Genomic DNA, 57,671 nt, shown 5'->3' with positions numbered 1-57,671 from the left:
ACTGGTTGCCAATCGCGGCAAGCTCAAAGTCTATACCGTAGGTGAAACGTAGCTCATGGCTAGGAAAGGCAGCAACCCAAGCATCTTCCGATTGAACAAAGATAGGTTGGCTAAGCGGCGATCGCACCTGTCGCTGAGCAGATTGAGCTTGGATAGGGATAGCGGCGATCGCCTCAACCCAGTTCTTGGCAGAGCCGTCTAGCAAGGGCAGCTCCGGTCCATCTATCTCTATGCGAACGTTGTCAATATCTAGTGCAGCTAACGTCGACAGCAAATGTTCAACTGTCCGTACGGTGCTGCTATTGACCCCTAGCTCTGTAGAAAGTTGGGTCTGTATCACGTTACCAACCGTGGCAGCAACCGGAAGATCCTCTGCGATATCAGTCCTGACAAAATATCGGCCAGCGTTCGGCTCTGCTGGTGATAGCTTGACTGTGGTTTGTTGACCTAGATGCAAGCCTACCCCTTCGATAGAAACAGACGAACTCAATGTTTGCTGCTTTGAGTCTTGGTCTGCTTCTATGCGAGCTGCTAGACTTTGCGCCACTAAGTTCTGGGAGATCACTTTGTTCTGAGAGATTACTTTGTCCTGAGATACTTTCTGAGCGTTTGTATTAGGCATGGGCACGGGGGTACGAGACGCTAAGACCTGATCATCTACATAGCTCAATATTAAAAGCGTTCTCCAAAACCGAAGTGAAAGCGACTATCACCCTCACTGCCTATCCCATAATCCAACCGTAAAGCCCCTAAAGGCGTTTGCACTCGAACCCCCGCGCCATATCCAAAGCCGCTTCCAGGCTTTCCTCTGACAGCAGCCGGATCGTTTGCACCTCTTCCTGACCCTAAATCTGTTCCATAGTCTGCAAACAATGCACCATTCAAAAATTGAGTAAATAGTGGAAAACGGTATTCTACTGTTCCTAATAGGAATGCTTCTCCAGAGCCAACACCGCCTTCTTCAAATCCCCGAACCGAGTTGCCGCCACCAAGTGGAAACTCTTCATATGGCGGCAAGTCTCCTACGGCTAAGCCACCTTGAACATTGAAAGCTATGGTTTCACGGCCACTATCACCACCTAGCAGTCTGAGCGGAACGTACTGACTGTAGCTGCCCCTAATTTTATTAAAGAAGACGTTACCGCTGCCAATAGGTATGGATTGTTCAGTTCCGACTCTGAAAAGATTGCCGCTAGTAGGCAAACCAGGATCGTTACGACGATCTAAAACAGCTCCAAACTGCAGCGTAAATAGGTCATCCCTACCAGTTCCGCTCTCAGTAAGTTCGTTTCCTAGTTCGTCCTGATCAAAAACATCACCGTCGCTATCTAGTATCGCCACCCGCTCATACTGTCCTCCTAAAGACAGCGATAGTCCGTTGTCCAAAGGGCGACTAAAGCTAATCCCTGTACCCAGTCGGTTGAGTCGGGGCGTGTCTCCATTAGGCAGATCAACATCGATTGGGCCGTTATCAAAAATTAGTGAAGTGGCGCGGCGGTTGAATAGACTGACTGTGTAGGAGGTTCTAAAAGGATCGCCCGCAATCCAAGGATCGGTAAAGCTCACATCGAAGAGAAAGTCGCCGCGAGTGGTTAATCGGCCTTCGGTCCGCAGCTTTTGGTTATTACCGCCGAGGTTATCTTCGTTGTAGCTAAGCTGACCGAACAGATCGCCACGCAAATTGAAGCCTAATGAAGCACCAATTGAGCCGGTATCCCGCTCAGCGACGTTGACGACAACTTTGACTTTTCGAGGATCTTCGTCGCCTGGATCTAGAGATAGACGAATATCTTCGAAAATGCCCAGCCCAAACACCTGCGCAATATCCTGCTGAATAGCATCCTCTTGAAAAACATCGCCAGGCTCTGATTCAAATTCACGGGTGATAATAAAAGCTCTGGTCTTACCATCGACAGGGTTACCTTCTTCGTCTGTAGTCTCACCATCGGAAGTGAGATAGCGAACGGCAATCTCTTCGATTTCGCCCTCGGCGACGATCAAGGTAACCACGCCCTGGTCAGAAATCTGAGGTGAGGCAGTCACTTGAGCGAGAACATAACCATTGTCTTGATACCAATCATTCAGATCAAGAATACTATTCTGCAAATCCCTGAGGTTCAATATTTGACCATACTGGTCACTAAAAATGTCATCGATCGTCTCATCTGGTAGCACGATACGATTGCGTACATTAACCTGACTTAAGACGGGGTTTGGTTCTACGGCAAACGTAACCCTTACACCTAGAGGCGTATCCTCTGGCTCAGCTTGCACATTTGAAAAGAAGCCTGTAGAGAAGACGCTATTGATATCTTCTTGAAGCTGGCTGCGAGTGGTTGTCCGACCAGGCACCGTTTCAACCGCACTGTATACTGCGTCAATTAACTCGGCGTTTAGGGGGCGCTGTGGATTGGAAGAAACGACATCTACTTCGGCGACGAGAACACGCGTTTCCTCCTGAACAGTTTCTTCTGGTTCTGCTGCTGGCGTTTCTTCCGGTTCTTCTGCTGGCGTTTCTTCCGGTATTTCTTCTGAAACAGGTTCTTCTGATTCTTCTGGTTCTGCTGCTGGCGCTTCTTCCGAAACGCCTTGTAGTAGATCTTCTAATGAGGGGGGTGACGGTTCGTCTGGCTCAGGATCTGACTCTATCGATGGGTCCTCGGTAGCCTCTTCAATTGCCTCGTCAACGGTTTCTTCGATAGGTTCTTCATCAGCGTTGTCTATATCAATATCTTCTATCTCGGCGCCATCTTCATCAAAGATGATTATAGGCTCAGCTGGCGTAGGCTCATCTGCATCTGGTAGAGCATCATTAATAGGATCTGGCGATTCAAGTTGCTTGAGAGCCGGCTGGGGGTCTGCCGTTGTAGAAGCGCTAGATATAGCAGCAGGTGTAATCGCTAAAAGCTTAGAGTCCGAGGGCTGAAGAACACCATCTAGTAGATGAGCATGTAAGGTCTTCGCAGGCGTGGTTGAGGTTTCTGACAAGGGGGGTTGAGCGATCTCGTTTTCAATACCCTGGGTAGAAGCCTCGGCACGACCTGGAAGGCCCAAAATCGCTACCAGGCTAAAACAGGCCAAAAGAGTTGGGGAGACGCGCATAACCAGTGAATTCCAATGTAGATGTTCATTCCTCACACCCTGGCGACAAACAATGTATCGACAGGCTCAGGGTTGTTTTTCCCTGATTAATCAATGTCCGACGATATTACACTGCCGTCAAGTATAGGAATTTATTCCGCTGTGACAGAAGTGGAGGTGGAAAGAAGAAAGTAACAAACTAGAAGCAGTTGACGATGCCTATAGCTCCTTCGCTTATGTTCGGAGTACACGTTAGGAATGATAAAAGGCGATGTATTTGTTCCCTTCATCAGTCACTATGTATCGCTTTCTCTAGAATTCTCTCTAGCACTGCCTGGTAGCCTTCGGCGACGCCACCAAGATCTTGACGAAAGCGATCTTTGTCCATAACTCGCTTACGCTGATCGGATTCGGCTTTGTCCCATAGACGACAGGTATCTGGACTAATCTCATCGGCTAGCAGTAGAGTGCCGTTAGCATCAACGCCAAACTCAAGCTTAAAATCAACTAAAGTGATACCACAAGCGTCAAAAAATTCAGTAAGAACAGCGTTGACGGTTTGTGCTTTGTCTACTAGCTGATCAAGCTGAGCCGGTGAGGTGATATGCATAGCGGCAATGCGATCGCGTGTCAGCAAAGGATCCCCTAGGTCGTCATTTTTGTAGTAAAACTCAACTAAAAAGGGGGATAGCCGAGTACCTAGCGCTATCCCGGTTTGTCTGCAAAGACTGCCTGCCGCGATATTCCGAACGACAACCTCTAGCGGCACGATGTCTACGCGTTTAACTTCAAGCTCGCGATCGCTAGTCTGCCTGATCAGATGAGTGGCTATGCCTTGCTTTTCTAGCAGTGTATATAGATAAGTGGTTACTTTACAATTAACGACTCCCTTATTAGTAATTTGCCCTTTCTTCTGAGCGTTAAAAGCGGTGGCATCATCTTTGAAGTAGGTGATTAACACCTCTGGATCGGCGGTGGCATAGATGATCTTGGCTTTGCCTTCATATAGCTTTTGGTTGTCTAAAGAGGTATCGATCATGGATTAGTTAAGACATGCGAAAGCAACCTGCCCATTATTACGGTAAAAACTGACAAAACCTCAGTTTTCGTAACATCATTTGCGAATCTACAACGCTTGATCTAAAGATTGGGGTGGATAGCTGACCAGGATTTCTCTAAAACTAGTCTTCTTCAGAACCTAAGTGTTTGTAAAAGGTGTGGACGCACAAATGAATAGGCTAATAACGCTTAGAAGTATGGCTGAGTAGCTGGTTTCAATAATGGTAACGACGAATTGTTTTATTACTTGACTTATGACCTTGACTTCTCGGTATTGGCAGATGGTGACGCTCACTAGCGCTGGCCAGCGGAAAATTAAGGCCATGCCCTCGGCCAAACGCTGGTGCCAAACTTATTTAGAAAAAGCTTTGAAGGGAACCAGTGACAGCAATGACGCTGGCGATCGCGCGAGTAGTCACCTTCTAGTAAATGATCACTTAGGTGATGATCGCGTAAGTAATGATCGCACAGTACAAACCTACCTGTGGCAGCGATGGCAAGCAAGAGACGAAAGCGCCCCTCTAGCCTTGCTATGCTTGCGCTGTTGGCTTTCTCATCAAATTGTGGCGACCTGTTCCCAGCTTGCCAGTCAATTTGGAAGACACTACGGCTTTGTAACTGACGATCTGCTGCCGCTAGTGCTTGATGATGACGGTCGCCTATCGCTGGTCTATCAGCCCTTATCGGTCAAGATTTTAGAGCGCTATGATCCTAGCCAGGCAGCCTTGAGCACCTGGACAAGCCGGATGACAAAGGCGCATCCTGAAATTAATCGGTTTTGCCTAGACAGAGGACTGTATCGAATCAGCGATTGGGCCTTGCTAAATGATACCTCTGTGGGCCGCCTATCTAGGGCACTCCCGGGGCTCAGTCCAGCGGCCCTCAAGCAAAAGGTAGCCCTACTGACGGCCTACCATCAGGTGTATCGCCGCGATCGCATCATTCAACGCCAGCAGTCCGGGCGAGCCAGCCGCTGCCTAGAGCCTACTGACGCACAGCTGCTAGAGATACGGCCTAACAGTCCGCCTGCCTTAGTCTTGCAGCAACTGTGCGAACTGGCCGAGCAGCTCAGAGAACACCGAATTGCCATGCGCCGGGGAATGCCAATAACCCAATCGCTGGATGCAACGATTGATAATCAGCCCTATCTACAGCCAGCTTCTGCGTCACAGACAGAAGGAGAAGCCGAATCAAAAACAGTACAAGATGAGTTTGTGCAGCGCTATCGTAGCCATTTTCTTGAGAGTTTAGACGAGGCGATTACAGCGGTAGCAAAAAGCTATGCCTCAGGCTACGAAAAACGTCAGCGATCTAAAGGGCGACTATTTCTATCAGCACTAAATTTGTTCCACTGTGAAGGACTTTCTATGGGAGTGATCGCCCAGAAAATCGGCCTCTCATCTCAAGTACAAGTGACTCGGCTGCTGAAGCTTAAGCGATTTAGAACAGAAGTCTGTGCCCACTGGTTCAATCGGCTTAAGCAACAAATCAAAGCAGAAGCTCTTCAGTTCATCGCTCCAGAAAGACTATCTACCATCACCGAACAGCTAGAGACGATTTTGTCAGAAGAAACATCCTCGGTCATGACCGAGGCTGCCGCTGAAGCTCAAATCTCAAAAAACAGAGCGATAAAAAGCACGTTCGCTCGGCAGCTATGTGCTAGGCTGCCGACTATTTTCTCCACGATAGAAGCTTCACCGTAAGTGAGAGCTGAAAGTTTTGCTGGCTACTAGCTTTCTCACATTACTATCATCCATTTTCTAGTATTGTTCTGTTTCCATTATTTTCACTGATCGTTAAACGTTTGCCAAGGCTCTTCTCCAAAAAGGCCCTTAATAGATATGACAGATGCATTCCTTAATTCGGGCGATTGTTTTGATGACATGATGCCTTTAAACACTAATACCGTAGAACTTTTAGATACTTCAATTGCCTTAGCTAATCAACTCGCACAAACCGTAACTGGGCAAAGTACACAACCTAGAACAGAATGGGATGCAACATTAAAAGCACTGGCGATCGCAGGGTTTGAGCAGTGGTTAAAAGAAGGAGCGACCTCTCTAGCCATTACCCACCCTCCAATTAATACAACATCTACGGAACCAGAAGTTGACCTCTCAGCAGACCTAGTTGTCGGTAGCTACCGACTCTGCATACTGGCTATGGGTAGCCTTAGCGATGATCAAGTTGAGATCTTCTTAGCCGAAGCAGATACAGCTAGAGCAGATACTGTGATAGATGCGATCGCTCACCTATACGTAATGGTTGAAGTCCAAGAAGAAATCAATCAGGTCTGTATATTAGCTGGCTTGAGGCGCGAGCAGCTTTTGCAAAGAATTGATATCCAGAGGCTGCAGCAGGCCCATATCAGTGCAGAACCGTTGGTAGTTCCTATCTCATACTTCGATGTAGAACCCGAACAAATTCTGTTGTATCTAAGCTGCTTAGAACCTGTTGAAGTAACAGCTGAAGAAGCGATTAGAGTAGCAGAACAAGTAAACCCGATTGGTGAAACGCTTAGGCGACCAGGGGCCATAATCACTGACAATCTGATCAACACGGGCGCTTGGCTACAAGGTCAGCTAGATGCCGCAACAGAACTGCTTCAGTGGACACTTCTGCCTCCTTTATCTGCTGCAATGAGACCTGTTAGAGAGTCTGTCGATACCGTTTTACAGACACTCGCTACTCAAGGTATTCGCTTGCCAGAAGCGGCCAGAGGTGTTTGTGGTCCAATATCGGTGGGCGCATGCATTTGTCAACTATATGCCTGGGTATGGCCAGTAGAGACAGCAGATGAGCTAGAATGGATGCTGTTCTTGCTGCTAGGGCCTCAGATAGGCGAGACGCTGCCAATGGGCATTCAACTACAAGTAAGCGATCGCACAGACGTACTTGTTCGAGAAGTGCTCGCTCAATCTTCAAGCGAGGCTTATCTCTACACACAGGTACAAGGAAGTCAGCAAGAACAGTTTAAAGTGAGTGTAACTTTGCCAGATGGCCTGGAAATTACACTGCCTGTTTTTGGGTTTGAAACAGTTGCCTAGCCATTAACAAGACGTGACGCCTACAGCAGATCTAGATATCAAGGAACAAAATATTTAGGTACAAAGATAGATCCTGAAAAGACTAAAAGATGCTGCTCTTAATGGAGCTGTCTTACTGGTGTAGCGGTTTTGATTTAGCAGTGCTATAAAGATCTGCATCCCTATTTATCGCTTAGGTCACTTTGCTATTCGATCACGTTGCTAAGACCCGCTCATCGGCTAAAAGCTGCAGATAGCAACAGCCAAGATCACTTGCAATCCCTGGATACTTCTAGGTATCGCGATATTTTTCTAGACTAAATTTTCTTAGTAAATCATCAGTGTTCTCTTTCAAACGATATGACTACTCAACAGTTGCAATTACCGGGTACAGCGAATCATTTGGGAGCTACCTGGGATGGCAGCGGTACAAACTTTGCCCTTTTTTCCGAGAACGCCACCGCAGTAGAACTGTGCTTTTTTGATGAAAAAGGAGAGGAAAGTCGTTACAAACTTGCTGAGGTCTACAACTTTGTCTGGCACGGATACTTTCCAGGGATTAGGCCTGGTCAGCGTTATGGTTACAGGGTTCACGGTCCTTTTGATCCCGAACATGGTCATCGGTTTAATCCCAACAAGCTGCTAATTGATCCTTATGCGCTAGCAATCGATGGCAATGTCACACCAGGACAATCTATCTTTGGCTATGAGTGGGGCGATAGTGATGAGGATCTTAGCTGCAATTCAATAGATAGTGCCGAAGCCGTACCCAAATGTGTCGTGGTTGATACTAGTTTTGACTGGGAAGGAGATACCCATCCGAAGACGCCCTGGAACCAAACCATCATCTACGAAGTGCATGTAAAGGGATTTACTCAACGGCATCCCAAAGTCCCCAAAGCGCTTAGAGGAACTTATGCAGGGTTAGGTCATCCTGCAGCGATCAAGCATCTCAAATCTATCGGCATCACCGCGGTAGAATTGATGCCTATCCATCATTTTCACGCTACCCCTGGCTATCTCGTTAGTAAAGGACTTAGCAACTACTGGGGATATGACTCGTTAAACTACTTTGCCCCACATCCCAACTACAGTGCCTCTGGCATGGGCGGAGAACAGGTAAACGAATTCAAAGCGATGGTGCGTTCCCTACATGCGGCTGGGATTGAAGTGATCCTAGATGTGGTCTATAACCACACAGGTGAAGGCAACCACATGGGACCTACCCTGAGCTTTCGAGGAATTGACAATGCTGCCTACTACCGCCTAGTAGAAGGCAATGAGCGCTACTACATGGATTTCACGGGCTGTGGTAATTCCTTGAGAATGAGCCATCCCCAGGTTTTGAAGCTGATTATGGACAGTCTGCGCTATTGGGTGCAAGAGATGCATGTTGACGGCTTTCGGTTTGATTTAGCCTCTGCATTGGCACGCGAGCTGTTTGAGGTAGGAACGCTAGCAACCTTTTTTGACATCATTCACCAAGACCCAGTGCTCTCTAGGGTGAAGCTAATCGCTGAGCCGTGGGATGTGGGTGATGGAGGCTATCAGGTAGGTAAGTTTCCGCTACTGTGGTCAGAGTGGAACGGTAAGTATCGCGATACCGTACGCGACTTCTGGCGGGGCGAAGATAGCGCATTAGGCGAATTTGCCGCGCGGCTAACGGGTAGCTCTGATCTCTACGAGCATACAGGGCGTCGGCCTCATGCCAGTATCAACTTTATTACAGCGCATGATGGCTTCACGCTACGTGATCTGGTGAGCTACAACGAAAAGCACAACGAAGCGAACGGTGAGGACAATCGTGACGGAGAAGATCACAACCGTTCTTGGAACTGCGGCGCCGAAGGAACAACAAATGAGCCTGAAATTCAAAGTCTACGATTACAGCAACAGCGAAACTTTTTGGCGACGCTAATGCTCTCTCAAGGCGTACCCATGCTGCTAGCTGGGGATGAGATGGGGCGATCGCAGCGTGGCAATAACAACACCTACTGTCACGATAACGAACTCTCTTGGCTAAACTGGGAGCTAGAGAAAGACGAAAAAGAGCTTTTACGCTATACCCAAAAGCTCATCAAGCTTGTAAAAGATCACCCTATCTTCCGTCGCCGGGAATGGTTCTATGGTCGACAGATTCATGGCTCTGGTATTCGTGATATTGGTTGGTTCAATGTAGATGGCATTGCCATGAGCGACGAATGGACCGCGGGATATGTTAGAACCCTTACTGTCTTCTTGAATGGTGAGGAGATTGCCACGCCCGATCATCGCGGTGAGCAGGTGATAGACGATAGCTTTTTGCTAATGTTTAATGCCCACTATGAAACACTAGAATTTTCCATTCCAGAAAGGCTGCGCGATCCAGAAAATGCCGATTGGGCCAGCCGCAAATGGAGGCTGCTAATTGATACTAAATCAGAAGGCTTTGTGAAACGCAGGAAAACCTACAAGAAAAGTGACAAAATTCCAGTAGCGGCTCGCAGTGCGATCATCCTACTAAGCCGCCTAGATCGTACGATATAGTGCGTACATAAGTCCGTCTATTCCTTTTCTTTGCTTTTCCAATATCGATAAGCACTATAGGCCATCGTCATCACACCAGCAGTCAAAGCGCTCTCATCAACCTCAAATTGGGAGTGATGAAGCGGATGGTTGATGTCCCGATCTGGGAAGCCAACACCAAGACGAAACATAGTACCCGGCACCATATCAGTAAAATTAGCAAAATCTTCTGCGCCCATAGAGGCATCCGGTATCCACTGAATGCGATCACCCCCGAGTGCTTCAGTCGCACAGGCCGCAATTAGATTCGTGAGGTCTATGTCATTAAGCACGGAGGTGCAACCGCGGGTATATTTTACAGTGCAGGTAGCGCCGTGAAGAGAACAGATCGCTTTAGCGATGTTAGTAATCCAGCCAGGGAGTAAGGCATGAGTATCAGCGTGAAGCGATCGCACGGTTCCAGTCAATCGTACCTGGTCGGCAATGACATTAGGAGCGCGACCGCCGGAAATTTGGCCGATAGTAATGACGGCAGGATGAAGTGGATTGATAGTGCGGCTAATCGACTGCTGAAGCTGAGTGATAACCTGGGCTGCAATCCAGATAGCATCAACGGCCTCATGGGGACGGGCACCGTGACCAGATTCACCCTTGATGATAATTTCAAGATCGTCAGCGGCGGCAGTGAGCGCGCCCTGGCGAAGCCCAATATTGCCTGCGGGAATACTAGGAAAAGTATGGAGACCCAGAATAGCAGCAACATCTTTCATCACTCCATCTGCGATCATCCATTTTGCGCCCTGAGCAGTTTCTTCAGCGGGTTGAAATAGGAAGCGGGTGGTGCTAAGGAACGGGCGATCGCCAGCATCGGTCAGCTCAGAGAGCAGCATAGCCGTTCCGAGGCCAACGGTAGTGTGAACATCGTGTCCGCAAGCGTGCATGATGCCGGGACTTTTGGAAATAAAGGAAATATCTGCCTTTTCCAGGATAGGCAGTGCGTCCATATCAGCGCGAATGGCAAGAACATTGTCATCTGGAGCGGTTTTACCCTTTAACTCAGCAACTACGCCCGTTTTTCCTACCATTTCCTGGACATGATAGCCGTAGGAGGAGAGGACGCCAGAGACGTAGGCGGCCGTTTTGTATTCTTGGCCACTAAGCTCGGGGTGAGCATGAATATGACGGCGAATCTCGACAAGACGAGGGGTAAGTTTGTGGGCAAGCTTTTGGATGGTGGGGAGCATGTAGAGGGGTTTAGGGAGAAAGGAAGTAGCTAAAGGGCAACAGGCAGCACAGGGCCGTATATCTGCCGAATCTGCTATATACATAAGGATATGAGAAAAGCCTAACGCAGAGCGCCTCCAAGGAGAGAAAAACTGGCTACAAAAGATGTCCTATTCTAAAGGTTTTTAGGGGAAGTTGTTAGCGAAAGATATCCATTGAAGAATAGAAAAGTTGATACACCATTTTATATAAATTTCAACAATCACACGCCGACAGCCTAAAGAACAGCCTCGACGAAATTGTCAGCTCTGGGTAGCCAGATTACGTCGAATCGCTATCAATGAGATTGCTCTTAGCTCTATCTCTGTTTAAGCAGCCTGGAATAGGGTTTTCAATTCCCAATACCTTTCATAGATCGCTTTCTAAACTTGCCAAAACAGACGAAGTCTTCGTAGCGGTACAGCATGGAACGACTGACAGTTGGGGGCCAAATCATGAGCGGCGAACGGAAGTCGAGCGGGAACTTACTTCCCAAGCTAGCAGAAGGTTTCGCCCCATTTTGTATACTTAGTTCTGACAGCTTCCTCTAGTTCACTTTGTCAAAATAAAATGGTCCTGCGACCATATATAACTACACGACGGAGCGTTTTCTATATGTCTAACTGGAAAACTCTAGTCTTCATGCTTCGGAATTCTAGCTCTCTTTGATTGTGTCTGAATAAAACGTGGGATAGGTAGCAACGTCATGCCAAGTCCAAAGGCTGTGTAGCTTCCAGCCCGTTGAGCGGCACTGTTTCTTATTCGGCTATGTTGCCGTATCCAATTGAAATAGCTGACGATTAAGCGGGCGGTGGTCTCGGTCTGTTCCTATCGCTTTCCGAGTTTGTTCTGTTGTCTATGCCAACGTCCGGTTTGTTGTCGAATAATGCCGTTGGTCCGTTCTAAACGTTGGGTATTTTCTTGCTGATAAGATGGCCTACCTCAGGCGCTAAGCCCCTCTCATAGCCACCCTAATCATCTGTACACCAAACTTACAATCTGTTTTACCTTCTGTGCTCGCCACCAATTCTGTCAGAAACTCATCCGTGTGTTTCCCGACCCGAAGACTGAGAATTAATCTACTCTCATCGGCAGGACTCACCCCTAACCAGCAGTCGAGCCTTCGGGAGCGCAGCCGGTGCGCTTTTTTCACAAATAACCACATTTCATCAACTGTGATTTGGCTGCACTCCACATCCTGAACTGCTTCGTCGTGTACGAGTTGGGCTTTGTAACTTACGGTGCGAACGATATCGACAACCGTGCCGTAGGCTCGTTTCCCGATGCGGCTGATACCTTGTAAGCTGCTGCCTTCGACACCATTCATTACGTATCACACACTTCTCTAGTTCACAACTCTCTCTTTATCTTGGGTTTAGAAACTATAACTGAAGCCTATTCCGGTCGGATTTCGCACCACTAAGTTAGTGAAAAGGTGTTAATATTCGAATGTTGTTTATGATGTTCAATATTTTAGAAAAATTTCTGAAAGGGCGACACAACGTCTAGAAAGCAGAGAGGACAGCGTCCATAGCCTTAAGATCCTTTAAATGATAGGGCAGTTTATTGCGGTCGAGCACTAACAACTCGAAGACTTGTTGCTGGCAACGAGGCCAAAAAGGAACCCATCGATGAGCCGCTAGCCCGATGTAAAAAGCACTGTGTCTTTTGTTGGGTTGGTCGTAGCGCTCAGGTCTTGCGATGTACTTTTGTAGCGCCTTTTGCTTGAGGGTTTGACCTTGGCTAGTGGCGCAGGTGTAGGCAATGGCAACGAGTAGAACAATTGACAGAAACCGCTTATCCTGTGCGCGACAACGCTCTAGCGAGTAGCCGCCGAGCTTAAAATCGCGGAACATTTCTTCAATATCGAAGCGCTTCTGGTAGGCCCAAATAGCCACATCGAGTGTATCGAGACTGGTCAGGATAAACCAGGGTTCTGCGGGCGCGAAACTTTGATAGCGCCGTTTCCACTTGCCAACGAGATGAGCCGCACCGAAGCCCTTACTTTTGGTCAAGGTGAGAGCGTTGTAAAAGCCTTGCGTACCCGGTCGCAGCCCTAGAGTCGTAAGTTTTTGCCAGTCTGTCTCGCCTGCCTTCATCCAAGTGGATTGCTTTTGCCGTAAACAGAAGTAATGACCTTTTTCACCCAGCCATCTGGCCAGGTCAACCGAGCAAAACTCACGGTCACCCAGCACGACAATTTTATTCGCCGAGAGCATCGGCAGCGCTTTGGTCAGCAGCTGTGTTTGTTCCACGTAGTCAGAGTTTCCTAAATTCTCCATCAACCGCCAGGAGAGGGGAATGGCCTGATTGGCTGACAAAAGATGCAATAGCCAGGTTGAATCGCTTGTTATACAGGGACTTTAGAGCCGCAAAGGTTGCGAGGGGGAGCCAGCGTTCTAAGATTTAGATGCAACTCAAAACCAAAGGAACGCTGTGAAAAAAACTCCCGCCCTTACGATGCCTTGAAAGACTGGTTGGGTCAAGACTGCCCTTGGGTCCATCTAGGCCATCTGACAACCTGCTGTTGGATGGTGTTTGCCCTAATCCAAACCGGCAGCGTTAGCCTGAGTAAATGGGCAACCTATTTGCCCTGTCGCGGTTTCTATGCCCAAAGTAAACAAAGACGGGTGCGGCGCTGGCTGGGCAATAGCCGCATCAACATTCACCGATTGTATAAACCGCTGATTCAAGCAGCCTTATCGACTTGGGAAGCGGAAAGTCTTTATCTTTGTTTAGATACATCATTGTTTTGGAAGCAGTACTGCTTAATCCGGCTAGCCGTGGTGTATAGAGGCCGCTCTATTCCTCTGGCTTGGCGAGTTCTAGAACACAACAGTGCCTCTGTTGCGTTTGAAGCATATGAAGAACTACTCAAGCAGTCCGCTCAATACCTGCCTTCAAAAGCAACCGTAATTCTGTTGGCTGACCGCGGCTTTGTACATACCCGTGCAATGAAGCTTATGCAACAACTCGGCTGGCATTACCGAATCCGCATCAAAAGTGACACCTGGCTTTGGCGACCGGGTTCCGGTTGGTGTCAACCCAAATCATTCCACTTAGAGCGGGGCAAAGCACTTGGTTTTCACCACATCAGATTGCATCGTCAGGAAAAATACGGCCCAGTGCATGTCATCATCGGGCGCAACAACATCAATGGTGAGTTTTGGGCGGTGGTCAGTGACCAGCCAACTAGCCCGCAAACCTTTGTAGAATATGGACTGCGCTTTGATATTGAAGAAGGATTTTTAGACGACCAGTCCAGTGGCTGGAATCTACAACGCTCTGAGATTCGCTGCGTCATTGACCTCTCTCGGCTATGGTTCGTACTCGCAGTGGCCACCCTCTACGTTACTGCTCAAGGGGTAGACGTGGTGCAATCAGGTCGTAGACGGTGGATTGATACCCATTGGGCTAGGGGCAACAGCTATTTCCGCATCGGATTGGAGTGAGCTAAGGCGGCTCTGCTCAACGGTTGGAAGTTGATTAAACAGGTTTGTTTGACCTCTCACATTGACCTTGAACCCGCCATGGCTTCTAGGAAAGAACACAATAGAAAGGCCGGTCGCCTTAATTTCATGGTGACCACTGTCAAGTTTCTCCCTGACTAAACTTTTGTCAGCCAATCAGGGGGAATGGCTCGCCCTTTCCAGATGACGCTCACCATCAGCAGGTTCACCTCGCGCCAGGTCGTCCGGTCGATGGCAACATAAACTGTGGTCTCCTGGCTGCCTACCTGTTCAGCGAGAAACACCGATAGCACGCCTTGCCATAGATGGTTCAGACTGAAGGCACCGAGTGTGAGGAACCGTTGGACTTTTTTCGCCGTGACTCGAATAAGATAGGCAATGGTAGCGCTTCGGCAAGGCTCTCCAATCGCATATCTCGGCAGGTTTGAACGACGGTGACCAGTAGCGATAGCAACAAATAGGCACGAGCGCTCAGATGAGTCTTGAGGGGCACTTGATAGTCTTGAGATATCATGAAGTCGATAGGGTGTGTTCGCAAAACCAGCCTATCTTTTCTTCTCTTCATACGACCAACTACACGCTACGTCAGCGGTTGGTCTGTTGTGTCACCCTCTCAGGAAAAATTTATAATGTTACCAAATTTTCTAGGTATAGGAACGCAAAGATCAGGCTCAACATGGTTGTATGAGAATTTAAAGAAGCATCCCGATCTATATTTTCCTCCCTTTCAAAAAGAACTACATTACTTTGATGCTAGAGAAAGTACTCTCTCAAAGAGTCTTCTTCAAAGGTTGTTCTTGTTACAAGATACAAGACCTAGCTGGCTAAAGTCGGCGAATGGTTGGCGAGACAAGATATTCAAAGAGAAAGTCCGAGAAAGTGTTCTTCAGCTAAATTTAATTAAAACTTTTCAATACACAACTGAATATCTAACTTATAACTCTGATGTACTATACTCATCTGCTTTCGAATTGGGTCACCAAAAGCTGGCAGGAGAAATAACACCATCATATTCTACACTGGAGAAAGAATCGGTTGGTTATATTCACCAAACCATCCCAGACTTAAAAATAATCTTTTTGATGCGAAATCCCATTCAAAGAGCTTGGTCTCATGCTCTGAAAGATATCAGAAAGACTCAGTCAGAAAAATTAAATGATATTTCAGATGAAGAATTCATTGTTGAGTTTGAAAGCCGAGGATCGCGTTTAAGAGGTAACTATTTACGCACACTTGAGAACTGGAAATTTCATTATCCTGACAAGCAGTTCTTAATCTGTTTTTTTGAGGAAATTAGTGAAGCTCCGGATGTTTTAATTAGTCGTATATGTAACTTTCTAGATATTAGAATACTGCCTGACTGTTCTAATAGCATTATCAGGGATAAAGTGAATTCCCGACAACAAAGATACGATGGAGAAATACCTCATCATCTTGCTATGTACCTAGCTAAAATGTATTTCGACCAAATCAATAAACTAGAAAGACAATTTGGGAGGTATACAACAAATTGGCTCGAATATGCTAGTAAACTTTAAGAGTCTTAGCCAGAGGGTTTCGAGGCTGATGAGGAAGTCCCTATCGTTTTCTGAGAGGTTGAAGAATCACGTTGGTGCTATCTGGCACTTCATCCATCACTACAATGCGTCCTTACTTGTTTAGGACTACCGATAAGCCGTATCCTACATGGTGGCATAGCTGTTTACTAGAGTAAGTCGCCATGAAAGTTTAGCCTGGGCTTTAGCCCGTCACAGAGTTTAACCAATAATTACTTATAACTGCTCTGATACTGGTTTACTGCCGTGTCGTATAGCATTTCCAAGTGTTTAGTATTCGTCTGCAAATCATAATTGGCCTGAATGGTTTCGATTCCTTTGTTTGCAAAATGCTCCTTGATGTTTGGGTATCGCAAGAGATCAAGAATCGCCTGACTCAAGTCAGAAATACTTCGTTCTGGTACTAAAAAGCCATTCTCTCCATGAGAAATAGCCTCGGGAATACCTGCATGAAAAGAAGCCACTACAGGCAAGCCCATCGCCATCGCTTCCAAAATAACCATAGGCAAGCCCTCTGTTTCTCCTGTTTCAGTAGTAACGCTTGGAACCACTAGAACGCTTGATAGAGCCATCCATTTCTTGACCATTTCTGTAGACTGCAGTCCTAGAAATTGGCAGTGTCGAAGAGTTTTAGAAGCCATGTTTTCTAGGGGCTGTCTCAATACGCCGTCCCCTATGACGATCAATTTCACATACGGCATAAGTTGCTGTACATGAGCCATTGATCTCAGTAAGTATTCACATCCTTTCTTTTCCACCAATCGCCCTACAAATAAGATGGTGGTTTGATGATTAACTAACTGGGTATTAGAAGCTTTAATTTCGCGAGTAATTTCAGCATTGAATTGCTGTAGATCCACACCAATATAATGAACATTGACTTTTTCTTCTGGACATCCCTGTTCAATGAGCCGTTGGCGAATGTAGTTTGATATTGCGATTATGCAATTAGAAGATTCAAACAATTGCGCCCGCTTACGGAGATATAAATGCCAGGTGTATTGAATAGGATCGCTAAAATAAAGCTGCTTATAAAGAGGTTCTCTGGGGTTGAAATCGGCATCGGGTTGCTTGGTAGCATAATGCGCGTGGAAAGTCACAAACAAAGGAACCCGAAGTCGTTTAGCTAGGGGCATTGCCATTACACCATCTAAACCAAAATGAGCGTGGATTAAACAAGGTTCGATGTCCTTCAAGTGTTCTACCCAGCTCGGACGAGGAAAATTAAAAAACCAGTAAGCTCCTTTCCAAAATTTTTTCAGCCCTTTTTCCTGTTCGAGAGTAATACATCGCTCTACTGGCAACATTGTATCTATATTAGACAAGCGCGAACTGCCTGCATAAAAACTCTGATACCGAGTGTAGTTCTCGGCCTGAGCTGGAATAAATGTCTCTGAATAAGGCAGTAACTGGTCGCGATATATCAGAATGGTTCGCTTAGGCATTTCAATGATGCCATCGCCGTTGATGTCTTCCGCGCCGCTCACCGAACGGCCGGAGTAGTCAACGGCATTGCTGCCGTTGACTACGAAGCCGTTGCTGCCGTCTAGGTCAGATGGGTTTGAAGCTGGATCGAATAACATGGTTGTTCTATTAACTTAGATCAATAGGCATAAATGTATTCTCGGTTTCAATGTATTAAATCTATCATTCAAGACTTGGCTGCCTACTTTTCGCCTTCACTTCTATAGTTTTGTTTACAGGTTTGCAAAGATAGCGTTTAGAAAGGACGAACTCCTAACAACTTGTCGCTAGAGCATCAGTGAATTCCCTTAGGAAACAACTCGTAAAGGTGTCTAATATTACTCTCACAGCGGTCAGCATTATTGCGTGATTAGGTTGCCGACTACTCCACTGTCATTTAATAGTGAGTGGAAGACACGTCAGCATGAGATCAGCAAGCGTCGGACTTGGCGCAAGCTACACCTCGGCATAGACGAAGCAACAGGCTAGATCCTTAGTGCCGTAGTGACCACGAATGATGTTTATTGACGGCGCTGTCCTCAAAGGCCTGATTGAGGGTAGTGATACTAAAGCACGAGCGTAAGTACTGGAAGAAGTTGGTGGGCTATCATCGTCGTTCGCTAGCTAAAACAACGATGTTTCGACATAAAGGAGCGTCTGATGGTAGAGTCCGCTCTAGAAAACTCGATAACTAGGCATTCGGGACACTGCTACAGTGTGCTGTCTTGAATCAGATAATTCAGGTGGTCAAACCTAACACTGTTTGGGTTGAGGACTAATCGAACGACTGCACGAAAGAAGCCTTCTCTTGTTCCTGAGTCATGCAACAAAGCCGTTCCCAATCTTTAAACATTTGTATTTTAACGCTATTAACAGCTTTTCTAAGGAAGTGTAGTTGATTATAGGTAGTAATAACAACAGAAATTAACGGTTCTTTTATATTCATTCTAAATACTTAAACAAATATTAGAGCCAAAGAAAAGAAAGCAAGTGATTTGTTGAGTTGTTATATACAGCTTTCCCCGCCTTAACGATATTGACAGCGAAATTTCAGATTCAAGTATGTTAGTAAATCTCTAGTTTTTGTAGAACTTTATATGACTCGGCTTCGAGTATCCTCATTTTTTTTATTCCTTCTCTCACAGAGGCTCGCCAAAAAGGAATTTTAGCGCCTGTAACTTCATAATTTAGTTCGTTTAATAATTCTCTTGTAATAGCTTCAAAATCAGCGAGCTGGTGCATGGAAAGAGTCGCTTTCCATGCATAAATACGAGAGGCATCAACAGGCTTGGCAACCATTCCGTGCAGATGCCAGTCTCCGGAGATATAGTTCACGGAAGTTGCACTCGGATCTAGCATCTCAGGAATGTATGTGAGACTTAGCCATTTGCAAATATGCTTTAGTATCCTCTCTGGATCGCTCACGAGCTGTTCGTATTTTACCTCGTAATACCTGTGTTTCTCCAGCGCTCTTCCGGCTTTTCTGCCCGCCCTAACCTTTTTTTGCCAATAGCAAGCTGCTTCGGTAAAGTTACCAACCCAACCGGCTTTTAGCAAGCTACTCGCTACATCTCTGCCATCTCTAATGACGTGAATAAACTGAGCTGTGGGGAATATTTCGGCAAGCCATTGAATGTCAAAAATATGACGTGGTGTTTTATCACCCCATCGCTTCTTTCCTTGCTTTCGAGCGGCCGCCTCAAACAGAGCAAAAGCGGCACCAGAGTAATTTGTTGGCGCTGCTCTTAGTAAAACATCTTCCGCTTCGTCTATAGACAGCTTGAAAACCGGGAAAGTGAACGTTGTCGAGGTCGCCTTATTTGTTTGTAAATCTCGGATAAAAAACCATCGTTGATGGGCAAGGCCAAAATCTCCGTACACTTCTTGGCGATCTACAAGTCGGCTCAAAAAGTATGTTTCTGAGGGAATGTGAATTGAGGGGCTTCGATTTAGCATCAACCTTAGCAAAGTATTGCCCGATCGCTCACAGCCAACAATAAAAACAGGCGGCGCATCCATAGAACATGTTCTCCCCATAGTGATTTAAGTTGCAGAAGTGGTCAGCGAGGCTCTAGTCTCTAATATCATTTTGACTATCAAATTGTCTTAAATATAAACTCAACCTAATAAAACCTCTAGGGTGTTAACCAGTGAGACAAATTCTTAAGAGTTGGGGTTTCCAGCAGCAGGATATCTTCCCTATATTCTTGAAGTAACTGCAAGTAGAGCAATGGCGTTAAGAGGGCACAGATTTGTAATTTAGGGCAACCAGTCGTTCCTTAATAGACTCTCATAATGAAGCTATAAGTAATTTTGCAGGTGTTGAGTTGATTAAGTTTTTCTGAGGTAGTAGCCGTTTCAAAAGCTTGCACCATGAGACATGAGTGACGTTGTATTGTTAAGGAGAGTTTGAGATGAAAGAATCGTCAACTTGGAAAAACTGAAAAATATCTCGTAAAACTTTCGACGTATTTTTCTTTGACTCCGCATATAAGCAAACTCGAACTTGCGTCACTAGAAACAAATCAAAATGCCGCTTGATTTGTCTAAAGTAGAAACCTTGCTGCTGATAATGCCACCTGAACCAGTAGTTCTTCTGAATTCTTTTGCTTTCTGTTTCGATTGCTTCAACAAAATCATAAATAGGTTCACTATTCCTATCAGTACTGAACAGAAAATCCGAATAGCCTCTTTCCACGTGATTTTGTAAAACCGCAATTAGCTTTGCATCAGGAATGTGGTGCTTTATGTTTTTAGACGCAGCACTTAAATGTAGAAGAGATAGCGAAGAGTTTTCGCCGTTAGCTATTTCGGTCGAAACCTGTTCAACAAACCTGTCATGATCTTCAAGACTATTGATTAGATTAGGCATACTTTCTATAGATCTAAAGTCACCTTTGAATTTGCTGAAACTTTCTTCTTCAAGGGTAAAAAGATTAGTTCTTTAATCGGGCTCATATAAATTTGCGGATGTGCTCTAAGACAGCGATCAAGAGCTGTTGTTCCGCTTTTTACTGCTCCTATTATTAGAAAATTTGGTAGAGTTACCCTTTATCCCTCCTACTAGACCTGTTGGGAAGTGTATGCAGTGCGAGTTCGTCTGATATGTTAAAGAACTTTTGCCTCTTTACAGCACTCTCTAAAGGTTTCCAAAAACTTGTCTTTAGTATGCGTTTTCTCAACCCATTCTCGACCCTCTTTGCCTAAACGAGTGCGTAGCTCATGATTGTCCAGAAGCTTTTTCAGGTCGTTGATAAAGTTTGGGAGCCCTGCTAACCCATCACCGTCATAACGACCTACATAGATACCAAAGCGAGAAACAACTTCTTCGGGATTGACACAACTGAGTAGAGGAGTTTCGCATCGAAGTGCTTCCTGAAAACTGACAGCTAACCCTTCATGAATAGATGTATTTATCAAAACCCATGCAGAAGATAGAATTTCGATTTTTTCTGCACCTTGAACATGTCCCTTTAAGAAAATATTTTTGGGTAAGTTCTGTGGCTCCCAAGCACCTTTCCCCATAAAGTGAGGCTGCCCTAGGAAGATAAAATCGACTTCTGGAAAATGATGCGCAAGTTCAAGGAACAACCAAGGACGTTTGTACGGATCTAATCTTGCTAAGAAGACCACACTAGGTTTTTCGCTTTTACTTATTTGGCCAGGATCAAGGTCAATAATATTCGGCAGTAGCTTGACTTCAGATGGGGCTAAGCCGTAAGTGCCTGAAACTTTCTGCCGCAAGAAAGTAGCGGGCGTACCAAACAAAATAGGTCGCCTGGATATTTTCGACATCTTAGCCACTCTGCTTAGGGAAGTACAATCTGGAGTAGTCAATCCTTGAGGTAGCTCAGAATTTCCCGGGATACGCACCGTCTGTATCTTTTTCATATCTTCAGGTGGACGCGGATCTCTCACCCAAATTATGATCGGAGTGCGGGGTAAAGCAGAAAAAATAGGAAAATAATTAGGGCGATAATCAATGGATAAAAGAATGTCAATCTTTTCTGCCCATAGCTGCCTTACAAAATGGATTGTGTTCCGAGAGGTCGATATTAGTTTTGTGCCGTGAACGAGGGACTTATCCTTTGCTTGTAATGCAACTCTTTCACCTGAGATGAACACAAGATCTACGCCCAAGTCAGGGCTTTCGTTAAAGCATTTAGCCACTTGCTGAGTAGCCCAACCAAAGCCTCCCATTCGCCCTAATTTCCGGTCAAAAAATTCGTTAGCTACTACGCCTAGCTTTAAGCGTTGACTTTTATTTTGACTTTGAAAGTTAATATTCACAAATACAAGATTGGGTTTCAGACCCATCCTAATTGACAAATTTATCATTTAGTTTATATTTTCTGACAAGGTGCACCTGAGAATTGTTTAGATTTCATGTTGGCCTCTTTTCATGGTTACTAAACACCTATCTTTTTAATCGGTGAAGGCACTCGTCTTTAACTACTGAATGTGTTTGGTGGTTCTAAAGTCGAAATTATTAGGATTGGGCAGCCAGGTTAGAGCACCTCATGCTCGACTTCCTTGCCTTTTCGCTTCATCCGTATCTGCTCTGTAAACTGAGAGAACCGTTCTTCCCAATCTTTCACGGTTTCGTGGGTGAACTGGAAGCCTCGCAGCAGAAAGAACTCAGTCAAGTCCTGATAGCTTAGCGCAGCGGCAAAACGTGGAACCACTGACAGTAGGAACAGGTCACGAGCAGCGAGCGGAAACCGAGCGGAAACTTCCTTCCTAGGCTAACAGAAGGTTATGCCCATTTTGTATACTTAGTTCTGACAGTTTCCACTGACAAGATTGCATCAAATAGTCTCGCAGATAATATGTTGATACTTCTAGACTTAAGTGCATTCTGGTATAGCTATCAGAGAAACGCTCAGGCCAAATGATCTTGTAGTGCTTTGACAGTTAGCTGATTCTCTTTTAGAGATCGGATTGCAGCAAGAGTGGCTTTGGCACCAGCGAGAGTAGTAACGGTTGGAATCTTATAGTCAAGAGCGGTGCGGCGCAAGATACGATCGTCTTCTTGCGCGGCTTCTCCAACCGGAGAATTGACAATTAGCTGGATGGTTTGGTTTTTGATAGCGTCGCCTACGTGAGGGCGACCCTCATGGATCTTGAGGATGGACTCAACGTCAACACCGGCTTCGCTGATAGTGCGGTGGGTGCCGCTGGTGGCAACAATACCAAACCCTGCTTCGACAAACTCTTTGGCGATAGGGATCACTGCTGCTTTGTCCCTGTCATTGACAGAGATAAAGACGGTACCTGACTGAGGCAGGATTTGACCGGCGGCTAGCTCCGCCTTAGCATAGGCTTGGCCAAAGCTGGTATCAATGCCCATAACTTCCCCTGTAGAGCGCATCTCTGGGCCTAGTAATGTATCGGTGCCCGTGAATTTATTGAAGGGAAGAACGGCTTCTTTAACAGACAGGTAAGCCGGAATAATCTCTTCGGTCAGGCCAAGGTCAGTAAGGGTTTTACCAGACATGACCCGAACGGCAAGCTGAGCGAGGCGTGCGCCTGTGGCTTTAGAAACGAAAGGAACCGTGCGCGAGGCGCGAGGGTTAGCCTCAATGATATAAACCTGTTCGCCTCGAATAGCGTATTGGATGTTCATCAGACCAATAACATTAAGACGCTTTGCAAGTTTGAAGGTCCAGTCGCGGATAGTGGCAAGGGCCGCCTCAGAAAGACTAACGGTAGGTAGAGTGCAGGCGGAGTCACCAGAGTGAATACCCGCTTGCTCAATATGCTCCATAATGCCGCCAATGACAGCCGTGCCAGTGCGATCTGCGATCGCATCGACATCCACCTCAATCGCATTTTCTAGAAACTTATCGATCAAAATGGGATGGTCGGGCTCTACCTGCACAGCAGTCGTCATGTAGCGAACAAGATCTTCGTCAGAATAGACAATTTCCATCGCGCGACCGCCTAGCACGTAGCTAGGACGAACGACAACAGGATAGTCAATCTCTCGGGCCACTTTGAGAGCTTCTTCATTGCTGCGAGCAAGCCCATTAGGCGGCTGACGAATATCAAGCTCGCGCAACATTTGCTCAAAACGTTCGCGGTCTTCAGCCGCGTCAATCGAATCAGGAGAGGTCCCCCAAATTTTGGTTTTGATCTCTTCAGAGGCACCACTGTCTAAGTAGTCTTGCAAGGGAACAGCAAGCTTGAGGGGGGTTTGACCGCCGAACTGGATAATCACACCGTCAGGATTTTCCGCTTCAACAATGTTGAGCACATCTTCTTTGGTCAAGGGCTCAAAGTAGAGGCGATCGCTGGTGTCGTAGTCGGTCGAGACTGTCTCCGGGTTAGAGTTGACCATAATCGTCTCATAGTCATCAGCCTGCAACGCAAAAGAAGCATGGCAGCAACAGTAGTCAAACTCGATGCCCTGACCAATCCGATTAGGCCCCCCTCCCAAGATCATCACCTTGCGGCGATCAGAAGGAAGAACTTCACTCTCTTCTTCGTAAGTCGAGTAGTAATAGGGTGTAGTAGATTCGAACTCAGCAGCGCAAGTATCGACCATCTTATAGACAGGAACAACGTCAAGCGACTTGCGATACTCACGGACGGTGTCTTCATGAGATCGCGTGGCAAAGGCGATTTGTCTATCGCTAAAGCCTTCTTGCTTAATAGCTAGCAGTTGCGACTTATTAATATCAGGCAAAGGCGTCTGCCTAAGGAACTTTTCGATCGTGATCAAGCTCGCAAACTTGTCTAAAAACCAGGGATCAATAGCAGTAAGTTCGTAGATTTCCTCGACCGATAGCCCTAACTTCATCGCATGATGAACAGCAAAGATCCGCTCTGGATGAGGACGGCGTAAGTCGCTGCGAACCTGGGAAAGCGTCGGTAGCTTCTCAGAGCGATCGCACCCCCAGCCAGCTCGACCTGTTTCTAGCGATCGCAGTGCCTTTTGAAAAGATTCTGTAAACGTTCGACCAATCGCCATCGCCTCGCCAACAGATTTCATCTGTGTAGTCAATGTTGAAGACGAACCTGGGAATTTCTCAAAAGCGAACCGAGGAACTTTAGTGACCACATAGTCAATCGTAGGCTCAAAGCTAGCGGGTGTCTTTTTGGTGATGTCATTAGAGATTTCATTTAGGCGATAGCCGACCGCGAGCTTAGCCGCAAATTTGGCAATCGGGAATCCAGTGGCTTTAGACGCTAAGGCCGAACTCCGAGAAACCCGAGGATTCATCTCAATAACGATGACATCACCAGTATCTGGATTGACCGAAAACTGAATGTTCGAGCCACCTGTTTCTACGCCAATCTCACGGATAATTTTGATCGAGGCATCGCGCAGGCGCTGATATTCTTTGTCCGTTAGGGTCTGGGCAGGGGCAACCGTGATCGAGTCGCCAGTATGAACACCCATGGGATCAATATTCTCAATAGAGCAGATAATCACAACGTTATCGGCTAGATCACGCATCACTTCTAGCTCATATTCTTTCCATCCCAATAAAGACTGCTCGATTAAGATCTGAGAAACCGGACTCGCTTCTAGCCCTGAGCGACAGATTGTTTCAAACTCTTCTTTGTTGTAGGCAATCCCACCGCCGCTGCCGCCCATCGTAAAGGCCGGACGAATAATGAGTGGATATGAGCCAATTTGCTGGTTAATTTCCCAAGACTCATCCATTGTCTCAGCGAGCCCAGAGGGACAGACGCCAACGCCAATTTTAAGCATGGCCTCTTTAAACAATTTGCGATCTTCGGCTTTTTCGATGGCTTCTAGCTTTGCCCCAATTAGCTCGACACCGTATTTGTCTAAGACGCCACACTTAGCCAGTTCTACCGCAAGGTTTAGCGCGGTTTGACCGCCCATCGTAGGCAGCAACGCGTCTGGCCGTTCTCGAACAATCACCTGTTCTAATAAGTCAGCTGTCAGGGGTTCTATGTAAGTGCGATCAGCGATATCAGGATCAGTCATGATCGTTGCTGGATTAGAGTTGACCAGCACAACCTCATACCCTTCTTCTCGCAGCGCCTTACAGGCTTGAGTTCCAGAGTAGTCAAACTCACAGGCCTGGCCAATCACAATCGGGCCAGAACCAATGAGCATTATCTTTTTGAGGTCGTTTCGACGGGGCATGGGGACCAAACTTAATAAATCCAACCAATTCTACAGCAAATGATCAGACTGGTTTTGACCGTTTCCCCAAAATGACAACTGTTCCTAACAATAAAGTAATCAAGAAAGGGTTGCATAATTAGCCCTTAACTTTTTTACTAGTTAATAGTAATTGTCAACAAGCGAAGAGTATAGAATGAAGATAAGTAGACGCTACCTGTGTGGAATCACGCTTTTGGTCGGTCTAGGCATTACTGCCTGCCAGGGCAGTTCAGATCAGGCTGAACAAGTTGTGAATCTGTACTCTGCTCGGCACTACGACGTCGATGAGGAACTGTATGAAGAGTTCACTGAACAAACCGGCATTCAGGTGAATGTGCTAGAAGGTAAGCCGGATGAGCTGATTGAAAGAATTAGCAATGAGGGCGAGGAAAGCCCAGCCGATGTGTTTATTGCAGTAGATGCCGGACGGCTATGGCGGGCACAAGAGGCGGGAATTCTGCAGCCAGTGTCCTCTGAAGTTTTGAATAGTGTAGTGCCAGAGAACCTACGCGAGCCCAGTGGTCTGTGGTACGGCTTGACCACTCGGGCCAGAATGCTGGTGTATAACACAGACAATGTGCAGCCAGAGGAGCTATCAACCTACGAAGATCTAGCCGATCCAAAGTGGGAAGAGCGGGTGTGCATACGCAGTTCTGAAAATGTTTATAACCAGTCACTGCTCGGTTCGATGGTGGAATCAATAGGGCCTGAAGCTACGGAAACCTGGGCAGAAGGACTAGTCAGTAATTTTGCTAGAGACCCCGAGGGCGGCGATACTGATCAAATCAAGGCAGTAGCGGCAGGACAGTGCGACGTGGCGATTGTGAATCACTACTATTGGGCACGGCTAGCCAAATCAGACGACGCGGCGGATCAGGAGGCAGTGGCTAAAACGGCGCTGTTCTTCCCTAACCAGTCAGATCGCGGCACTCACGTCAACATCAGCGGTATGGGCCTGGTCGCCGGGGCACCAAATCCTGAAAATGCGATCGCGTTTATGGAGTTCTTAGTCAGCCCTGAAGCGCAAGAGGTGTTTGCTGAGAGCAATAATGAGTATCCAGTAGCAGAGGGCGTATCACTTGATCCAGTGGTGTCTGAGCTAGGCGACTTCAAGGTAGATGCGACTAACGTAGTGACCTATGGTCGAAACAATCCTCAAGTAAACGAGATCGTAGATCGAGCAGGTTGGGAGTAATACTGGATCTTTTTGTAGCAGTCGCAGTTACGTTTAGCGATTGCTAACCACTTAGCTCTATAGGCACATCAATATATACGGCTCTCACTATCGCGAATATATAGTGCGAAGAGCTAAGTGGCAAAAGCTGTACATGTACCTACAGCTTTTGCTACAGAGACCACACTGTAGAGGGTACTGGCGAGGGGGCACTGGCTTAAGAGCGTAGCAATGACGTTTGACCTTGGTGTTAAATGAAACTTATTGGGAATTACTCTGGGCAAAGATCGCGTATATTAGAAAAGGCATTATTGAAATTAATGTGCAATAGCGTATGTCTCGTCCTGTCCTATCTTGCTCTAAGGTTACAAAACAATTCGTAGGAACAGCACTTCCAGCGGTAAATCAAGCCAGCTTCGAGCTAAACCAAGGAGAGCTACTAGGCCTATTAGGGCCATCAGGCTGCGGTAAAACAACCCTGTTGCGGCTAATAGCGGGTTTCGAGCATCCTAATGCAGGAGAGATTGTATTAGGCCAGCAGCAGGTATGCGGAACGAGAATGCGGTTGCCACCTGAGCGGCGAAATGTCGGAATCGTGTTTCAAGACTATGCGCTTTTCCCCCATCTCAATGTGGTGGATAATGTAGCGTTTGGTTTAAAGCAGCTATGGCGGCAAGGTTTGCTGCTTAAAAAAGAGATTCGTTCGCAGGCGATCGCAGCCATTGAGCTAGTGGGGCTTGCTGGGATGGAGAAGCGATTTCCCCACGAGCTTTCTGGAGGACAGCAGCAGCGGGTAGCGCTAGCTAGAGCGTTAGCACCTCGTCCACCTGTAATCCTGCTAGATGAACCGTTCAGTAACCTAGACGTGCAGGTACGGCTGTACTTGCGTCAGGAAGTGCGCGATATCTTGAAGCGGGTAGGCGCATCTGGGATATTTGTGACACATGACCAAGAGGAAGCCCTAGCGATCGCAGACAAAGTAGCCGTCATGCATCAGGGTCGACTCGTACAAGTAGATACACCAGAAGGAATTTATCAGCGCCCAGCCTCGAAGTTTATCGCAGCCTTTGTGACGCAGGCAAATTTTGTAGCGGCAACGTGGCTTAACGGTGGCTGTCAGACAGAGCTAGGGTGGATTGGTCCCCTACCGGTCGAAAAGATAGTACAGCAAACAGCGGCGCAAGGAAAGCTGATGATTGCCCAAGAAGATGTGCAGATTAAACCAGACAAAGGAGGAAATCTGCAAGTTCAAGATCGTCAATTTCTAGGAAGAGAGTATCGATATACTGTACAGCTACCTTCAACAGAAGTACTCAATGTTCGCACAGCAGCGCATCAGCGATTAGAAATTGGGACCCGGGTACAGGCAAAGGTGGATTTGGCTCGGGCAAGGTTTTTCTCCGATTAGGGTGCTAAGAAGTAATGGTGTCAAGAAGTAATACAATCGCTAACATGCCAAATGTCCTAATGCATTAGGACATTTACGGATCGAGTTGTTTTCTCTAAATAGAGGTTGTGGTCTTCGGAAGTCTTCTAAGTAACTCAACGAATACGGACGAATGCAATAGAGAAATTGCTAAACAGAGGCTGGGCGCTTGGGATTAGGTCCATACTCGTTGCGCTCAAAGCTGCTGTCTTGCACTGTAAAGACGAGCAAAATAATGGGGCCAACTAGCGGAATAAAAGCGATTAACTGCATCCAACCACTGCGACCCGTATCGTGCAATCTTCTGCATGTTACTGCAATACTAGGAACTAAAACACCGATGGTGTAAATCACGCCTAGCCCTATCGTCTCAACCCCTAAGATGGTGCTGATAAATCCATCTACGAACCCAACTGCGAAGCTAATAAGAACGTTGAACAGAAAAAAGTACCAGTACCCTGCTCGTCTAGCTCTGCCTTCAAAGGTGGCATACTTTTTTAGAACCTTGAGATACCATTCCATATTCTTATTAAACTCCCAGCAGTTAGAGTATTAATCAACAAAATTGAATTGTCTAATTAGCATCTGAATTAGACAGAGACATGAGTTGAACATGCCCAACTTCAACTGTCTGCCAACACAACAGCGATACTTGGGTATAGCAAGGTTACGATAGCTGCTGTTCAATAGATTGCCAGACTCTGAGAACTTCAGCGGCTGTTCAGGCTTGTGAAAAGGCTCTTCGTGCCACAAACGAAGAATTACCGTCGAAGATTTCACTTAGGGTACCCAAACACTCCGATTCTAAATGTTGCATAAGGGGGAGAAGAAAACTGTAAGAAAGCTCGGGAGCTTTATATGCTTTGAGATGAGCTTGAACAAAAGGTCCAATCAGCCAGCTTCAAGTCGTACCTTGATGATAGGCACCATCACGCCTTGTGCTCACTGAATTTCTCTCACCTGCTTAGTTTGCTAACAGAAATCATCCATACATACATACATTTTTCTACGCTACAGGGATTAATAGAAGTAAAGAAGTACGGCCCTACCGAATTCCCTATGTACGTGTTCTTCACGAAGATTTTGAGCGTCTAAGATGCCCTGATTCTCAAGCATCGAGAACATTTAATGCCACTGAGCATATGGAATCGTATAGAGCCAGAAATATCCCTGGGTTCAAGCTAGATGGCTACAACAGCGCGCAAAGTAGTACGAGAACGACGCGATTACAACACTTGGGTCGTGAATGAAACACTAGAAGACTATTCACTACGATATGCACCAAAGTCATTTCGTAAATGGTCAGAATTTTCAGTTGCTAGTACCGCGCTAGGTGGGATCTCGTTTTTGGCTTTAGAGGCGATCGGGGGAGCCTTAGCCATTAGTTATGGTTTCAGCAATACTGTCTGGGCAATTGTCATTTCTGGCATCATTATCTTTCTCACAGGCGTTCCTATTACCTACTACGCCGCAAAATATAATATTGATATGGACTTGCTAACGCGAGGGGCAGGGTTTGGCTACATCGGCTCGACTATTACATCTCTAATTTATGCCTCATTCACGTTCATCTTTTTTGCGCTAGAAGCTGCCATTATGGCGCAGGCATTGAAACTATATTTCCACTTACCGCTAGCGTTCGGCTATGTTCTGTGCTCAATCATTATTATTCCACTCGTATTTTATGGAGTGACATTAATTAGTCAGTTGCAGCTTTGGACGCAACCTATTTGGCTAAGTTTGATGATTTCTCCCTATGTGTTTGTCTATTTGAAGGAACCAGACGCGCTTAGCTACTGGAAAACTTTTTCGGGCGCTTCGCCTAGTGGCGCCAACTTTCATCCGCTTCTATTTGGGATGGCTGCTACGGTTTCCTTATCTCTTATTGCTCAAATAGGAGAGCAAGTAGACTATCTGCGGTTTCTGCCAGATAAAACTCATGAGAATCGTTCACGCTGGTGGATGGCGATGATTTTGGCGGGGCCAGGTTGGATTTTGATGGGAATGGCAAAGCAAATTGGAGGGGCTTTCCTCGCTTCTTTAGCTATCCGGCATGGCGCTTCGATCGCTCAGGCGAAGGAACCGATCCAGATGTATATGGCCGGTTTCTCTGATATGTTTTCTGACCCTGGAGTAGTGCTGTTTGTTAGCACTTTCTTTGTCATTGTCTCGCAGATTAAAATCAATGTAACCAATGCCTATGCTGGTTCACTGGCATGGTCGAACTTTTTCTCACGAATCACTCACAGCCATCCAGGACGAGTGGTTTGGCTCGTTTTTAATACTGCGATTGCCCTCTTGCTCATGGAGTTAGGCGTTTTCCAAACCATTCAATCAGTCCTGGCACTGTATTCCAACATAGCGCTTGCCTGGATTGGAGCACTCGTTGCCGATCTCATCGTCAACAAACCGTTGGGTTTTAGCCCTTCCTATATAGAGTTCAAGCGAGCCTATCTCTATAATTTCAACCCAGTCGGATTTGGGTCAATGGGGATTGCCTCAATTATCTCAATCATTGCTTTTGTGGGGGTATTTGGAGACTACGCTCAGGCCTATTCACCATTTATTGCACTAAGTCTTGCATTCACCCTTTCACCCATCATTGCAATACTGACCAAAGGCAGATACTATATCGCTCGCCCGAATACGATATTAGATACATTCCCAGAAGATTCTCTACTGAGTTGTTGTATCTGTGAACAGTCCTATGAGCCAGCTGATATGGCTTTTTGTCCCGTTTATGATGGGACAATCTGCTCATTATGTTGTAGCCTCGATGCTCATTGCCATGACAGCTGTAAGCCTACAGGGCAAGGTCGCATTTTATCTAGGCAAATTGCAAACCTAGCATTTCAGGGAAAAGTTGCTCCTCAGCTTGGTATTCGAATTATTCGCTTTACTATATTGTTTCTTTTATTATCCGGTAGCATTGCTGTTATCATAGGTGGGTTTTTATATCAATCGACCTTGAGCAATGTTCAGTTGAACAGCGAACCAGTTCGCAGGATGATGACTGAAGTATATTCCGTACTGCTTGTTTTAGGAGGGATTACTGTTTGGCTCTTTGTCCTTAGTCAGGAAAACCGCGAACTAGCAGAAGATGAGCTAGAGGAACAAAACCATCAGCTTCAGCAGGAAATAACCATGCGTCAGCAAACTGAGACAGCACTACAAGAACTGACTCAGCAGCTAGAACATCGAGTAAAACAGCGCACGGCTGAACTATCACAAGCATTAAGTGGGCTAAAACAAGCGCAAACAAATCTGATCCAACAGGAAAAGATGTCCAGCCTAGGACAGCTAGTAGCTGGAGTTGCCCATGAAATCAATAATCCAGTCAACTTCATTCACGGTAACGTGGAATATGCAAAAGAATATATCCAGGACTTATTACGGTTAATCGATCTTTACCGTACCCACTGTCCTAATCCCGGCGATGAAGTTGATAAGGCTGCAGATGAGATCGACTTGGACTTTCTCTACAACGATTTACCAAAGTTACTAGCGTCGATGCAGATAGGCACAGAGCGTATTCGAGAGATTGTCTTATCGTTACGTACATTTTCTCGTCTCGATGAGGCAGAGGTAAAAGAAATTGACGTACATAGCGGGCTCGACAGCACACTGTTGATTTTAGGGCATCGCCTAAAATCGAATGGAGTCCGTCCTGCCATTGAAGTGGTGAAAGACTATGGTGATTTACCGTTAGTGAAGTGTTATGCAGGCCCACTCAACCAAGTGTTTATGAACATTTTGGCGAATGCACTTGACGCATTAGAAGATTCTTTAGCTCAGCAGTTGGAAGATGAGGCCAAGGTATCGACTACTACAATTTCAACAGACCCCAAAATATTGATCAAGACTAAGGTGCTAGACGCTGGTAAGCAGGTTGAAATTCGCATCGCAGACAACGGCTTGGGGATGCCACCAAAAATCAAAGAAAAGATTTTCGACCCTATGTTTACAACTAAAACAGTTGGTAAAGGCACTGGTTTAGGTTTGTCTATTAGCTATCAGATTGTGGTAGAAAAGCATCAAGGCTCCTTACACTGTGACTCGACACCTGGGAAAGGAACTGAATTTGTGATAATTCTGCCAGTCAGAGCCAGTGCTGGATCTACCCATCGATAAGCTGAGTAAAGAGCATCAGCGAGTTGCAATACTTCTTTGTCATATGCGAAACTGACATATCAGCGCAGGTCTAATTTCAAAATTTCAAGAGTTTACAGTTGCTGCTCTATTAACTGACAGACTCTGAGAACTTCAGCGACTGACCAAGCTTGTGCATAAGCTCCACGCGGTAAAAAGGGCGCATCTCCATCAAAAATTTCGCCCAAGGTACCAACGCACCCCGAGCATATATGCTGCATAAGAGGAATAAGAAAGCTGCGAGAAAGTTCTGGATCTTTGTATACTTTGAGGTGAGCTTGAACAAAAGGTCCGATCAGCCAGCTCCAAGTCGTACCTTGATGATAGGCACCATCACGCCTTGTGCGATCGCCACCATATTTACCCACGTAGTTTGTGTGTGATTGAGCTAGCGATCGCAGCCCATAAGAAGTCACTAGCTGCTGAGCACAGGCATTGACAATGCTTTTCTGCTTTTGTTTATCAAGGGGTGGTGCGTAAGCGAGTGAAACCGCAAAAAGCTGATTAGGACGAAGAGAAGGATCATTGCCATCAGGACCATCGATTACGTCATAGCAGTAACCAACAGAAGCATTCCAAAATTTAGAGAAACTATCAGCGCAGCATCTAGCAAGATTGAGATAGTCTGAATTCGGCCGGCCCAACCGGTCACAAAAATCAGCCATACAGAGCACCGCGTTATGCCATAGAGCATTAATTTCAACTGGTTTACCAATTCGAGGAGTAACCACCCAGTCATCCACTTTGGCATCCATCCAGGTGAGCTGCAAGCCTTCTTCTCCTGCATAGATTAATCCGTCTGCTTGATCCAAATGAATGTTGTATCGAGTGCCGCGCAGATGCCAGGTAATCACAGATTCTAATGCCGGGAAAAGCTCTTCGAGTAATTCGTTGTCTTCTGTGGCGTGGACATAGGCGCGAATAGCTTCAAAATACCAGAAGATCGCATCTACAGTATTGTATCCAGGTTCGCTATTGGCTTCTGGAAAAGCATTGGGTAGCATACCCTGACTCAGATAATAAGCAAAAGTGCGAAGGATAGGACGAGCAACTTCCGTGCGGCCCGTTGCAACTGTGAGTCCAGGTAAAGCAATCATGGTATCTCTGCCCCAGTCTCCAAACCAAGGATAGCCAGCAATGATAGATTTTCCATCTGTTGTTTCTTGAGTTTGTAGATCTGTTATCGTCCGTCGAACAATAAACTGATCAGCAGCGAGAACTAACTGTTGGAGAAGAGAAGTTGATACTAAGGTTGACACTTTTGAAGCAACAATTGTCTCTGGTACAGCGTTGGAAGTGGTTGCTACGGCAGAGCGGTCACTGTAGATTTCTTGAACTGGTTGATCGGACTTCAGAAAACCAGAAAGAGAGATAGAAAACTGATCAAGAAGATTCTGCTCGTATTGTTGTCTATCAAGAAGTATTCGCTTTTCATCTAGGTTTGGATAGGGTTCTGTACTAGCCGCAATAGTAAGGACTTCGCCTGGTGTGAGCGTGGTACGGATAGTAGCGCAGTGGAAGTGATCCTCAATATGAGAAAGTCCCCGATATTTCTCTTGAGTGAGGAAGTAATGCTGATACCATCGGTTAATAGGCTGTAGCTGACCTTTTGTTGTCAAGAGATAAATAGGTACTGGGCAGCCTGTAGCCTCTACTTTCAAACCTCTAGGATGAGAGCGGGTGAGAATTTTCCAATAATGATTCTGCGGTTGACTTGAAGATTGATTTTGTAATGGGTTCTGGGTAGGATTATCCTCTAAGCCTTGTTGAAAGTTTTGCTGTTGACTGTGCGTGACGTGGTGATGGTTGCGGTGGTTGACGATGACCTTGATTGAAATCTGAAAAGGAGCCGTTGCCCGCAGCAGTTTGTATTGAATGTAGGTAGTGTTCTCACCAAGCTGCATCCAGATACGTTTCTCTAATAGGGCATCGGCGCAAGCATATGTCCAGGTAGGAATAGTACCTTCTAAACGAAAGCGCTCTAGATGTCGGTAGCCGTTTCCAGTAATGGTCCCGCCCGCCCAGCGATCGCAGCTTAAGGGATAAGAAATATCTAAATATTGAACAACTTCATCTAGCTTAGTAAAGAGCAGCGTGCGGCCAAGTGGAGGCTCCAGAGCAGCCACAAGTAGCCCATGATAGCAGCGAGTCAGCATGCCAGAAAGCGTACCGCAGCCATAGCCACCAATCCCATTGGTAATTAGCCATTCACGGTTTGTAGACTGCAACAGATCGCCGCAAATATCTCGGCCAAAATCAATAGGCTGAGTAGAAGCAACACTGAAGAGATTACAATTCATCATTAAGTCTAGGAGCCTTTAATTAGAAACAACCATAGACAGTCACTAACCTACATACTCCCAGATACAAAACGTAGCTATATATATCTTGATTAAACTTTTCTTAAGCTTTCCTTCCAAAGGCAGATGATTCTTTTTCAAGAAAGCGTTTATTCGTTAGTAGCAATGATAATAAACAAATTTGTGAATTAGAAGTTATGAACCAACATTACCAAGATAGGTGCGACTGATGCTCCCTCACAGGGTTGTAGTTGTTGGAGCATCAGCCGGGGGGGTAGCTGCACTCCGCAACCTTTTTTCACAGTTCTCTCACGACATACAGGCTGCTTTTATCGTCGTTTTACACATTCTGGCTGAGTCTCCAAGCGTACTACCCACTTTATTGGACAACGCTGGACCTTTGAAGGCTAAGGCTGCCGAAGATAATGAGCCAATTTTGCCTGGGCACGTATATGTAGCGCCGCCTGATTTTCATCTACTCGTAAAGCCGGGCTTCCTACGACTGCACCGAGGCCCAAAAGAAAATCGACATCGCCCGGCCATCGACCCGATGTTTCGTTCAGCAGCGATCGCCTACCCAGGTCAGACTATCGGGGTGGTACTCACTGGCTATCTAGATGATGGGACTGCTGGGCTCTCGGCCATAAAGCGCTGCGGAGGATTTGCAATCGTTCAAGATCCTCAAGACGCCGATTTCCCAGATATGCCGATGAACGCACTTGCAGAAGTGGATGTAGACTATAAGCTACCGCTTCACCAGATCGGAGGGAAAATTACCCAGCTAGTTATCCAAGCTGCTAGTGACACTCACGAGGTTCCCAAAGACATTGTGATGGAGGCCAAGATTGCAGAGCAAACGGTGAGTGATATTCGCCGCGAGGATCTTCTCGGCCATCAAGTGCCAATGAACTGCCCTGACTGTAATGGCCCTCTTTGGCAGATGGAGGGAGGAACAGTAAAGCGCTATCGGTGCCATGTCGGTCATAGTTTTACAGCTAGAACTTTGATGGCTAGTCAGGACTCGGTGCTAGAGAAAGCACTGTGGGTAGCAATGCGTACGATGGAAGAACGTGCTAACCTCTCATTGTTGATGGCTAAAAACGAAGCAAAACAACAGAGAGACCTCTCTGCGCAGCTATATGCAGAGCAATCAGAAACGTTGAAGGCTCATGCTCAAGTCATTCGTCAGCTTCTGGTAGAAAGCACAACTTCATCTAAGTCCATTCCATCGACTTCGAATCATATCTCTTCCAATTCTAGTTATGTCTCTTCTAGCTAGACTTCTAACGAATGGAATTGATCTAAAGATGTCCCCATTTATACCGGGTTAAGCAGATCCAAGAAAGCTCTCTTTTTGTGGTCATTTCATATCAAACCGGAATCCGACGCATAGAATAGTTAGAGATACTTACTACTCTCATCCAAAGTTACCTACGGTTATGGCGTCTGATCCCTCTACTGGTTCACCTAGCTCAAATAACGAAGAACCTCAAGAGAATAGCCTTTTGCACGAGCCTAATGCCACTGAATGCGATAACCAGGCGCACACTCAACAGCTTACAGATGACCTTACAGATAACAAGCAGACTAATGACCAACAGGCTAATGACCAGCAGACTGAGCGTGTAGCTGAAGAAGAAATACAGAGCGCAGCAAGTACACCGGGCGAAAATACGCTGGCAGAGACAGAAATAACAGCACAAACAGCTTCAGTCACCCCAATTGAGGCAACTCCAAAGATAGATTCTTTCCTGACGGTGGGGATCGGAGCGTCCGCTGGCGGTTTAGAAGCTTTTCGAGCATTTTTTCAGCGTATGGATGAGAATAGCGGTATGGCATTCGTGCTGATATCGCACCTAGCACCCGATCATGACAGTCTTCTATCAGAGCTACTGGCCAAAGAGACCCAGATGCCTGTGCTTCAAATTACTGAGGAAGTAAGGCTGCAGCCTAATAAAGTTTATGTGATCCCGCCAAATGCAACCTTGACAGTTGACAACGGCATACTGCGGCTTTCCACACCAACACAGGCTAGAGGACATCGCGCTCCCATTGATATCTTCTTTCGTTCTCTAGCTGAAGATCAAAGGGAAAACGCAGTCTGCGTGATCTTATCGGGTACGGGCAGCGACGGCACGATCGGGATGAAGTCAATTAAAGAATTTGGTGGGCTGGCGATCGCTCAAGATAGCGAGAGTGCGAAGTATGACAGCATGCCGCGTAATGCGGTGCTCACTGGGCTAGTTGACTACGTGTTGCCAGTTAAAGACATTCCCGACAAACTAATTGAGTATGCACGTCATCGCGAAGGGCTACGAGCAAATCTAGGTGAAGATGGTATGCTGCCTGAAGCGGCTGACTATCTTAATCAGATTTGCTCATTGGTACGCCGCCGTATTGGTCACGATTTTAGCAATTACAAGCAAGGCACTTTAATTCGTCGAATTCAACGACGGATTCAAATCACGCAGACGGTTTCAGTTGAAGCTTATGTCGCCTATCTCAAATCAGATAATGAAGAAATTGATCTATTGTTCAAAGATTTGCTGATTGGCGTAACTTACTTCTTCCGTGACCCCGAAGCTTTTGAGGTTCTACAGCAAACAGCAATTACTACGTTAGTTCAAGATTGCGCAGACCGTAAATCTATTCGCGTTTGGGTAGCAGGATGCTCTTCCGGAGAAGAAGTCTACTCCATTGCGATTCTATTAGCAGAAGAGATGGAACGGCAGCGTACGCAGCTGCAAGTGCAGATATTTGCTACTGATATCGACGAGCAAGCTCTGGAAAAAGCCCGTCATGCTCGCTACCCTGAAAGCATTGCTGAGCAAATCACGCCAGAGCGCTTAGAGCGGTTCTTTCTCAAACAAGACGGTCTGTATCAAGTGGCGAAACCCCTTAGAGAGATGTGCATCTTCTCTCAGCATAGCCTAATCAGTGATCCGCCCTTTTCTCGCCTCGATCTGATCTCATGCCGCAATCTTTTAATTTATTTCGACTCTACGCTACAGAAGCGGTTAATGCCGCTGTTTCACTACGCGCTTAGAGAAAGTGGCTATCTGTTTCTAGGCGGTTCAGAAAATCTTTCTACGTATTATAGTGAACTCTTCCGGATTGCTAATAAGTCTCATCGGCTTTTTCAACGCAGAACAGCAATTGCGCCTCCACAGATTGACTTTCCTTTAGTTGATCTGAGTAGCTATCGTCAACTGCCTGCGCCCAGAACTCAAACAACAGCCAGTCGTCATTCTCGATTTACAAAGTCTATAGAGCAAGTACTGCTACAAGACTACACGCCGGCCTGTGTCATTATCAATGAACAAAATGAGATCGTTTACTTTTTCGGGCGCACTGGTAAGTATCTAGAACCAGCTCAGGGTGTGCCTAGCAACAACTTGTTCGATGTTGCTAGGTTGGGTCTAAGAACAGGTTTGAGATCAGCAATTCAGACGGCAAGAGATTTGCAGCGCAAGGTCGTTCGTGAGCAAGTTTCTATTGAGAGTGAAAATCAAATCATTACTCTTAATTTGATTATCCGTCCTGTTAAAGAATCGTTTGAAGAATCAGCGGAGGCTAGTCGCCTACTGTTGGTAATCTTTCAAGATGTAGGAAAACCCACTACCTATGAAACTGCTAGGGCCAGCGATCGTCAGCCAAAGGCAGAAGCACCAATTATCAAACAGCTAGAAGATGAGCTGCGTGTTACCAAAGAGGACTTGAGACAAACCGTTGAAGGGATTGAGACTTCCAACGAAGAGCTGAAATCGGCTAATGAAGAGCTGCTTTCTATGAATGAGGAATTGCAGTCTTCTAATGAAGAATTGCAAACCTCCAAAGAAGAGATGCAATCAATCAACGAAGAGCTCGAGACAGTCAATACAGAGCTCCGCAATAAAGTTGAAGAACTCGATACGGCTAACAGTGATATTCAAAATCTATTTGAAAGTACACGAATTGCGACGGTTTTCTTAGATGAGCGGTTGAGAATCAAGCGGTTTACACCAGCTGCGGTAGATCTGTTTAATCTGATTGGAACAGATGTGGGTAGGCCTGTTACCGATATTTCTTTATCTTTAGAAGGCGTCAGCATTGCAACAGATGTTCGAGAAGTGCTGCGATCACTTATCCCTATAGAAAGGGAAGTTTACGATAGAGGTAAGGGGATCTACTACAAGATGCGGATTATGCCCTACCGTACACTCGAAAATGTAATTAATGGAACGGTACTCACATTTATCGACGTGACAGGCCTGCACCAAGCCAGAAACCGTGCGGAACGGTGGGCTCAAAGACAGAGTGTTATTGCTGAATTAGGGACCTATGCACTACAGGACCATAGTGCGGCATCCGTTTGCGATCGCGCTACCGAAATCGTCTGTCAGACCCTTGAATCGGACACCTGTGGCCTGTTTGCCTATCAATCTGAGAGCCCCGAAATCCTGGCGTTAAAAAGTGGTAGTGGCTGGCCGCTATACTCTCAAGAGCAAGTTACGATCAGCGTTACTGACTCCCATTTAGGCTATACCCTAAGCGTTCAACAACCTGTCACTGTTGAAGATTTTTCCCAAGAGAATCGTTTTAGCTATTCGCCGCTGCTAAGGAAACTGAATCTAGTCAGCGGAATTAGTGCAATTCTGTATGGGCCAGCGGATGAAATATATGGTGTACTAGCTAGCTATAGAGCAAGCAGGAACCCGTTTACACCAGAAGATGTGTCTTTTCTACAGGCGCTAGCCAATGCTTTGGCTGCAACCTTACAAAGAGAAGCTACAACCTCAGCTTTAGAAAAGAGTAGAGAAAGACTAGATTTAGCAACAACCGCTGGTAACATCGGCATTTGGGAGATAGATATTGTTACAGGCGGATCAGCTTGGAATGATATAGAGTATGGCCTACTAGGGTTAAAACCTAACGAGGCTAACGACCCTAGCTTAGAGCTTTACTATCACCAGATCTATTCAGAAGATATTCCTTTAGTTCAACAGAAAGTAGCGGCTGCTATTGAGCAGAAAACAGAATTTGACACGGAGTTTCGTATCAGCTGCGAAGGTAGCCCACTGCGATGGCTAGCTGCGAAGGCCAGAGTCATTTGTGATACGCAGGGAAATGCCATCAAGATGATTGGTGTCAACTATGACATCACCGAGCGCAAACAGAACGAAGAAGCTTTGAAGGAAGCCGATCGTCGTAAGGATGACTTTTTAGCTGCCTTAGGCCATGAACTACGAAATCCTCTAAATGCACTGAGTGGCAGTATAGAGCTGATAAGCACACAGATAAGTACACAGATGAAAGCATCGCTCTTAGAGGAGCAAACGCGAAAAGAGCGGATGCAGCGAATGCTAGCAATTTCTACACGTCAACTGAATCAACTTACTCGCTTAGTAAACGACCTGTTAGATGCTTCGCGCATTGCCTACAAAAAGATCCAGTTACATCAAGAGCCATTAGATCTATCTCAGCTATTACGCGATGTAGTTACTGATGCACAGAACGCAGCGGCACAAAAAGAAATCTCTTTCAATACCACACTCTATGAATCATCTGTTTGGATCAACGGAGATTCTGTCCGGTTGCTCCAAGCATTTTCCAATGTCCTATTAAACGCAATCAAATTTTCTCATCCTGGCAGCACTGTTAAAATCTCTACGACGCTAAACACGGAGTTCGCTACAGTCCGAATCACCGATGCAGGTATTGGTATGTCTAAAGAAGCGTTTTCTCGCATTTTTGTAGCGTTCAGTCAAGAGAACCGTAGCTTGTCTCGTAGTGGAGGTCTAGGGCTAGGCTTACCTCTAGCGAAGGGGATTATTGAACTACATGAAGGACAGATAGAGGTAGATAGTCCAGGGATAGATCAAGGAACAGTTGTGACGATAACACTACCTCGTTTGAAAACAGAGATAGCCGAACCAGCTTTGCCTTCAAAGCCTGAATCCTCTGCTACATCAGCTACTAAACTGACTGAGGGTCAATCGCAGCATCCGTCTATAGCTGAAAAATCTAAGCGGGTTTTAGTGATCGAAGATTGCGAAGATTCTGCTGTCCTTCTCCAGATGTACCTCAACAATGCAGGGTTTATTGTAGATCTAGCAGATAACGGTAAACAAGGAATAGCCTTGGCACGGCAGCTCAAACCTGACGTAGTTATTAGCGACATTGGATTGACAGCGGAGATGGATGGCTATGCTGTTGCTCAAACTCTTCGCTCGGAGTCGATATTCCGCGATACCTTTTTAATTGCTATCAGTGGTTACGGACAGCTAGATGATAAGGCAAGAGCTACAGCAGCTGGATTTGATGAACATTTAACTAAGCCAGTCAACTTACAGAAAATTCGAGCGATAATTATGCAACGAATATTTCCTGAGTAAGTTAGTCGAGTGCTAAGCACAGCTCTATATGCATCAAAGGCTCTAAGTTCTAGGACGTAGCGTAGAGCTACTTTAACATCGGTTCAAGGTAAGGAAGTCGGTGAAAGAGGATAGGGTTGGCCCATAGGAAGTAGTAAGCGCTGCCATGCCGTAGGCTTATCGCACAGTGCGGTGGGATGATGATACGCATTGAGACAATCTGAACGGCCTAAAGTGTCACCCTTGGATGAATCATCCCGTTTTCTATTGCACCGAGTTGCTTCAGCGCAGACCTTTGTGCGATGCTCAGTCCGCTTGCGCAGTCAACGTTTAACGCCTCATAAGGTCTGGGCATCCGTAGAGTCTGAGTCAACATCAGCCAAGGGGGAGAAGAGGCTACTTGCCAAAGCTTGATCGTTGCGTCCTGACTGCAGCTTGCTAGCGTTGAGCCATCTGGACTGTAGGTAAGAGATTTTATCCAGCGATTGTGCGCTTGCTGAATTTCTTGGCAAATGCCTGTCTTCAACTCCCAAAGTTTGATAGTGCTATCGGTGCTGCTAGTTGTTGCCTGGCGTCCGTTTTTGTGGATAGCGATTGACAGAATAGGGCCTCCATGTGCAGCGTAGGTTTGTTGGCAGCGGTACTTTCCGTTGCGATCGCGTTGCCAAATTTTGAGTATGCCATCTGCACCGCCGCTCAGCAGCGTTTTACAATCGGGGCTCATCGCCACCGAGCGAATCCAGCTTTGATGGCCATTGAGGGTATCAATAACGCTACCGCTCACCGGATTCCAAAGTTTGATAGTTTGATCTTGACTGCCGCTCAGCAATAGCTGCCCATCTAAACTAAGGGCCACAGTCCAGACACCGCCGTCGTGACTATTGAGTGTTTGTAGGCAGATGCCCTCTTCTGACCATTGCTTCAGAGTGCCGTCCAAGCTACCGCTCCAAAGACTGCCATCTGGTGCATGAAGTAGGCTTAAAACCGCATCTCCGTGACCTGTAAGAACGTACTTTTGCTGCTGAGATTGAATGTCCCAGATCCGAATCGTTTGGTCTTCGCTACTGCTAGCGACCGTAGGCCGCGTAGGGCTAAAGCTGACTGACCAAATCCAGCTCTTGTGACCTCTTAGCGTGCTGAGTAGCTCACCTGTTTGAACGGACCACAGCCTCAGATCTCGATCCTGATTACCGCTCGCTAAAAGAGTCCCTTGTCTGTTGAACGCGACTGACCAGATGCCGTTACTGTAGCCCTGTAGCTGCCGCAGACAAAGGTTACCCCGCCAGATTCGTACGGAGCGATCTTCGCTGCCGCTCGCTAGCATCTGATTAGGGCTATATGTAATGGCGCTAATCCAGCTCGTATGGCCTGAGAGCATCTGCAGGCTCTCTCCGGTGCGGTAATTCCAACGCCAAATATTACCATCGTTGGCCCCAACGGCCACCGTATTGCCATCAGGGCTAAAGGCGATACTGCGGATAGGCTGCTGAGCGTCCAGCAGCTGCCATGCTTTCTTTGTTTTGACGTGCCAGAGATGAAGGTATCCAGATGCACCTCCGCTAGCTAAGACCAGGCCATCGGGGCTAAAAGCAACAGAGCTGAGCCGATTAGAATCGCTTCGGTCAGAATCGCTTACATTGGAACCACTTAATTCGGAATCACTTAATTCAGAACCACCGAGTACTGCTAAACACTCTCCTTTGATCGCATGCCAAAGGCGTACTGTCCCGTCATAGCTAGCGCTAGCTAGGGTAGAAGAAGGTTGTTGTGTTGGTAAAAAAGCAACAGAGCGTACCTCATCGGTATGTCCCTTTAGCTGGTGCAATAGGTGCCCTGTCTTGAGATCCCAGACTTTCACCTGGCGATCTTCGCTACCGGTTGCGAGTAGTTTGCCGTCGGGACTAAATGAAACGCAGAAGACGCGATCACTGTAATCGTCAAAGCACTGCACCAACTCTCCGTTCTGCACATGCCAAAGATGAACCGCACCGTTGGCGCTACCCGCAATCAGCTTACCGTTTGGACTAAAGGCCACTGACCAAACCCAGCCTTCGTCCATAGTCAGGCTGAGTAACGGCTTCCCATCTGCACTCTGCCAAATCTGGATTTCGTGGTTGATATCGCCAGTGGCCAACAGCTTTCCGTCTGGGCTAAAAGCCACTGATAGCACCTGACTAAATGTTTCGTTAAAGACAGAGTGAGTCAGATCAGAAGCAACAAAGCTGACTCGATGTAAATCAACGCCTTTGAGATAAGCGCTCCAAATAGGCAAGCGGGAGAAATCCCAGTCACTCAAATCAACCTGCATCTGAACCAGTAAATTGATTAAGTTTCCGCCTGCATAGCCTATCTGTGATGGTATTTGGCGCAGTTCGTCTAACCATTGTTGAATGATCTGTGCCCAGTTAGCTGGACTGCTCAACGCCAGCAGTCGATCGGCAATCGGTTTGAGAATCAGCCGGGTTTGAGTTTCACGAACATAATCTCTCGCTTGAGCTTGAATCAGCGCATGAGAAGCCAGCGATGAGTGAGAAACCATCTGACGGGTGAGCATTTGTTCGCAAACGCGCTCAATTAATCGATGCGTGGCGTATTCCATTACCACTGGCTGCAGCGTGAAGCTAGGCTGTGAAGTTTCTGGGTTAGGCGATAGTTTTTCAATTAGGCTGCGACGCTCTAATGCGGATAGCGCCGCGAGCAGTTCTCCTAGCTCTAAGCCTAAGACAGGAACAAAGTAGCTGCGGATCTGAGAGATTGTGATGGGCTGACGGGCGATCGCTAGCCAGTCAAGCGTTTGTTGCTGTAGGACCGAAAGCCGCCCTATCTGCTGTCTCAGCAGATCTTCAATATCTCCAAAGATAGCGCCGCCCGATTTTGCACAATCTAGAAAATCCGCTAGCTGTCCATTAAACAACTCTTGAATCACTGCAGCGACCATTTTCAGCGCCAGAGGGTTACCCGCATAGTAATCGACGAGCTGTTGCCATTCTGTTGCTGTGCCGCTGAAGCTCCCTCTAAGCTCAAACAGCGTACGGCCCAACGCTGCGGGCAATCCGGTTAGCCGCAGCGAGCGAACAGGTAGCGTATTACCTTCATGGGCGGCAATGCTGGTCGGTTTTTCCCGGCTGGTGAGAACAACCGCGCTCTGGTGTGTGGTTTGTCCCAACTGTTGCCAGAACAGGTCGTAGTTGGAAGCGCTGTAGTTGGAAGCGCTGTAGCCTGGTGCTAGGCGATCTTTTCTGCTGTGGTCTGATGAAGCGATTGATAACGAACCTACCTGAGCCGACGTAACCGTTTCGCCATTGTCTAGTACAATCAGGCAGCGATGCTCTCTTAGACATTTAATCAGCTCAGAAAGCTTCTGCCCTATCGTCTGAGTTGTTCCAGCAGCCTGATTAGACGGACGTGAGGGCGCAAGCACCTGAAGTAAATCTGCAATCAAGTCAGGCAGGGGCGGAGCATCTCTTAACGAGCGCCATACAATCCGAGAGAAGCCGCCTTTTTGCTCTAGCTGCTGGGCCAATCGAATCGAGAGGGCTGTTTTACCCATGCCGCCCATACCAAAAATACCGATGAGTCGGCAGCGATCGCTAACGACCCAGTTTGTTAGCTGCGTCAGCTCAGCCTGACGACCATAAAAGCAAGAGATATCTACCGCATCGCCCCAATCGACCACAGGCGAATTCGATGATTCAAGAGATAGCGCAGCAATTGACTGTATATTGCGCTGTAGAACAACTCGAACATTGTTCTTAGTGACTTTCTCTTCTAGGACCTTAGAGAGCATTCGCCAAAGCTGTGAGCCTGTTTGTTTCACATAGCTCAGCTCATACCCCGAGTGCTGCGCGATTTCGCCATAGGAGTACGACCCCTCCCAGACATAGCGAAAAACTGTCCGCTGCAGTGGACTGAGACTACGTTTAACGCGATCACTGCTGTAGATCGCGTGCTCAACGAGGCTTAAGACTTCTTCAGAGGTCATGCAGCACCTAGACACGTCACATATATAGGTTATAGACTACACCCCCTTTCTAAAAAGAGACTTTGCGTTATAGGAACCACTACAGAACCCTGCTGAGCAGGAAAGATTGTAGCCAAAAGAACATTCTCTTTTAGCCCTCAGTGCTTTTGCATACTTTTTTCGCACCTTTGTCCGATTTACGGCCAGATGAGCTTGATAAGCTTTGTTCAATTCTTCGTTAAGGAGTTGCCACCGTGGGCAATAGTCGATTTGGGGTTTCTCGCCGTCAGCTTATTCGAGGCTTGTTAGCGACGGGCGCATATGGGCTGACCGTTAAGTTTGGTACGGGTTGTAGCGCCGAGAGTGCGAGTAGCGATGCGACAGGTGACAAAGATGGAATGACTTTCGGGTTTATCTATGTCGGCCCTAAAGATGACTACGGCTACAACCAGGCCCATGCAGAAGGCGCGGCAGCAATGGCGAAGGAATTTTCTTGGGCCGAGATAGTCGAGGAGGCAAACGTGCCTGAAACGACAGCCGTCGCTGAATCAATGCGCAGTATGATCGATATTGACGGGGTCAAGGCACTTTTCCCAACGTCATTTGGCTACTTTGATCCACACATTGTCAAGCTGGCTGAAGAGTATCCTGACGTGCAGTTTTTCCATGCAGGCGGTCTGTACGAAGAGGGCGGTACCCCTAAAAATGTCGGCAGCTACTTTGGCTACATTGATGAAGCTCAATATGTTGCAGGCATTGTTGCTGCGCTAACGTCTCAAACAGGAAAGCTAGGGTTTGTGGGCGCGAAACCCATTCCGCAAGTGCTGCGCAACATCAACAGTTTTACCTTAGGGGCGCGTAGCGTTAAGCCTGAAATCACAACACAGGTGATTTTTACAGGGAACTGGGCAGAACCGATTAAAGAAGCTGAAGCAACGAACAGTATGGCCGATCAAGGTATTGACGTAGTGACCTGTCATGTTGATAGTCCAAAGGTGGTGGTCGAAACGGCGGAGAAGCGAGGAATCTTTTCGTCGGGCTACCACGCCAATCAGCTTCCGCTTGCCCCCAAAGGATATTTAACGGGAGCGGAGTGGGACTGGAGCAACGTTTATCGCCAGCTGGCTGAAGAGATACATGCCGGTAAAACCCTGATGGAGGGTGGTATTCCACATGTGCTGCGAGGCGGTCTTAAAGAAGGCTTTTGTAAAGTATCAGACTATGGGCCTGCCGTGAGTAGTGAAGCCCAACAGGCAGCGGATGCGGCAAAAGCTCAGTTTATGGATGGCAGCATGGTGATCTATGACGGGGAGATAAAAGACAACAAAGGTAATGTTGTTGTTTCGGCTTCAGAATCGCTTAAGCAACAAGATCCAAAGCTAGAAAAGATGAATTACTTGGTTGAAGGCGTGCTTGGCTCAATCGGCTAACTTGATCGGCTAAGTATTGCCAGCTCAGTCAATGAAACTCTCTTAAATTTCTATTTCCGCAGGAGTCACTTATGCAAACTTGGCGGCGATCGCTAGAATCTCTTTGCCTGTCATTCGGCGCAATTCTGGTGGGTCTGGGGCTGTTCGGGCTATTTTGTGCGCTAGCTGGCGCAAATCCATTTGAAGTCTATGGGTTGATTTGGAAGGCGGCGTTTGGCAGCGCCAGTACCTTTCAAAATACGCTGATTCGCGCGTCTCCACTGATGCTGAGCGCGCTCTGTACCGCTCTACCGGCTCGCTTAGGGTTAGTGATTATCGGCAATGAAGGGGCGCTGGTAATGGGTGGTTTAGCAGCGGTTTCGGTTGGGCTGATGTTGGGAACCGCGCTGCCGCCGCTACTGGTCCAAATAGCCATGGCAACTGCTGGACTGGTTGCAGGTGGCCTGTGGATTGGGGCAGCTGGGGCATTGCGACATTACCGAGCAGTGAATGAAACTATCAGCAGTTTGTTGCTGAACTACATTGCGATCGCACTACTAAACCATCTGGTTGGCGGTCCCATGCGAGATCCCAGCTCGCTCAATAAACCTTCCACATTTCCACTTGCAGATGTAAACATGCTAGGCAGCATTCCAACAACGCGCGTCCATTGGGGACTGTTATACGGTCTCATCGCCTGCATTATCACCTACTTTTTGATGCAGCGAACAACGTTTGGCTTTGCGGCTCGTACCGCTGGTGGCAACGTTCGAGCGGCGAGAATTGCTGGCCTACCGGTTGGCAAGCTCACGGTGATGATTTGCTTTTTGGCTGGCTCTTGCGCTGGACTCGCTGGCATGGTAGAAGTTGCTGCGGTGCAGGGATCTGCTAACGAGTCTCTAAACGCTGGCTACGGATATGGCGGTATTTTGGTGGCATTTGCCGCTAGGCATAACCCCTTAGCCGCAGTGCTAATCTCGCTGCTAGTGGGTGGAATTTTAGCGAGCGGCGGGATTTTACAGCGATCGCTCGAACTCCCTGATGCAACAGTGCTGGTATTTCAAGGGCTGGTGTTCCTAGTAGTCCTTTACAGCGATTCACTGTATGGAAAAATTCCGTTCTTTAAAGAGAAACCCACGATTACAACGTCTGCCTCACCGCCTTCAAGCCCAGGTGAGGAACCTGTCGTTACCGCTTAACGCACTCAATTCACGCACTATCGACATCTATTCAATCGATATCTATTCACACGCATCAGAAGGTGAGGTTATGTCAGAAGGATTAGGCTGGTGGGGCGTTCCCCTTGCGATCGTCGCAGGCACTATGAGAGGCGGCACCCCTTTTCTGTTCGTTAGCTTAGGAGAATGCCTGACAGAAAAAAGCGGCAAGATCAATCTAGGCCTAGAAGGAACGCTGCTAACGGGTGCGATGTCAGCTTACGGCGTCTCTTATTTAACGGGCTCTCCTTGGCTAGGTGTGTTTGCAGCCGGGCTAGCAGGCCTAGTCTTGGGCAGTATTCACGGCTGGCTATCGCAGCAGCCTCGGGTGAATGACGTGGCAGTCGGCATTGCCATGATCATCTTTGGTAGCGGCATCGCTTTCTTTTTAGGTAAGCCGTTTATTCAACCCTCTTCGCCGCAGTTGCCAACGTTCGGCTTAGTAGGTGGCAACGTTCCACCTGCGGTTGAATCGGCACTACAAATCAGCCCGTTGTTTTTGTTAGGACTGGTTATCGCCCCTGTGATGAAGTGGTTCTTTAAATCGACGCATTGGGGTCTGTATGTGCGAGCAGTGGGCGATAGCCCAGAAGCGGCCAGGGCAATGGGCGTATCGATCTTTAAGGTACGCATGCTGAGTATTATGGCGGGTAGCTTTTTAGCGGGCGTTGGTGGCGCCTCTTTATCGCTTTACTATCCAGGCGTTTGGACGGAGCGGATCTCTAGCGGCCAGGGGCTAATGGCAGTAGCACTGGTTATCTTTGCAAGGTGGAATCCGGTGACGTGCCTGTGGGCTTCGCTGCTGTTTGGTGGGGCGCAGGCGCTAGGGCCATCCCTACAGTCAGTCGGTATCGATCAGGGCTACTACTTGTTTAACGCCGCGCCCTATGTGCTGACGCTGCTGATTATGATTGTGACCTGCTCACCTAAGCGATCGCTAGCAGGTGTACCAGGCGCATTAGGAATGGACAACTAGCGAACAGTCAGTGCTGGGTAACTAGACCAGAACCTGACTGGTGCAGATGTTAATTTGGAGCAGACATTAAAATGGGACGTTTTGTAGAAGCCGAACCCTATCCTTATCCGTATAACGGCGATCTGCGGCCTGACAACACCGTCGTTTTGGTCATCGATATGCAGATTGATTTCTGTGGCCCAGGTGGTTACGTCGATAAAATGGGCTACGACTTATCGCTCACCCGCGCTCCAATTGAGCCTATTGCCCATTTACTTCAAGTGGCTAGGGCAGAAGGCTACCACATCATGCACACACGCGAAGGCCATCGCCCTGACTTAGCAGATCTACCCGCCAATAAACGCTGGCGATCGCAACAGATCGGTGCAGGCATTGGCGATCCTGGCCCTTGTGGAAAGATCTTGGTGCGGGGTGAATCCGGTTGGGAAATTATCCCCGAGCTAGCCCCTTTGCCTGGAGAGGCCATCATCGATAAGCCTGGCAAAGGGTCATTTTATGCAACAGATCTCGATCTGTTGCTTCATCAAAAAGGGATTCAAAACATTGTTCTAACCGGCATCACCACCGATGTTTGCGTACACACGACTATGCGAGATGCCAATGACCGCGGCTACGAGTGTCTCATGCTTTCAGACTGCACGGGCGCAACTGACTATGGCAACTATCTATCCGCCCTAAAGATGATCAAGATGCAGGGCGGTGTCTTTGGTGCTGTCGCCGACTCGCAGGCGCTAATCGAGGCTATTAAATCCTAAACTAGGAGAAATTATGACTACCCTTTCCACCCCACCCTCGTCCGCTCCCTTTGTAGCTGCATCGCATCCCAGTCATCCACCCGATCTGCAGGTGAATGGAATGACCAAGCAGTTCGGTAGCTTAGTCGCCCTTAACAACGTGTCGATGCATCTCAAACCAGGCAGCTTTCACGCGCTCCTTGGTGAAAATGGTGCTGGGAAAAGCACTCTCGTCAAATGCATTATGGGATTTTATACCCCGACTGCAGGCAAACTGTTAATAGACGGTAAGCCCATACAAATTGACAACCCGCGTGCTGCGCACCGCTACCGAATTGGTATGGTCTATCAGCACTTTACAAGTGTGCCAGCGATGACCGTTGCTGAAAATTTGGTGCTCTCACGGTTTGGGAATGCAGGCGTTATCAATTGGAAAACTGAAATGGAAGCGCTGCGAGCTTTCATTTCAACTTCACCTTTTCAGGTTCCGCTCGACGTGCCGATTGCTCAGCTAGCCGCAGGTCAAAAACAGAAGCTGGAAATTCTTAAACAGATCTATCTCAATAGTCGCATTTTAATTTTAGATGAACCCACGTCGGTACTCACGCCTGCTGAGGCCGATGAAGTACTGGGTCTGTTACGAGAGCAGGTCAACGCCGGCCAGCTCAGCATTTTGATGATTTCTCATAAGTTTCGAGAGGTGATGGCCTTTGCCGATGAGATTACGGTGCTGCGAAAGGGCGCGTTTGCAGGTAGCGGTCAGGTTAGTGAACTGACAATAGCAGACATGGCTGAGATGATGATGGGCGAAAAAAAGGAGCCTACGCCAGTTGAGAAGCGCGATCGCATAGAAGCTGCTCCCGTGCTGGAAGTTCGTCAGCTAGGCGCGAATAAAGACAGCGGACTGACGGCATTTTCAGATATTAACCTAACTGTTTACAGCGGTGAAATTGTTGGCATTGCAGGTATCTCCGGTAACGGACAACGAGAACTGGTAGAAGTATTAGCCGGACAGCGACAGGCGACAGCAGGTGAAGTGCAAGTCAATGGCGAACGCTATGGTGCCACCCGCGCCGAGATGTATCAGCATCAGGTATTTGCCCTGCCCGAAGAGCCTTTGCGAAATGCCTGTGTAGGCCACATGAGCGTAGCCGAGAATATGGCCTTGCGCACCTTTGATAGACCCCCTCAGGCAAAGGGTCCGCTACTCAGTTTGCGCGCCATTCGACAAATGGCGGTTGGCCTCATTAGTCAGTTTTCAGTCAAAACACCCGCGCCTGAAACGCCGGTTCAAAATCTATCGGGAGGAAACGTACAAAGAGCTGTGCTCGCTAGAGAACTCTCTACCCCTCACATCAAGCTATTGATAGCGGCTAACCCTTGCTTCGGTCTCGATTTCGCCGCCGTTGATTTCATCCATACTCAGATCATTGACGCTCGTAATCGAGGCGTCGCTGTTCTACTCGTCAGCGAAGACCTCGACGAACTGCTGAAGCTATCTGACAGGCTGATTGTGATTAGCGGCGGTCAGTTTTCCTATCAGAGCCCAATTGCTAGCGCAGACTACGCCGCCATTGGTCATGCTATGGCAGGCCACTAAGAAGCTGTCAACAACAAGCTACCAACAACAAGTTGTTAGTAAGTTAACGAACAACTTGATAGTTGTGGTTCACTAATCAGTGATTCGCAAAGAACATTACCAGAATAATTCCATGAACACTATTCCGGCGCTGCCCTACGACTATCCGCTACCTGATTCATTAGATCACCTAGCGCTGGTAATTATTGACATGCAGCGTGACTTTTTAGAACCAGGTGGCTTCGGTGATGCGCTAGGCAATGACGTCACTCAGCTTCAGGCCATTGTCCCCCAGCTAAAAACGTTGCTTCACACCTTTCGTGACCTCGATCTGCTAGTGATACATACGCAAGAGTGTCATGCGCCCAACCTGTCTGACTGCCCGACTTCTAAGCTAACCCGAGGCGATGCCAAATTGAGGATTGGCGATCGCAGCGCTATGGGACGCATTTTAGTCCGAGGCGAACCCGGCAACGCGATTATTCCTGCCCTTGCGCCGCGCCCGAATGAAGTCGTGATTCGCAAGCCTGGAAAGGGAGCATTTTACAACACGCCTTTATCATCCATATTGCAAAAATACAGCATCACGCACTTGCTAATCACCGGCGTCACGACCGAAGTTTGTGTTCAATCCACCATGCGCGAAGCTAACGATCGTGGCTACGAATGTTTGCTGGTAGAAGACTGTACCGCTAGCTATTTTCCAGAATTTAAAGAAGCCACCATTCAGATGCTGCGAGCCCAAGGTGGCATCATTGGCTGGACGTCGATCGCAGACAAAGTATGTCAGAGCTTATTGAAAACCGCTCAAGGGGAATAAGTAGACATGAAACTCAGTAGATTTTCCTCCGCATTAGCCCTAGTATTGGTTGTTTCAGGCTCCTGCATTCGCTCAAGTGAGGCTAACGTGACGAACAATTTCGAATCTGTGATTCTCCGTGGGAAAGGCTTCGCCAACGCGCTTGAAGTAGAAGAATCGGATGTCACTAGCTCAGCGGTCACGAGTTCAACGGTTGTTGATCTAGCTGACCTTACAACAAATCCAGAAAACTACGACTTTTTTACTTTCAGACCAAACTTAGAAAAGCTTATTTTGGCCGGGGAGGCTGATGCCGAGCACATCAGCATCTTGTGGTACACCGTTCCCGATGGTCAGGTGGGGCTGCACTATCACGCGATGACCGAGTCAGTGTATACCATTGAAGGCGCTCAAACAGATGCCAAAGGCACCTATCCGACTGGCTCCCTTTACTTTAATCCACCCGGCAGCGGCCATGAGATCTCAGACAGCAGCGGTTTCTTCATCCTAGCCTATGCGTCGCCACCTGACTTTGACAATACAGATGAGATCGAAGACTACATACCTGTTCAAATAGACACAGCCGCTCCGAACTTAGAAGATATTTATCCTTTTACAGAAGTACAAGACAACGTACAGCGCTATGATATTCCCCTAGATCCAGAGGGTGGAATGAGTGCGCTGTTCATCAAAAGCACTTCGGAAGAAAGCTACCAATACGCAGGGAATTACCTACTTGTCTTAGAAGGTAGCTGCAGTATCGATGGCACAGCTTATAGTGAGAAGATGTTAGTAGTCTCTAATACGATTGAACCGCAAGCCTATCAAGTCAGCACTTCAGAAGGCAGTTCTTGCCTTTTCCTAGGTCTATCTTTTTAAGGTACGGTCAAATTCCGCTAAGCTGACCGTGCCTGATAATCAGATCGCAATCATAGAGAAATAGCAAAGTCACTAAAGTATAGCAAGGTGCGGATGCATTCGCGCATTGCGAGTCACCTAGCCTGTTGAAACACAAGGGTTATAGCCAATGACTATGCCATAAGCTAAGTAGACCAAAACTATAGCAGAACACACTGGGTTAAATATACTACCTGGAGAAAAGCTGGCTGCTATAGAACAGGCTAATGGTTTGTTGATTTGCGAGCAGCTCACCACTATATCATCTTGTTAGACAGTTGCAATAAATAGAGAGATCTCTTCACTAGAGACTTTGAGTAGTTGTTCTATTTGCTGAATTTAGTGAAGTTTATTCGACATGTTTTTGTAGAATCGCAGCGAGACCAGGAACAGCTGCTACCACATCTGATTTCACGGATTTTCTCAGCCGATTGTACGTCGCGCTGATAACGCCCTGACCAGTTCTAGCAATCCGGTCATCTGTAGCAGATAAGATCGCATCGGCAGTGCGATCGCTATTCTCGCTCATATAAGCAACTGGATCGCCCGAGTGTACACCTTCTTCCCAGATGGGATCTAGATTGGAGAATGTCTCTGGCATTAGCCGCATCAAAGCACCCGGAATGTAGTCGGCGCTGATACCTTTGACCACCTTGTATGCAGTCTTAAGTGCCATACCTGAAAGTCCACCTTTATTAGAAACTTGTTGATCAATTAGCTGCGCGCAATCAGCAGCAATTGCAGATCGAGTAGACTTATCTTGAGTTTTTTGAGTTAATTTCATACCATTACTGTGTATTATTGACGCCATATTGGCCACATTATTCAATTGCTCGTTCAGCCCTGAGCCACTTTAATTCTGGCAGCTTACTCAACCGTCTAGTTTGTTACGAATCACTCAACTTCGCACTCAATTCTAAAGACATCTTCTGCAGGCTTAGCTTGGGACAGCGTCTCCCAATTAATCTCTTCTAAAAAGACTCCTGGATCAGTTGTTTCTACAATGTCTACGCCCCACTCTCCTGTTTGTAATGAAGGTGCTGGCGTAGTAGCAGGTGTGTTCTTGACGCCACCTAAAGCCATGATGGTAAAGCTTTTGATATCGGCGCTGGCTGTACGATAGTTGGCTAGTGCGTCGACGCAAAGCTGACCAACTTCGCTCGGAGAATAAGTATCAGCGCTATAGTTCACTTCAACTACCCAATGAGGATTTTCGATCAAAGTACACTTGACACCCGGCTTTTCACTAAGTCTTTTAACGAACACATCAGCAAATTGTTCTCGGTTAAGAGGATGTACTTCACTCTCTATCAAAGTGAAATTGTGGGAGAGTAGCATTCTGCTTTTTAGGGAGTCTGTCATGTCTAAAGGGTCTAGTCTGAGGACAAATTCAAAGCGCAATCGACTGTAGAAGTCTATCTGGTTTTACTCTCTTTGACCATCCGCCCTCAACCTATTAGTTTCTCTGCCAAAAAGCATACCAGAACGTATTTTGAATAAACTTTTTCAGCCTAATTTTCCCTTTTCGCCTGCCAAGCTACCTATCTTCTATGGTTGGGTGATTCTCGTTGCCAGCGTGCTAGGCGTATTGACTAGCATTCCAGGCCAAACCATTGGTGTTAGTGTCTTTACCGATCACTTAATTGAAGCTACAGGGCTATCAAGATTACAGCTGGCAAATGCCTACCTAGCGGGCACAGTGACTAGTGGCGCTCTGCTACCGTTCGGGGGTAAGTTGCTAGACCAACTAGGCGCTAGGCGCGTAGCGGTACTTGCGGCAATAGGGTTGGGAGCAACGCTAGTGTATCTAACCGAATGCGATCGCATCTCTTTGTTCTTCAGCAAGTTTCTACCGTTCACACCTACAACGATTGCAGCGCCAGTGCTAGTCGTTGGCTTTATTAGCCTGCGGTTTTGCGGGCAGGGAATGTTAACGATGACCAGTCGCACAATGTTAGGAAAGTGGTTCGAACGACGACGCGGACAGGTATCTGGAATTGAAGGGATTTTTGTCGCATTTGGCTTCGCGATCGCTCCTTACTTCTTCAGTCAATCTATCGCCGTACTCGGCTGGCGAGGCACATGGCTGAGCCTAGCAGCGTTTGTAGGTATTGGCATGAGTAGCATCAGCTGGCTGCTGTTTCGTGACAATCCGGAAAGCTGCGGCCTACGAATGGACGCAAAAGTAGCCGATCTCTACTCATCAAAAGAGCTTTCAGCAGGTCACACTTCGTCAGTGCCAATTCCAAAGCCTACTACAATGTGGGGCTTAACTAGACAGCAGGCCTTAAGCACATTAGCTTTCTGGGCGGTGACGCTAGCCTTTATGTCACAGGCGTTGTCAATCACAGGCATCACTTTCAACATTGTCAGCATTGGCGCAGACATGGGGATCAGTGAAGAAGACATGGTCCGAATTTTTGTACCCATTGCAGTGGTTTCGACGGCAGTAGGCTATGGGGTAGGCGTGGCTTGTGATCGCATTCGCATTCAATATATTTTTATCTTTATGATGGTCTTCCAAGCTATCGGCATTGCAGCCATAGCCAACCTCAACATTACCTGGATGATTGTGCCCGCCGTTGTGGGCTTAGGGATTAGCGGCGGTTGCTTTGGAACACTCACGACTGTAGTACTCCCCCGATTCTTTGGCCGGGCCTATCTAGGTGCGATCGCAGGCGTACAGATGATGGCAATTGTGATCGCTAGCGCTATTGGCCCCTCTCTACTAGCCAACTCGAAATCAATCACAGGCTCTTATACCAGCGGATTATACGCTTGCTGCTTGTTCGCACCTGTAGTGATTACTTCGATGCTAGCAGTTAACACGCCTACGGAGTAGAGTAATCGATTTGTCTGGAAAATCAAGAAGTAAGCATGAGATTTCTATTCGCGTTACTAGAAGATAGTTTGTAGTAGAAGAGATTAGCCGATACTTAAAAAGGCGTCATCGCACTTTCGCTAGTCTTCTTGTAATTTCTGTTGTTTTTCAGCTTCCCATACTTTGACCACGTCAGGATAATAGGTCTGTATGCATTGATCGCAAATCCCGTGGGTTAACCGAGCATCTGAGTGCTGTTCGATATAGCGTTCAACCGAAGACCAAAAACCGTGATCGTCACGAATCCCCTTACAGTGAGAGCAAATCGGAATTAGCCCATCCATAATTTCTATCTTCTCTAAGGCATCTGCAAGCTGTAATGAAACTCGGTGTAGTTCTAGCTGGACCACTATTTGACGAGCTAACGCTATGAGCGTTCTTCTTTGGACTTCAGATAGCTCTTTAGGCTGATGGTCGATCACGCAGAGCGTTCCTAAGGGATGGCCACTAGCAGTAATGAGCGGCACACCAGCATAAAAACGAATATTCGGCGCACAGGTCACCAACGGATTATCAGAAAAGCGAGCATCATCGCGAGCATCTTTAACGATTGTAATATCTTTGGTCAAGATGGCATGGGCACAAAATGAGACATCGCGAGGCGTTTCGCGCACTGAAATTCCGACCTTAGATTTGAACCACTGCCGATCTTTATCTACCAAACTAATTAGAGCAATCGGCACATCACAGATAAAGGCGGCTAGAGAGGTAATATCATCATAGGTTTGCTCATCCGCTGTATCTAGGATGTTGTATTGTTGAAGCGCCTCGATCCGAGCCGATTCTCGAAAGGGTAATTTTGCTTTCATGATGGCCTAGGAAGAAGCTAATTCCTGCTCCATTCATCTTAGCTAAGCTTGAGAAGTTGAGAGATAGGTTGAGACGTTAGTTTAAACAAGCCTTGAATGCTCATAGTTTCTTCATAGTCTACACATACGATTAACCTAAAACGACGCGGCTACTAGAAATGTGCCTTTCTCTATTCATATTTCTATGGCGCATTTAGGAGGCAGTTATCATGAGATTCCAGTCAATCAACTCCCAACAATTACTTCACGAATATAATCAAGGCGATCGCGACTTTTCTGAGACCTCTTTGAGAGGAGTTTCTCTAATTGGAAAGTACTTAGTCGGTATCGATCTAAGCCTTTGTGATCTTAGTAGCGCAGACCTTAGCCGTAGCGACCTCAGTCGCGCCACAATGACAAGAGCAAATCTAACTGACGCTGAGCTAGTCGATACTAACTTCAGTGGGGCTAACTTACAAGGCACCAACCTCATTGGCGCAAATTTACAAACAGCAAGTTTAGTAGGTGCGAACCTTGTGGGCGCCGATCTGCGCGGAGCCGATCTAACCGGCGCTAATTTGAGCGGAGCCGATCTCTGTGAGGCTAAGCTAAGCGGTGCAATCCTTTGCGACGTCGACCTAACCGGCGCTCGGGTAGAAATTGACGAGCTAGAGACAGCAGACTACGACGGTGCAATTTTGGATAATATAGACACGCTAAGTGATTTGGATACGGTTTTGATCTGTGAAAGATCAACAGAGTCACTGCAGTGGGTATCCTGGGGCGCTCACCACTAAGAGCGAATAGCCAGCGAAAAGCTATCTCTTAGCCGATCTTGTCGAGCCGATCTCCAGAAGCAGGGAATCGTTGTAGAGCTGCCTGAAGATAAAGTAACTTGCGAAAGGACAGTAGAGAGCAAGAGGGCTTAAGAGCATCCTTCAGGTAGCAGAAAAGGAAAACCTGATAAACAGCGATTAGCGCGACCCTGAAGTCGAATGTTCATTAAGTTTCGTAATTACTTATCTGCTGATCCAATCGATATGCATAGTCAATGCTCTGCCTTCGGCAGTACAAGCGAAGATCACAATAACCACTTCTATCGACCAGAGGTAACATTCGTAGCTCTAGATGCGGTTTAGATCTGGAAAGCCACATAGAATCTTCATATCCCCTTTATAGAATGGCAAATACGTTCTTGTCATCAAGGAGACAGATTTTCCATGGCTAGCCTCTTCACTCAGCCCAGTTCATCCCCTGTGCTTGCCTCTGCCAGTGATACCGTTGCTACGCCATCCAAAGTTCCTTTGGGCACCAGCGCTAAGCATACGCCGCTGGTGCCCTTTCAGCATCACTATGCGCATATTCTTTCCTGCATGGCAAAGCACCAGCTCAAAGCCCCCGTTTTGGGCGTGGCGTGGGATGGTAACGGTGCCGGGAAGAACAGCACGCTTTGGGGTG

General features: G+C 47.1%; 42 protein-coding genes and 2 pseudogenes (2 of these 44 only partly in view). 22 read left to right on the top strand and 22 right to left on the bottom strand.

Translation table 11 applies throughout. The features are described from left to right. From lpxC to purC, 3 genes are all read right to left on the bottom strand, one after another. Positions 1 to 622: the 5' portion of a UDP-3-O-acyl-N-acetylglucosamine deacetylase gene (gene lpxC / locus S7335_RS14570; RefSeq protein ID WP_083785140.1), read on the bottom strand. Its footprint begins 329 nt before the window's first position; only the first 622 of its 951 coding nucleotides appear in the window; the start codon lies at positions 620 to 622; the stop codon falls past the left edge of the window. Between the two features lie 50 nt (positions 623 to 672). Next, the gene (locus S7335_RS14565; protein WP_006457646.1) at positions 673 to 3,102 is read right to left on the bottom strand and encodes a BamA/TamA family outer membrane protein; all 2,430 of its coding nucleotides are present in this window, start codon (positions 3,100 to 3,102) and stop codon (positions 673 to 675) included. 268 nt (positions 3,103 to 3,370) lie between these two features. Further along, positions 3,371 to 4,120, bottom strand: coding sequence for a phosphoribosylaminoimidazolesuccinocarboxamide synthase (purC, locus tag S7335_RS14560; RefSeq protein ID WP_006456576.1), 750 nt, complete (start codon positions 4,118 to 4,120; stop codon positions 3,371 to 3,373). A gap of 274 nt (positions 4,121 to 4,394) precedes the next feature. Between purC and S7335_RS14555 the strand changes: the two genes are divergently transcribed. The 3 genes from S7335_RS14555 (at position 4,395) to glgX (ending at position 9,692) form a co-directional block, all read left to right on the top strand. Further along, positions 4,395 to 5,843: a hypothetical protein gene (locus tag S7335_RS14555; protein WP_006454640.1), complete on the top strand. Its 1,449-nt coding sequence runs from the start codon at positions 4,395 to 4,397 to the stop codon at positions 5,841 to 5,843. A 138-nt stretch (positions 5,844 to 5,981) separates the two neighbouring features. Continuing rightward, entirely contained in the window at positions 5,982 to 7,187 is a 1,206-nt protein-coding gene (locus S7335_RS14550) for a DUF1822 family protein (RefSeq protein ID WP_038016282.1), read from the top strand. 339 nt (positions 7,188 to 7,526) lie between these two features. Continuing rightward, positions 7,527 to 9,692: a glycogen debranching protein GlgX gene (gene glgX / locus S7335_RS14545; protein WP_006457524.1), complete on the top strand. Its 2,166-nt coding sequence runs from the start codon at positions 7,527 to 7,529 to the stop codon at positions 9,690 to 9,692. Positions 9,693 to 9,709: 17 nt separating this feature from the next. Here the strand turns inward: glgX and S7335_RS14540 are convergent, their stop codons facing one another. The 3 genes from S7335_RS14540 to S7335_RS14530 form a co-directional block, all read right to left on the bottom strand. Beyond that, a complete protein-coding gene (locus S7335_RS14540) occupies positions 9,710 to 10,915 on the bottom strand; it encodes a M20 family metallopeptidase (RefSeq protein ID WP_006457269.1) in 1,206 nt (401 codons plus the stop codon). Positions 10,916 to 11,883: 968 nt separating this feature from the next. Beyond that, positions 11,884 to 12,261, bottom strand: coding sequence for a hypothetical protein (locus S7335_RS27340; protein ID WP_050765898.1), 378 nt, complete (start codon positions 12,259 to 12,261; stop codon positions 11,884 to 11,886). 178 nt (positions 12,262 to 12,439) lie between these two features. Continuing rightward, positions 12,440 to 13,255, bottom strand: a complete 816-nt coding sequence (locus S7335_RS14530; RefSeq protein ID WP_006454004.1) for an IS4 family transposase — start codon at positions 13,253 to 13,255, stop codon at positions 12,440 to 12,442. 144 nt (positions 13,256 to 13,399) lie between these two features. On the opposite strand from S7335_RS14530, the gene S7335_RS14525 reads away from it, so the two are divergent. After that, positions 13,400 to 14,386, top strand: a complete 987-nt coding sequence (locus tag S7335_RS14525; protein WP_227500003.1) for a transposase — start codon at positions 13,400 to 13,402, stop codon at positions 14,384 to 14,386. Positions 14,387 to 14,541: 155 nt separating this feature from the next. Here S7335_RS14525 and S7335_RS27835 read toward each other — a convergent pair whose 3' ends face one another. Further along, entirely contained in the window at positions 14,542 to 14,697 is a 156-nt protein-coding gene (locus tag S7335_RS27835; RefSeq protein WP_157620255.1) for a hypothetical protein, read from the bottom strand. Between the two features lie 17 nt (positions 14,698 to 14,714). Continuing rightward, entirely contained in the window at positions 14,715 to 14,918 is a 204-nt protein-coding gene (locus S7335_RS26875) for a hypothetical protein (protein ID WP_006454425.1), read from the bottom strand. 88 nt (positions 14,919 to 15,006) lie between these two features. On the opposite strand from S7335_RS26875, the gene S7335_RS14520 reads away from it, so the two are divergent. Continuing rightward, positions 15,007 to 15,942 carry a sulfotransferase gene (locus S7335_RS14520; protein WP_227500002.1) on the top strand — a complete coding sequence of 312 codons (936 nt, stop codon included), beginning with the start codon at positions 15,007 to 15,009 and terminating at the stop codon, positions 15,940 to 15,942. A gap of 1 nt (position 15,943) precedes the next feature. Then, positions 15,944 to 16,066 (top strand): annotated as a pseudogene (locus S7335_RS28890) (IS1 family transposase); the annotation flags it as partial. Between the two features lie 106 nt (positions 16,067 to 16,172). Here S7335_RS28890 and S7335_RS14515 read toward each other — a convergent pair. After that, positions 16,173 to 17,543: a glycosyltransferase gene (locus S7335_RS14515; RefSeq protein WP_006456255.1), complete on the bottom strand. Its 1,371-nt coding sequence runs from the start codon at positions 17,541 to 17,543 to the stop codon at positions 16,173 to 16,175. A 286-nt stretch (positions 17,544 to 17,829) separates the two neighbouring features. Between S7335_RS14515 and S7335_RS28885 the strand changes: the two are divergent. Further along, positions 17,830 to 18,203 (top strand): annotated as a pseudogene (locus S7335_RS28885) (transposase); the annotation flags it as partial. 286 nt (positions 18,204 to 18,489) lie between these two features. On the opposite strand, the gene S7335_RS14510 reads toward S7335_RS28885, so the two are convergent. From S7335_RS14510 to carB, 6 genes are all read right to left on the bottom strand, one after another. Further along, complete coding sequence (locus S7335_RS14510) at positions 18,490 to 19,443, bottom strand: sulfotransferase (RefSeq protein ID WP_006456308.1); 954 nt, start codon at positions 19,441 to 19,443, stop codon at positions 18,490 to 18,492. Positions 19,444 to 19,822: 379 nt separating this feature from the next. Next, positions 19,823 to 20,296 (bottom strand): hypothetical protein, encoded by a 474-nt coding sequence (locus S7335_RS27335; RefSeq protein ID WP_006454127.1) that lies wholly within the window; start codon positions 20,294 to 20,296, stop codon positions 19,823 to 19,825. A gap of 5 nt (positions 20,297 to 20,301) precedes the next feature. Beyond that, positions 20,302 to 20,451, bottom strand: coding sequence for a hypothetical protein (locus S7335_RS29510; RefSeq protein WP_157620492.1), 150 nt, complete (start codon positions 20,449 to 20,451; stop codon positions 20,302 to 20,304). 81 nt (positions 20,452 to 20,532) lie between these two features. Then, the gene (locus S7335_RS14500; RefSeq protein ID WP_227500001.1) at positions 20,533 to 21,741 is read right to left on the bottom strand and encodes a glycosyltransferase family 4 protein; all 1,209 of its coding nucleotides are present in this window, start codon (positions 21,739 to 21,741) and stop codon (positions 20,533 to 20,535) included. 191 nt (positions 21,742 to 21,932) lie between these two features. Continuing rightward, positions 21,933 to 22,109: a hypothetical protein gene (locus S7335_RS27825; protein ID WP_006456297.1), complete on the bottom strand. Its 177-nt coding sequence runs from the start codon at positions 22,107 to 22,109 to the stop codon at positions 21,933 to 21,935. A 197-nt stretch (positions 22,110 to 22,306) separates the two neighbouring features. Continuing rightward, positions 22,307 to 25,549, bottom strand: coding sequence for a carbamoyl-phosphate synthase large subunit (gene carB / locus S7335_RS14495; RefSeq protein ID WP_038016277.1), 3,243 nt, complete (start codon positions 25,547 to 25,549; stop codon positions 22,307 to 22,309). A gap of 175 nt (positions 25,550 to 25,724) precedes the next feature. On the opposite strand from carB, the gene S7335_RS14490 reads away from it, so the two are divergent. Together S7335_RS14490 and S7335_RS14485 are read left to right on the top strand one after the other, a co-directional pair. Further along, positions 25,725 to 26,765, top strand: a complete 1,041-nt coding sequence (locus S7335_RS14490) for a Fe(3+) ABC transporter substrate-binding protein (RefSeq protein WP_006454273.1) — start codon at positions 25,725 to 25,727, stop codon at positions 26,763 to 26,765. Positions 26,766 to 27,078: 313 nt separating this feature from the next. Beyond that, positions 27,079 to 28,152 (top strand): ABC transporter ATP-binding protein, encoded by a 1,074-nt coding sequence (locus tag S7335_RS14485; RefSeq protein WP_006453662.1) that lies wholly within the window; start codon positions 27,079 to 27,081, stop codon positions 28,150 to 28,152. A gap of 168 nt (positions 28,153 to 28,320) precedes the next feature. Here the strand turns inward: S7335_RS14485 and S7335_RS14480 are convergent, their stop codons facing one another. Further along, positions 28,321 to 28,692: a DUF805 domain-containing protein gene (locus S7335_RS14480; protein ID WP_006455737.1), complete on the bottom strand. Its 372-nt coding sequence runs from the start codon at positions 28,690 to 28,692 to the stop codon at positions 28,321 to 28,323. Positions 28,693 to 28,891: 199 nt separating this feature from the next. After that, on the bottom strand, positions 28,892 to 29,062 hold the full coding sequence (locus tag S7335_RS27820; protein ID WP_227500061.1) for an amylo-alpha-1,6-glucosidase: 171 nt from the start codon (positions 29,060 to 29,062) through the stop codon (positions 28,892 to 28,894). A gap of 293 nt (positions 29,063 to 29,355) precedes the next feature. Here S7335_RS27820 and S7335_RS14475 point away from each other — a divergent pair, with 293 nt between their 5' ends. Then, positions 29,356 to 32,301 (top strand): ATP-binding protein, encoded by a 2,946-nt coding sequence (locus tag S7335_RS14475; protein ID WP_006457284.1) that lies wholly within the window; start codon positions 29,356 to 29,358, stop codon positions 32,299 to 32,301. A 92-nt stretch (positions 32,302 to 32,393) separates the two neighbouring features. Here S7335_RS14475 and S7335_RS14470 read toward each other — a convergent pair whose 3' ends face one another. After that, positions 32,394 to 34,619: an amylo-alpha-1,6-glucosidase gene (locus tag S7335_RS14470; RefSeq protein WP_157620490.1), complete on the bottom strand. Its 2,226-nt coding sequence runs from the start codon at positions 34,617 to 34,619 to the stop codon at positions 32,394 to 32,396. Between the two features lie 229 nt (positions 34,620 to 34,848). Between S7335_RS14470 and S7335_RS14465 the strand changes: the two genes are divergently transcribed. Beyond that, positions 34,849 to 35,898 (top strand): chemotaxis protein CheB, encoded by a 1,050-nt coding sequence (locus S7335_RS14465; protein ID WP_006454407.1) that lies wholly within the window; start codon positions 34,849 to 34,851, stop codon positions 35,896 to 35,898. Positions 35,899 to 36,058: 160 nt separating this feature from the next. After that, positions 36,059 to 40,993, top strand: a complete 4,935-nt coding sequence (locus S7335_RS14460; protein WP_006454881.1) for a chemotaxis protein CheB — start codon at positions 36,059 to 36,061, stop codon at positions 40,991 to 40,993. A 208-nt stretch (positions 40,994 to 41,201) separates the two neighbouring features. Here the strand turns inward: S7335_RS14460 and S7335_RS14455 are convergent, their stop codons facing one another. After that, positions 41,202 to 44,954 (bottom strand): WD40 repeat domain-containing protein, encoded by a 3,753-nt coding sequence (locus tag S7335_RS14455; RefSeq protein ID WP_006457721.1) that lies wholly within the window; start codon positions 44,952 to 44,954, stop codon positions 41,202 to 41,204. 233 nt (positions 44,955 to 45,187) lie between these two features. Here S7335_RS14455 and S7335_RS14450 point away from each other — a divergent pair, with 233 nt between their 5' ends. From S7335_RS14450 to S7335_RS14420, 7 genes are all read left to right on the top strand, one after another. After that, positions 45,188 to 46,363 (top strand): BMP family ABC transporter substrate-binding protein, encoded by a 1,176-nt coding sequence (locus tag S7335_RS14450; RefSeq protein WP_006455082.1) that lies wholly within the window; start codon positions 45,188 to 45,190, stop codon positions 46,361 to 46,363. 71 nt (positions 46,364 to 46,434) lie between these two features. Further along, positions 46,435 to 47,541 (top strand): ABC transporter permease, encoded by a 1,107-nt coding sequence (locus S7335_RS14445; RefSeq protein ID WP_006457215.1) that lies wholly within the window; start codon positions 46,435 to 46,437, stop codon positions 47,539 to 47,541. Between the two features lie 70 nt (positions 47,542 to 47,611). After that, positions 47,612 to 48,535: an ABC transporter permease gene (locus S7335_RS14440; RefSeq protein WP_006454082.1), complete on the top strand. Its 924-nt coding sequence runs from the start codon at positions 47,612 to 47,614 to the stop codon at positions 48,533 to 48,535. A gap of 71 nt (positions 48,536 to 48,606) precedes the next feature. Continuing rightward, positions 48,607 to 49,290: a cysteine hydrolase family protein gene (locus S7335_RS14435; RefSeq protein ID WP_006454348.1), complete on the top strand. Its 684-nt coding sequence runs from the start codon at positions 48,607 to 48,609 to the stop codon at positions 49,288 to 49,290. 13 nt (positions 49,291 to 49,303) lie between these two features. Continuing rightward, on the top strand, positions 49,304 to 50,869 hold the full coding sequence (locus S7335_RS14430) for an ABC transporter ATP-binding protein (protein WP_006456412.1): 1,566 nt from the start codon (positions 49,304 to 49,306) through the stop codon (positions 50,867 to 50,869). 112 nt (positions 50,870 to 50,981) lie between these two features. Next, positions 50,982 to 51,668 (top strand): cysteine hydrolase family protein, encoded by a 687-nt coding sequence (locus S7335_RS14425; protein WP_006455781.1) that lies wholly within the window; start codon positions 50,982 to 50,984, stop codon positions 51,666 to 51,668. A gap of 6 nt (positions 51,669 to 51,674) precedes the next feature. Beyond that, the gene (locus S7335_RS14420; RefSeq protein ID WP_006457510.1) at positions 51,675 to 52,526 is read left to right on the top strand and encodes a cupin domain-containing protein; all 852 of its coding nucleotides are present in this window, start codon (positions 51,675 to 51,677) and stop codon (positions 52,524 to 52,526) included. Between the two features lie 367 nt (positions 52,527 to 52,893). On the opposite strand, the gene S7335_RS14415 is transcribed toward S7335_RS14420, so the two are convergent. Beyond that, a complete protein-coding gene (locus S7335_RS14415; RefSeq protein WP_006454668.1) occupies positions 52,894 to 53,328 on the bottom strand; it encodes a hypothetical protein in 435 nt (144 codons plus the stop codon). Positions 53,329 to 53,438: 110 nt separating this feature from the next. Further along, on the bottom strand, positions 53,439 to 53,906 hold the full coding sequence (locus S7335_RS14410) for a DUF2656 family protein (protein WP_038018469.1): 468 nt from the start codon (positions 53,904 to 53,906) through the stop codon (positions 53,439 to 53,441). Between the two features lie 130 nt (positions 53,907 to 54,036). Here S7335_RS14410 and S7335_RS14405 point away from each other — a divergent pair, with 130 nt between their 5' ends. Beyond that, positions 54,037 to 55,386 (top strand): MFS transporter, encoded by a 1,350-nt coding sequence (locus tag S7335_RS14405; RefSeq protein ID WP_006457712.1) that lies wholly within the window; start codon positions 54,037 to 54,039, stop codon positions 55,384 to 55,386. Between the two features lie 119 nt (positions 55,387 to 55,505). Here S7335_RS14405 and S7335_RS14400 read toward each other — a convergent pair whose 3' ends face one another. Then, complete coding sequence (locus S7335_RS14400; protein ID WP_006454072.1) at positions 55,506 to 56,234, bottom strand: GAF domain-containing protein; 729 nt, start codon at positions 56,232 to 56,234, stop codon at positions 55,506 to 55,508. Between the two features lie 209 nt (positions 56,235 to 56,443). On the opposite strand from S7335_RS14400, the gene S7335_RS14395 reads away from it, so the two are divergent. Together S7335_RS14395 and S7335_RS14390 are read left to right on the top strand one after the other, a co-directional pair. Then, complete coding sequence (locus tag S7335_RS14395) at positions 56,444 to 57,010, top strand: pentapeptide repeat-containing protein (RefSeq protein WP_038016271.1); 567 nt, start codon at positions 56,444 to 56,446, stop codon at positions 57,008 to 57,010. Positions 57,011 to 57,433: 423 nt separating this feature from the next. Then, positions 57,434 to 57,671, top strand: the start of a protein-coding gene (locus S7335_RS14390; RefSeq protein WP_006456969.1) for a hypothetical protein. It continues 650 nt past the right edge of the window; 238 of the gene's 888 nt are visible here — the first part of the coding sequence; the start codon lies at positions 57,434 to 57,436; its stop codon lies off the right edge, out of view.

The organism is Synechococcus sp. PCC 7335 (genome assembly GCF_000155595.1).
Lineage (GTDB): Bacteria > Cyanobacteriota > Cyanobacteriia > Phormidesmidales > Phormidesmidaceae > Phormidesmis.
Note: the sequence above shows the minus strand (reverse complement) of the source record. Positions and strands in the feature narration are given on the sequence as shown.

Excerpts from the sequence above, each read along its gene's own strand:
- S7335_RS14420 (WP_006457510.1), top strand. The coding sequence starts at position 51,675 with ATGAAACTCAGTAGATTTTCCTCCGCATTAGCCCTAGTATTGGTTGTT.
- S7335_RS14470 (WP_157620490.1), bottom strand. The coding sequence starts at position 34,619 with ATGAATTGTAATCTCTTCAGTGTTGCTTCTACTCAGCCTATTGATTTT.
- S7335_RS14550 (WP_038016282.1), top strand. The coding sequence starts at position 5,982 with ATGACAGATGCATTCCTTAATTCGGGCGATTGTTTTGATGACATGATG.
- purC (WP_006456576.1), bottom strand. The coding sequence starts at position 4,120 with ATGATCGATACCTCTTTAGACAACCAAAAGCTATATGAAGGCAAAGCC.
- S7335_RS14500 (WP_227500001.1), bottom strand. The coding sequence starts at position 21,741 with ATGGGTCTGAAACCCAATCTTGTATTTGTGAATATTAACTTTCAAAGT.
- S7335_RS14460 (WP_006454881.1), top strand. The coding sequence starts at position 36,059 with ATGGCGTCTGATCCCTCTACTGGTTCACCTAGCTCAAATAACGAAGAA.
- S7335_RS14415 (WP_006454668.1), bottom strand. The coding sequence starts at position 53,328 with ATGAAATTAACTCAAAAAACTCAAGATAAGTCTACTCGATCTGCAATT.
- S7335_RS14510 (WP_006456308.1), bottom strand. The coding sequence starts at position 19,443 with ATGGATGCGCCGCCTGTTTTTATTGTTGGCTGTGAGCGATCGGGCAAT.
- S7335_RS14445 (WP_006457215.1), top strand. The coding sequence starts at position 46,435 with ATGCAAACTTGGCGGCGATCGCTAGAATCTCTTTGCCTGTCATTCGGC.
- S7335_RS14555 (WP_006454640.1), top strand. The coding sequence starts at position 4,395 with ATGACCTTGACTTCTCGGTATTGGCAGATGGTGACGCTCACTAGCGCT.
- carB (WP_038016277.1), bottom strand. The coding sequence starts at position 25,549 with ATGCCCCGTCGAAACGACCTCAAAAAGATAATGCTCATTGGTTCTGGC.
- S7335_RS14435 (WP_006454348.1), top strand. The coding sequence starts at position 48,607 with ATGGGACGTTTTGTAGAAGCCGAACCCTATCCTTATCCGTATAACGGC.
- S7335_RS14480 (WP_006455737.1), bottom strand. The coding sequence starts at position 28,692 with ATGGAATGGTATCTCAAGGTTCTAAAAAAGTATGCCACCTTTGAAGGC.
- S7335_RS27340 (WP_050765898.1), bottom strand. The coding sequence starts at position 12,261 with ATGAATGGTGTCGAAGGCAGCAGCTTACAAGGTATCAGCCGCATCGGG.
- S7335_RS14490 (WP_006454273.1), top strand. The coding sequence starts at position 25,725 with ATGAAGATAAGTAGACGCTACCTGTGTGGAATCACGCTTTTGGTCGGT.
- S7335_RS14485 (WP_006453662.1), top strand. The coding sequence starts at position 27,079 with ATGTCTCGTCCTGTCCTATCTTGCTCTAAGGTTACAAAACAATTCGTA.
- S7335_RS14540 (WP_006457269.1), bottom strand. The coding sequence starts at position 10,915 with ATGCTCCCCACCATCCAAAAGCTTGCCCACAAACTTACCCCTCGTCTT.
- S7335_RS26875 (WP_006454425.1), bottom strand. The coding sequence starts at position 14,918 with ATGATATCTCAAGACTATCAAGTGCCCCTCAAGACTCATCTGAGCGCT.
- S7335_RS14430 (WP_006456412.1), top strand. The coding sequence starts at position 49,304 with ATGACTACCCTTTCCACCCCACCCTCGTCCGCTCCCTTTGTAGCTGCA.
- S7335_RS14400 (WP_006454072.1), bottom strand. The coding sequence starts at position 56,234 with ATGAAAGCAAAATTACCCTTTCGAGAATCGGCTCGGATCGAGGCGCTT.
- S7335_RS14440 (WP_006454082.1), top strand. The coding sequence starts at position 47,612 with ATGTCAGAAGGATTAGGCTGGTGGGGCGTTCCCCTTGCGATCGTCGCA.
- S7335_RS14475 (WP_006457284.1), top strand. The coding sequence starts at position 29,356 with ATGGCTACAACAGCGCGCAAAGTAGTACGAGAACGACGCGATTACAAC.
- S7335_RS14565 (WP_006457646.1), bottom strand. The coding sequence starts at position 3,102 with ATGCGCGTCTCCCCAACTCTTTTGGCCTGTTTTAGCCTGGTAGCGATT.
- S7335_RS14425 (WP_006455781.1), top strand. The coding sequence starts at position 50,982 with ATGAACACTATTCCGGCGCTGCCCTACGACTATCCGCTACCTGATTCA.
- S7335_RS27335 (WP_006454127.1), bottom strand. The coding sequence starts at position 20,296 with ATGCCTAATCTAATCAATAGTCTTGAAGATCATGACAGGTTTGTTGAA.
- S7335_RS14395 (WP_038016271.1), top strand. The coding sequence starts at position 56,444 with ATGAGATTCCAGTCAATCAACTCCCAACAATTACTTCACGAATATAAT.
- glgX (WP_006457524.1), top strand. The coding sequence starts at position 7,527 with ATGACTACTCAACAGTTGCAATTACCGGGTACAGCGAATCATTTGGGA.
- S7335_RS14515 (WP_006456255.1), bottom strand. The coding sequence starts at position 17,543 with ATGTTATTCGATCCAGCTTCAAACCCATCTGACCTAGACGGCAGCAAC.
- S7335_RS14410 (WP_038018469.1), bottom strand. The coding sequence starts at position 53,906 with ATGACAGACTCCCTAAAAAGCAGAATGCTACTCTCCCACAATTTCACT.
- S7335_RS14455 (WP_006457721.1), bottom strand. The coding sequence starts at position 44,954 with ATGACCTCTGAAGAAGTCTTAAGCCTCGTTGAGCACGCGATCTACAGC.
- S7335_RS14465 (WP_006454407.1), top strand. The coding sequence starts at position 34,849 with ATGCTCCCTCACAGGGTTGTAGTTGTTGGAGCATCAGCCGGGGGGGTA.